The following is a 57671-nucleotide window of genomic DNA, read 5'->3' on the forward strand; positions in this document are numbered from 1 at the left end:
TGTGCCTTGCCCAGGTTCAGTGTCATCGTCCCCGTGTACAAGGTTCAGGCGTACGTGAGCGAATGCCTGGAATCGGTGCTGACGCAGTCGTGGCCGGATCTGGAGCTGATCGTGGTCGACGACTGCTCACCGGACGGATCGGGCGCGATCGTCGAGGAGTTCGCGTCCCGGGACCCGCGCGTGCGCCCCCTGCACCTGCCCGAGAACCGGGGCCTGGGCGGCGCCCGCAACGCCGGCATGGAGCAGGCGAAGGGCGACTACCTGGTGTTCCTGGACGGCGACGACACCCTCACCCCGCACGCCCTGCGCGCGATCGCCGACCGCCTGAAGGAGACCGGCGAGCCGGACGTCCTGGTCTACGACTACGCGCGCACCTACTGGTCGGGCGAGACCGTCCGCAACGTCGTCTCCGTCCAGCTCGCCGAGCAGGGCCCCGCGCCGTTCCGTCTGGAGGACCGCCCGGGCCTGCTGCACCTGCTGATGGTGGCCTGGAACAAGGCCTACCGGCGGGAGTTCGTCGAGCGCGAGGGCTTCGCCTTCCCGCCCGGCTACTACGAGGACACCCCGTGGACGTTCCCGGTCCTGATGGCCGCCGAGTCGATCAGCACCCTCGACCGGGTCTGCGTCCACTACCGCCAGCGCCGCCAGGGCAACATCCTCTCCACCACCAGCCGTAAGCACTTCGACGTCTTCGAGCAGTACGACCGGGTCTTCGCGTACGTCGAGGCACGGCCCGAACTGGCGCGCTGGCGGCCGGTGTTGTTCCGCCGCATGGTCGACCACCTGACGAAGATCTTCGCCCGCCGCGACCGCCTGCCGCGCGGTTCGCGCGCCGAGTTCCTGCGCAGAGCCCGCGCCCACTACCGCCGCTACCGCGTCCCCGGCTCCCCCGTGCCGTTCAGCTCCCGGCTGCGCCACGCCCTGATCCGCTGGGGCATGCACCGTACCTACCGCGCCCTGCAGTCGGCCGCGGCCGCCCGCCGCCGCACGCTCAAGCTGACCGTCAAGCTCGTCCGCGCCCTGCGGACCGGTGCCCTGCGGCTGCACTACCGCGTCCAGCTCCGCCTCCCCCTGCGCGCCGACCGCGCCGTCTTCGCCGCCTGCGAGGGCCGGGGAAGCGGCGGCAATCCGGGCGCCCTGGCGGAGGCGTTCCGCGCGGTCGCGCCGCACATCCGTACGGCCTGGCTGCCCCGGCCCGACACGGCCGCCTACTGGTCGGCCCTGGCCCGCTCCACGTACCTCGTCAGCGACACCGAGTTCGAACCCCGCCTGGTCAAGCGCTCCGGCCAGGTGCTGATCCAGACCCAACAGGGCACGCCGCTGGGGCACATGGGCCTCGATCTCCAGGAACGCCCGGCAGCGGCACGGGACATGGACTTCGAGCGGCTGCTCGAGGGCGTGGACCGGTGGGACTACGTCCTGTCGGGCAACCGCCACTCCACCCTCGTCTTCGAGCGCGTCCACCCGGGCACGTACACCACCCTCGAATACGGCCTGCCCCGCAACGACCGGTTTCAGAGGGCCACCTCGGCCGATGTCACGCGCGTGCGCGAGTCCCTCGGCATCCCCGACGACACCGTCGCGCTGCTGTACACGCCCGTCCATCGCGACTACCGCCGCACCCAGGACTCACCTCTCGACCTGGAGCGCGTCCTGCGCCGCCTGGGCCCCCGCTACGTCGTCCTGACCCGCCCGCAGGGCCCCGTGCCGCGGGACACCCGGATCATCGACGTCACCGGCCATCCGAGCGTCGAGGAACTCGCCCTCGCCTCGGACGCGTTGATCACCGACTACGCGCCCCTGATGTTCGACTACGCCAACCTCGACCGCCCGATCGTCCTGCACGCCCCCGACTGGGAGGCGTACGAGGCGGCCCGCGGCACCTACTTCGACGTGCGCGCCTTCCCGCCGGGCGCGGTCGCCCGCAGCGAGGACGAGCTGATCGACGTCTTCGCCACCGGCCACTGGTGCGGCTCCCGCTCCACCCAGCTGCGCACCGCGTTCCGCGAGCGCTTCTGCCCGTACGACGACGGGCGCGCCGGCGAACGGGTGGTGCGCCACGTCGTGCTGGGCGAGCGGGGCCTGCCGCCGGTCGTCCCGCTCGCCGACCGCCACCCCGTCCCGTCGGCCGCCGCGGCCCGCACGCACGCGCCGCAGGCCACCGTGCCGCAACCCACCGGCCACCTGACCGTCACCGACAGCCTCTGAACGCCGTTCTCACTCCGGGGAGTTCGCATGCCCTCCAGCCCGTCGCGGCCCACGCCGAGCCGGCCGTCCACCTGGCGTCCCGCGGGGCGGCCCGGCCGCCTCGGCTGAGGCCCGCCCGCGGCTCCCGCCGACTCTCAAGAGAAAGAGCAGAATGCCCCGCTTCAGCATCATCGTTCCGTCCCATGGGGTGGCGGGCCGGCTGTCCCAGGCGCTGGACTCCGCCCTCGCACAGTCCTACGGCGACTTCGAGCTGATCCCGGTCTGCGACGGGCCCGACGCGCCCGCGGCGGACGTCGCCGCCGGGTACGCCGAGCGGGACACCCGCGTGGTCCCCGTGCAATCGCCCCCGTCGGCAGGTCTCGCCGGGGCGCGCAACGCCGGTGCGCGGGCGGCGACGGGCACGTATCTGCTGTTCCTCGACGCCGACGACGTCCTGGTGCCGGGCGCGCTGGCCGCGCTGGACGCCCGCCTCGCGGAGACCGGCGACGTCGACGTGCTGTACACCGAGCACGAGCGCGTCCCCTGGTGGGAGGGCGAGCCGACCAACCCGGCCGCCCTGCTGCTGCCGAAGACCCCCGAGGGCGCCTTCGCCCCCGACCAGGTCCCCCAGCTGACCGGAGTACAGCTCCCGGCGTGGAGCGCGGCCTACCGTCGCGCCTTCCTCACCGGCCACCGGATCCACTTCCCCGACGGCCACTTCACGGACGTCGGCTTCGGCGGTCTGGTCGCCCTGCGGGCGGAGAAGGCGGCGGTGCTGCGCGAGGTCGTGGTCCGGCATCTGCTGCGGCGGCAGGGCAGCCGGCTGAGCCAGCCGGGCGAGCACCACCTCCAGCTGCTCGACCAGGTCGAGCTGGTCCTCACCCGCGCCGCCGAACTCGGCCTGCACGGGGAGCGGACGGTGCCCCTGTTCGACCACCTCTTCACCGCGGTGCTGAAGACGGCCGCCCACCCCCGGCGCCTGACGACCGGGCGCCGAGCCTTCTTCCGCCGGGCGAGCAGGCTCTACCGCCGGCACCGCCCGGCCGGTTTCCGCACCCCGGCCGGCAGCCTCGGCGTCCAGCACCGGCTGCTGGCGAGCGGCGCCCACACGGCGTTCCGTGCCCTGCGGAGCGCCAATCATGCGGCCGTGAGCATCCTGGAGGCCGTGCCGCGCCCGCAGGGTCTGCGCACCCGGCTGCGCTACCGTCGCGCCCTGCGCCGCCCGATCGATCCGAACCTGGCGGTGTACTGCGCCTATTGGGGGCGCGGGTACGCGTGCAACCCGGCCGCGATCCACGCCAAGGCCCGCGAACTCGCCCCGCACCTGCGCTCGGTGTTCCTGGTCGAGCCGGACCAGGCGCACACCGTGCCGGAGGACATCGAGTACGCGGTGATCGGCAGCGCGAAGTACTGGGACGTGCTGGCCCGCGCCAAGTACTTGGTCAACAACGCCAACTTCGCCGACGCCGTCGTCAAGCGCGAGGGCAGCGTGCACCTGTCCACCCAGCACGGCACCCCGCTGAAGATGATGGGCGTCGACCAGGCCGCGTACCCCGTGGTGGCCGCGGCGACCGGCAGCTTCGCCAAGCTGCTGGCCCGCGTCGACCGCTGGGACTACAACCTCACCTCCAACCGCCACTCGACCGAGATGTGGGAGCGGGCCTTCCCGGCCGCGCACGAGACACTCGAGTACGGCTATCCGCGCAACGACGTCTACTACACGGCGACCGCCGACGACGTCGCCCGGGTCCGGCGGGAGCTGGGCGTCCCGGAGGGCAAGACGGCCGTCCTGTACGCGCCCACCCACCGCGACTACCACACCGGTTTCGATACCGGGCTGGACCTGGAGGCCTTCTGCGAGGAGGCCGGCGAGGACGTCGTCGTCCTGCTGCGCGCCCACTACTTCTACGACCAGGGCAGGGCGAGGAACACCGGCCGGATCATCGACGTCACCGCGCACCGCTCCTCCGAGGACGTGTGCCTGGCCGCGGACGCCCTGATCACCGACTACTCCTCGATCATGTTCGACTACGCCAACCTGGACCGGCCGATGGTCGTGTACGTCGACGACTGGGACGTCTACCGCGAGACCCGGGGCGTCTACTTCGATCTGATGGAGCTGCCTCCGGGCCCGGTGGCCCGCACGCCCGAGGAGCTGGCGCGCGTCTTCCGCGACGGCTCCTGGGCGGGGCCGGAGTCCGCCGCGGCGCGGGCCGCGTTCCGGGAGCGGTTCTGCCAGTTCGACGACGGGCGCGCCAGCGAGCGGGTGGTGCGCCGGGTGCTGCTGGGCCAGCCACCGGAAGCGATCCCGCCGGTGATCCCCCTGGCCGAGCGCCTGCCCGCCCCCGCCGCGACGACCCTCGCAAGGAGCTGACGTGCCCCGCTTCAGCATCATCGTCCCCGTCTTCAAGGTGCAGGGCTACCTGCGCGAGTGCCTGGACTCCGTGCTCACGCAGTCGTACCCGGACTTCGAGGTCGTCGCCGTCGACGACCGCTCGCCCGACGGCTGCGGCGCGATCCTCGACGAATACGCGGAGCGCGACGAGCGGGTGCGCGTGCTGCACCTGTCCGAGAACGTCGGCCTCGGCCGCGCCCGCAACGCGGGGCTGGAGCAGGCGCGCGGCGACTACGTCCTCTTCCTCGACAGCGACGACTTCTACACGCCGGGGCTGCTGGCCGCCGTCGCCGACCGGCTGAGGTCGGCCAAGGACCCGGACATCCTGGTCTTCGACCACGTCCGTACCCACTGGTGGGGCCGTGGCGGACCGAGCGACGCCTCCGCGCTGCTGGCCGCGGCCGGCCAGGACGTCTTCAGCCTGCGTGAGAGCCCCCAGTACGTCCACCTGTTCCTGGTCGCCTGGAACAAGGCCTACCGCCGGGACTTCTTCCAGGAGCACGGCCTGCGGTACGCGCCGGGCCTTTACGAGGACGCCCCCGTCACCTACCGGTCGATGGTGCTCGCCGAGCGCATCGCCTGCCTGAACCGGATCGGCGTCGAGTACCGGCAGCGCCGGCAGGGCGCGATCACCAAGACGCCGGGGCGCAGGCACTTCGACATCTTCCCTCAGTACGAGGGGCTGTTCGCGTTCCTGGAGGAGCGCGAGGACCTCGCCTGGGCGCGTCCGCTGCTGTTCGAGCGGGCCATGGACCACATGCTGTACGTCATCTCCCGCGAGGACCGGGTGACCCCGTCCGACCGGGGCGCCTTCCACCGCGAGATCCGCGCCTTCCACCGCCGCCACTGCCCCGAGGGCTTCCTCCCGCCCGAGGGTCCGCGCGGCACCGAGATGCGGCTGCTGGCGAGCACGCCCTACGCCTCGTACGCGGCTCTGCGCGGCGCCCGCGGGGCGCGCAGGCTCGCCGGGGCGGCCAAGCGGCGGGTGGCGGCGAAGGTGTCGGCGTCGGCGCAGGGCGCCTGGTACGGGGCCCAGTCGCGGCTGCCGCTGGATCCGCACCTCGTCGTCTACTCCTCCACGCACCACGCGGGTGTCTCGGGCGACCCGGCCGCGGTCCACGCCAAGGCCCGCGAGATCGCGCCGCAGCTGCGCGGGGTGTGGGTGGTGCGGGAGGAGTCGGTGGCCGAGGTGCCGCCCGGCATCGACTTCGTCACGCCCGGCTCACGCCGCTACCACGCGGTCATGGCGCGGGCCACGTACTGGGTGAACAACGTCAACTGGCCCGGCAGTCTGGCCAAGCGCCCCGGCCAGGTGCACGTCCAGACCCATCAGGGCACCCCGCTCAAGTACATGGGCGCCGACCTGCTCGGCAAGCCGGGCGCCCGGCACGGCTTCAGCGTGCCGAAGATGCTGCACCGCGCCGACCGCTGGGATCTGAGCCTGGTCGCCAACCGGCACTCGGAGCTGGTGTGGGAGCGGGCCTACCCGTGCCACTTCACCTCGCTGCGCACGGGCAGCCCGCGCAACGACGTCCTCGTCGACGCCCCGGCGGACCGCGCCGCGGCCGTCCGCGCCCGGCTCGGCATCCCGGCCGGCGACACGGTCGTGCTGTACGCGCCGACCCGCCGGGAGTACCGCCGGGGCGGCCACGTCGACCGGATCGACCTGGCCCGGTTCGCCGCGGACCTGGGCACCGGCCACACCCTCGTCGTCCGCCTGCACCCCACTCTCGCCTCCGGTACGGCGCGCGGGATGGGGCTGGCCGATCTGCACGGGCGGGGCGTCCTGGTCGACGCGACGGACGAACCGCACGTCGAGGAGCTGATGCTGGCCTCCGACGTGCTGGTCACCGACTACTCGGCCCTGATGTTCGACTACGCCAACCTCGACCGGCCGATCGTCGTGCACGCCGACGACTGGGGCGCGTACACGGCGAGCCGGGGCGCCTACTTCGACATCACCGCCGAGGCACCGGGCCATGTGTCGCGCTCGTACCGGGAGTTGGCCTGGCTGTTCGCATCGGGCACCTGGCGGGACGAGGAGTCGGCGGCGCTGCGGGCCGCGTTCCGCGAGCGGTTCTGCGAGTTCGACGACGGGCGGGCCGCCGAGCGGGTGGTACGGCAGGTGCTGCTCGGCGAGTCGGCGGACGCCGGCGGGGAGGCGGCGGTGAGCATTCCGCGGGCGGCCGACGGCTCGGCCCGGCTGCCTCAGTACAGCTGACCCTCGGGCGCCGCGAGCCGGTGTTCCGTGCGAGGGGGCAGGACCGCGCCGTCCCGTCCCCTCCGGGCGCGACGCGCGGCGTGGCTCTCGATCAGCAGGGGGATGCCGCACACGGGCAGCAGGCTCGCCATGACCAGCAGCCGAGGCCCCATGGCCGTCTCGGGGTGCCCGGCCTGGTTGACGAAGCCCGCGACGGCGACGCCGACGACGAGGAGCCCGAACGGGCGGTGGTACCGCAGGGCTCCCCAGGCGCCGGCCGCGAGCAGGAGCAGGTTCAGGGGCTGCACCAGCGCGCCGCGCAGCCACTCCCGCCAGAAGGCGAGGCTCAGGCGGAGGAACGGGTGCAGCAGGTGCGGGGGCACGGGCCTGCTGTAGTGGACGGCCAGGAGTTCCTGGACGCTGGCCCGGGTGCCGGGCAGCGCGAGAGCGGCGATCACGAGCTGGAGCGCCACGGCGAACAGGCCGGTGACCGCGAGCAGCGTCCGTTCGGGCCGGGGGAACTCCCGCCGTCTGCCCCACCGCACGCACAGGTACAGCGCGAGGACGCCGGCGATCGCGCCGACGGCGAGCAGGGTCTGCGCGTACTTCACGCAGGCGGCCGCGGCGAACGCGGCGACGGAGAGCGCCGTACCCGACCGGACGCGGCCTTCGAGGACCAGGACGCAGCCGAGGACTCCGGCGAGGAGCAGGCACAGCAGCAGTCCCTCGCACATGGGCTGCATGGATTCCGTGCCGGTCGGCAGCGCGTAGTAGAGGGCCTGCCCGAGCAGGGCGAGCGGGGCCGAGACGCCCAGACGGCGCAGGATCAGCACGACGAAGCCGCTGCCCAGGACGGTCACCACGACCGCGGCCGCCCACAGGCCGCGGACCAGGCCCAGGGCGCGGGTGAAGGGGATGGTGAAGGCCGGGTATCCGGGTCGGGTCGCGAAGATCTCGGAGACGCGCGGGTCGCTGAACAGGGCGCGGTAGCCGGTGATGTCGGTGCGCCCGGCGGCCTGGGCGATGAGGCGTTCCCCGCGTGCGCGGCAGTCGCGGTAGGCGGAACCGCCGCCGTCGTGGTCGCGGTAGGTGGCGAGGTCCGCGCTCGCGTGCCGGGCGGCGGCCACGCGCGCGCTGTCGCAGAAGTACTCCAGCGCGCGCCGGGAGGCCTCTTCGCGTCCGACCCCCTGCAGCATGTAGGCGTGTGCCACGTACTGGCGGGTGTCCATGCGGGCGCGCCCCTGGATCTCCGCCGACTGCGCGACGGCGAAAACCAGGGCAATGAGAGTGAACCAGAAGGAAAGCCGCCACATAGGGACATGGCCTATCACGGGTGACGGCGTGATCCCGCCAGGTCCGGCCGAGTGTCGCGGACCGCGGAACGCGCCGACCCGCACCGGCGGTGCCGGTGCGGGTCGGTCGACGTGTGCGGGGGCTACTCGATGACGAGGTCGACCTCGACGTTGCCGCGGGTGGCGTTGGAGTACGGGCAGACCTGGTGGGCGGTCTCCACCAGCTTGCGGCCGGTGGCCTCGTCCACGCTGTCGGGCAGCTCGACGCGCAGGGTGACCTTGAGGCCGAAGCCCTCGCCCTGCTTGCCTATGCCGACCTCGGCGGTGACGGCGGCGTCGCTGACGTCGACCTTGGCCTGGCGGCCGACGAGACCGAGGGCGCTGCCGAAACAGGCGGCGTAACCGGCGGCGAACAGCTGCTCGGGGTTGGTGCCCTCGCCGTTGCCGCCCAGCTCCACCGGAGGCGCCAGCTTGACGTCGATCTTGCCGTCGTTGGTGAAGGCGCGACCGTCGCGGCCGTGGGTGGCGGTGGCGACAGCGGTGTAGAGCGCGTCCATGGATGACCATCCCTCTCGAAATCACGTTCCGGCGGCTCTCGCGTCGGCCGCCTCACGACCACAAGTAGAGCACACAATTCAATTGTGCACAACTAAATGGTGGGCAAGGGCTATCCTGGAGGCATGAGCACCTCGCCGACTCCGACACCCGCGGCCGACTGGCTCCGCCTCGACCAGCAGATCTGCTTCTCCCTGCACGCAGCCTCGCGCGCCTTCGGCAGCCTGTATCGCGTGGTCCTCAAGGACCTCGGGCTCACCTACCCGCAGTACCTGGTGATGCTGGTCCTCTGGGAGCACGGCGACCTGCCGGTCAAGAAGCTGGGCGAGCACCTGCGTCTGGACTCCGGCACCCTCTCCCCCCTGCTCAAGCGGCTGGAGGCGGCGGGTCTGGTACGCCGTGAGCGCAGCGCCCGCGACGAGCGCTCGGTGGAGGTACGGCTCACCGAGGAGGGTTCCGCACTGCGCGAGCGGGCGCTGGAGGTGCCGCGCCGCATCGTCACGGCCACCAGCTTCGACGTGGACGAGATCCGCGCCCTGCGCGCCCGCCTCGACGACCTCACCACCGCCCTGGACGAGGCCGCCGTCCAGGCGGCGCGGGAGGACTCATAGCCGCGGGCGGCGCACGTACAGCCCGAGGGTGATCCGGCCGCTGGCGAACCCCTCGACGTGGGTGAAGTGCTCCTCCACGGCGTCGAGTTTCAGCCGGTCGACCGGGTCGCTCGGCACCCAGCGCGGCGTCAGGGCGTATCCGGGGGCCACGACCCACACCCGGTCCACCGCGGCGAGCCTGCGCCGCAGCTCCCCGGGCGGCGCCTCCAGGCCGCTGAGCGTCCCGGACCGGGCGCCGGACTCCGCGAGCGCGACGTCGCGGGCCCGCCCGAAGCCCTTCGGATACGCCTGCGCGCCGACCCGCCAGAACGACGGCAGGAAGAGCACCGCGTCCCCGGGACGGGCCTGGCGGGCGACGGCCGCCGAGACGGCCGCGAAGTTCTCGGGGCGGTGGTCCGCGGAACGGTTCTCCCGCTGCAGGGGAAGCCACGCGACGAAGACCAGCGCGACGGCCACCGCACCGGCGAGGGGCACGAGAGGGCGCGGCGGCCGGCTCGGCACGCGCGGCAGCAGGCGCCCGGCGGCCGTCACCAGCCGGTCGGCGCCGGCCGCCACCAGCAGGGGCGCCCCCGCGAGCGCGTACAGCACGTACCGGTCGTCGTAGAGCGGCTGGATCTGCGACACGAGCAGCAGGACCGCGGGCGGCAGCACCAGCAGCGGCAGCGCGACCACCGCGAGCCGCCGGGCCGTGAGTCCCACGGCCGCGAGCAGCACGCACCCCCAGAACACGGGCCCCTCCGGGGCGGCGGCGAAGGACCGGCCCAGCACCTCCACCTGCGGCCAGCCGGGCGTCCGCAGCCACGACACCTGACCCGACTGGCCCTCGGACACCCAGGCCAGCGGCAGCAGCACGACGGCCACCGCGCCCGCCGCGCGCGCCCACCCGGCCCACACCCGGCGCTCCGCCCGCGCCAGCGCCAGCGTCGCCGCGTGCGCGAGGAGCACCAGGACCGCCAGTTCGTGCAGCAGGCAGGTCACCGCGAGCAGGCTCGCGTACGGCCACCAACGGCGCCCGCGTTCCTCCCGCAGGGCCCGCACCAGCAGCAGGGTCGCACCCGCCACGCCGGCCGAGACGAGCGCGTACGAGCGGCCCTCCTGGGCGTAGTGGCCGGTCATCGGGGTGATGGCGTAGAGCAGGCCGGCCCACAGGCCGACGCGCGGCCGGACCAGCCGGGTGCCGAGCGCCGCCACCAGGCCGGCGGCCGCGGCGGCCCCGCACACCGACGGCAGACGCAGGACGACCTCACCGGGGTGGACGGCGAGGACGAGGTGCATGAACAGGTAGTAGAGGCCGTGCACGGCGTCGACGGTGTGCAGCAGCTGCCAGATCTGCGGCACGGTGCGCCGCGCCACGAGGTAGCTGACGCTCTCGTCGCCCCACATCCCGCCCCGGTCGAGGCCCCACAGCCCGAGCACGAGCATCAGGGCGGCCGGCACGCCCACGGCCACGGCCTCCGCCCGCGTCCACCGGCGGCGGCGCGCCCGCTGCGAAACCTCGCTCTCCATACACCAGCTAACGTTCGTCACGCAGCCGAGTTTGTGGTGTTGGCAAGCTCTTACCGACGATTGACGGTGTATTAGCGCGCATACACCATTCGCCCGGCTTACCATCCGCGGTGATGAATGCCGCGCCGAACCCCCTCAGGAAGCATCCGCGCCTCGTCCTCGCCGCCGGCTGGCTCGCCACCCGGGCCGCGATGCTGTGGCTCCTCACCCACGGTCAACTGGCCGCGCTCGGCCGGGGCACCGTCGCCCGGGAGGTGTGGCGGCTCTACCACCACTGGTACGACGTCCTCTCGACGGGCACCTTCCCGACCCACGACCCGCTCTGGCAGTACCCGCCCGGCGCCGGCGCGGTCCTGCTGTCGCCCGCGCTGCTGCCGGGCCTGACGTACTTTCAGGCGTTCGTCGCCCTCACCCTCGCCACCGACGCCGCGACCGCCCTGGCGCTGACCCACGCGGGCCGCCGCCGCAACCGCAGCTTCCTCGGCGCCTGGGTGTGGGTGGGCGGCCTGCCGCTCCTGCTGCACATCCCGCTCGTCCGGTACGACGTCCAGGTCACGGCGCTCGCCGTCATCTCCCTGTTGACGATGGGGCGTTCCAGGCGCGTGTCCGGGGTGTTCGCGGCGCTGGGCGCCGTGGTGAAGGTGTGGCCCGCGCTGGTGCTGCTGGGCACGCCCAAGGGGCCGACGACGCGCTCGGCGTGGTCGTGGGCGACCGGGGCGGGAGCCGTCGCGCTGGGCGTCTTCGCCGCGCTGTTCGCCCACCCGTTCTCCTTCCTGCGTGAACAGGGCGGCCGGGGCGTGCAGATCGAGTCCATGGGCGGCACCGCGCTCTCCCTCGCCACGCACGCCGGGTGGCCGGGCAGGGTGCGCTACCAGTACGGCGCCATGGAGTTCACCGGCCCGTACGTCCGGGCCGTCGCCTACGCCTGCCTCGCGCTCACGGCCGTCGCCTTCGGGCTGCTGCTCCTGTGGCGGCTGCGGGCCCGGCGCTGGACGCCCGCGACGCCGTACGACGCCGCCTTCAGTGCCGTTCTGCTCTTCACCGTCACCAGCCGCGTCATCAGCCCCCAGTACATGATCTGGCTGCTCGGCCTGGCCGCCGTGTGCCTGACCTCGCGGCACACCGTGCAGCGCCCGGTGGCCGCGCTGGTCGTGGCGGCGACCGCGGTCAGCGCGGTCGCCTATCCGGCCCTCTACCACCAGGTGATGGCCTGCACCTGGACGGGCTGCGGTCTGATGCTCCTGCGCAACGGCCTGCTCGCGGCGGCCGCCGTGCTGTCCTTCACGCGCGTGTGGCGCTCGACGACGCCCCCGGCGCCCGTCAACGCACCCGTGGTGTCGCCCGACACCCAGGGCGTCGGCTCGCCCGTCCCCGTGTGACGGTCCCGCCTGGTTGACTGATACGCGGGACACCGACCGCGCACCGGGAGCGAGAGGACGACCGCACATGACCTGGCTGATCACCGGCGGCGCCGGGTACATCGGGGCGCACGTCGTCCGGGCGATGACCCGGGCGGGCGAGCGGGCCGTCGTGTACGACGACCTGTCCACCGGCATCGCCGCGCGCGTGCCGGAGGAGGTGCCGCTGGTGGTGGCCTCCACGCTGGACGGCGAACGGCTGGCGCAGGTCCTCGCCGAGCACGAGGTCACCGGTGTCGTGCATCTGGCGGCGAAGAAGCAGGTCGGCGAGTCGCTGGACCTGCCGCTGCACTACTACCGGCAGAACGTGGAGGGCCTGCGCGTCCTGCTGGAGGCGGTGACGACGGCGGGCGTCCCGTCCTTCGTGTTCTCCTCGTCCGCCGCGGTCTACGGCATGCCGGACGTGGACCTCGTCACCGAGGAGACGCCCTGCGTCCCCATGTCGCCCTACGGGGAGACGAAGCTGGCCGGCGAGTGGCTGGTCCGCGCCACGGGACGCGCGACCGGCCTCGCCACGGCCTCGCTCCGCTACTTCAACGTGGCGGGCGCGGCGGCCCCGGAACTGGCCGACGTCGGCGTCTTCAACCTCGTCCCCATGGTCTTCGAGAAGCTCACCGAGCACGCTCCCCCGCGCATCTTCGGCGACGACTACCCGACCCCCGACGGCACCTGTGTGCGCGACTACATCCACGTCGTCGACCTGGCCGAGGCCCACGTGGCCGCCGCCCGCGCGCTGCGCGCCGCCCCCGGCCGCGATCTGACGCTCAACATCGGGCGCGGCGAGGGCGTGTCGGTGCGCGAGATGGTCGACCGCATCAACGCCCTCACCGGCTACGACCGCCCCCCGGCGATCAGCCCGCGCCGCCCCGGCGACCCGCCCCGCGTCGTCGCCTCCGCCGACCGCGCCGCCGGCGAACTGGCCTGGAAGGCCAAGCACGACGTCCAGGACATGATCCTCTCGGCCTGGGAGGGCTGGGTGCGTCTCCACCCGGAGGCGGCGCGCAGCTAGCGCCTGCCGTCCGGCTCAGGCAGGCGCCGCGGACCTCACAGCGCCTTGACGGCCTGCGCGGCGGCCCGTGCCAGGGCGTCCAGGTAGCCCTTGGGCAGCTTGGGGCTGCGGATCACCACCGAGCGCCAGTACAGCGGGCCCGAGATCAGGTCCAGGGCCAGCTCCTCGTCGAAGCCGGCGCGGACCTCGCCGCGCCGCTCGGCCGCCACCAGGATCTTGAGGGCCACGCCCTCCTGGCCCTCGCGCAGCGTCTTCTGCATGGCCTCGGCGATCTCGGGGTTGCGGGCGGCCTCGGCCTGCAGGTCGGGGATGATCTGCGAGGCCACCGGGTGGCGCAGGGCGCGGGAGGTGACCTCGTACAGCAGGCGCAGGTCGCCCTCCAGGGAGCCGGTGTCGGGCGTGGGCAGGCCCATCACCGCGAGCGCCGAGACGACGTCGAGGACCAGGTGCAGTTTGGACTTCCAGCGGCGGTACACGGCCGTCTTGCCGACGCCCGCGCGGCGCGCGATGCCCTCGATCGACATGCGTGCGTAGCCGACGGCCGCGAGCTCCTCGAAGACGGCCGCCCGGATGGCCTCCGTCACGTCCTCCCGGAGCACCGCCGCTCCGGCGGGGGTCCGGCGGCGCGGACGCGTCTGGGGCTCGTCGGCGTTCGTCGTCATGCGGTCCAGCATAGGGCGTTGCGACGATACGGTCCCGTCCCCACGCAGACCGCCGGCAACACGTCACGACGAAACGGTTGCGTTCCGACGCCCACTCGTCCTACGCTCACGTTGCGACGATACGGTCCCGTCCCGACGTAAGAGAACGTGAAGAGAAGCGTAAGGAAACGCGGGGCAAAGGGACACGGCGTCACAGAGCTTTCCAGCGCCACCCCCTCCCCCGAGCGAAAGCACCGGATGTGAGCCAGGTCCTCCACACCCCGCCCTCGACGCCGGCCGCGGCCGACGACGACCTCGCGGCTCTCGCCGCCCGCCACGGCCTCACGGTCAGCGGTGCCCGCCCCTCCCTGCCCGCGTACGTCCGGCAGCTGTGGGCCCGGCGCCACTTCATCACCGCGTTCGCCACCGCCAAGCTCACCGCGCAGTACAGCCAGGCGAAGCTCGGCCAGGTCTGGCAGGTCATGACCCCGCTGCTGAACGCGGCGGTGTACTACTTCATCTTCGGCGTCCTGCTGGGCACCAAGCGGCACGTGCCCGACTACATCCCCTTCCTGGTCACAGGCGTGTTCATCTGGACGTTCACGCAGAGCTCGATCATGGCGGGCACCCGCGCGATCTCCGGCAACCTCGGCCTGGTGCGGGCCCTGCACTTCCCGCGGGCCGCGCTGCCGATCTCCTTCTGCCTCCAGCAGCTGCAGCAGCTGCTGTTCTCGATGGCCGCCCTGATCGTCATCCTGCTCTGCTTCGGCGTACCCGTCGCCGTCTCCTGGGTGCTGGCGATCCCGGCCCTGGTCCTGCAGTTCACGTTCAACACCGGCATGTCGATGATCATGGCGCGGATGGGCGCCAAGACCCCCGACATCGCCCAGCTGATGCCGTTCATCCTGCGCACCTGGATGTACGTGTCCGGCGTCATGTGGAGCATCGACAAGCTGACCAAGGGCGACCACCTTCCCCACGCGCTGACGATCGCCCTGGAGACCAACCCGGCCGCCGTCTACATCGACCTCATGCGCTACGCGCTCATCGACAGCTTCCACGCAAGTCAGCTGCCCCCGCACGTGTGGGCGGCGGCGACGGGCTGGGCCCTGCTCGCCGGGGTCGGCGGGTTCATCTACTTCTGGAAGGCTGAGGAGACGTACGGCCGTGGCTGAGCAGACCTTCGAGATCAACGACCGGATCCCCGCCGGCACCGCGCCCGGCGAGCTGATCCCCACGATCGTCGTCGACGGCGTCGACATCGTCTACCGCGTCAACGGCACCGGCGCCGGCAGGGGCTCCGCCACCGCCGCCCTCAACCGCATGCTGCGCCGCCGGCAGGCCGAGCAGGCGGCCGGCGTCCGCACGGTGCACGCCGTCAAGAAGGTGTCGTTCGTCGCCTACAAGGGCGAGGCGATCGGCCTCATCGGCACCAACGGCTCCGGCAAGTCCACGCTGCTGAAGGCGATCGCGGGCCTGCTGCCGGTGGAGAACGGCCACATCTACACCAACGGCCAGCCCTCGCTCCTCGGCGTCAACGCTGCCCTGATGGGCGATCTGACCGGCGAGAAGAACGTCTTCCTCGGCGGACTGGCGATGGGCATGTCCCGCGAGGAGATCAAGGACCGCTACCAGTCGATCGTCGACTTCTCCGGCATCAACGAGAAGGGCGACTTCATCACCCTGCCCATGCGGACCTACTCCTCCGGCATGGGCGCCCGGCTGCGCTTCTCCATCGCCGCCGCCAAGGACCACGACGTCCTGCTCATCGACGAGGCGCTCGCCACCGGCGACCGGTCCTTCCAGCGCCGGTCCGAGGAGCGCATCCGCGAACTGCGCCAGCAGGCCGGCACGGTGTTCCTGGTCAGCCACAACAACAAGTCGATCCGCGACACCTGCGAACGCGTGCTGTGGCTGGAGCGCGGCGAACTGCGCATGGACGGCCCGACCGAGGAGGTCATGGCCGCGTACGAGGAGTTCACCGGCGGCGCCGACAAGCCCAAGCCGACCAAGGCCGCCTGAGCCGCCGCGCCACGAAGGGGGCGCCCCGGGCCGATGTGGCCCGGGGCGCCCCCTTCGTCGTGGCGTACCGCCGGCTACGAGTGCGTGCGCAGCAGGGTGCGCATCGTCCGCATCGCCACCGACAGGTTGGCGAGGTCGAACGTCTCCGAACCCTGGATCTCCTCGAGCGTCGTACGGGCCCGGCCCAAAATCGCCGCGTTCTTCTCCTCCCAGGCCTTGAAGCGCTGCTCGGGGGTCGAGGTGCCGTTGCCCACCGCCAGGACGTCCGCCGTCAGCGCCGCGTGGGCCGCGAAGAGGTCCTCACGGATGGAGGCGCGGGCCATGGACTGCCAGCGGTCGGAACGGGGCAGCTCGATGATGCGGTCCATGAGCTGGGCGATGTGCAGCCGGTCGGCGAGGTCGTAGTAGACCTCGGCGACGTCCATCGGGTCCCTGCCCATGCGGTCGCCGATCGAGACGATGTCCAGCGCCGGGAAGGCGGAGGAGAACCCGGCCACGCGCGTGGCGAGTTCGTCCGGGACGCCGGCGTCCGTCAGCTCGTCGTAGATCTTCTGCCACCACTCCAGGTCCGCGCCGCGCAGCAGCTTCGGCAGCTGCTGCCAGACCTGCTCGACGCGCTCGGCGAAGAACTCGACCGTCTCGGCGATCTGCAGCGGCTGCGGCCGGTTGTTGAGCAGCCAGCGCGTACCGCGCTCCACCAGACGGCGGGAGTGCAGGCGGATACGGGTCTGCACGACGGCCTCGACCCGGTTGTCCAGCTCCTCCACCGCGTCCCACACCGGGGCCGAGCAGAAGATCGCCCGCGCCGCGGTCTGCGCCCGCACGATCTCCTCCAGCGAGGCGCCGGTCTCCTCGCGCAGACGGTGCAGATACGTCGTACCGCCCGTGTTCACCGTGTCGTTGACCAGGACGGTCGTGACGATCTCGCGGCGCAGCGGGTGGCTGTCGATGAACTCCGGGAACTGCTCGCGCAGCGCCGTCGGGAAGTAGGTGTGCAGCAGCCCGCGCAGGTACTCGTCGTCCGGCAGGGACGTGTGCAGCAGCTCCTCGGCGACCGTGATCTTCGTGTACGCCAGCAGGACGGCCGTCTCCGGGCCCGTCAGGCCCTGTGCGGCACCGAGGCGCTCGCGGATCTGCCGGTCGGTGGGCAGGAACTCCAGCGCCCGGTCGAGGTGGCCCTCGCGCACCAGGTGGCGGATGAACCGCTGCTGGGCGTGGAGCATGTCCTTGGACTGGGCGAGGGCGTTGGCGAGCGCCGTGTTCTGCGCGTAGTTGTTGCGCAGCACCAGGTGGCCGACCTCGTCGGTCATCTCGGCGAGCAGCTTGTTGCGCTGCTTGACGGTCATGTCGCCCTCGGTGACCAGGCCGTTGAGCAGGATCTTGATGTTCACCTCGTGGTCGGAGGTGTCCACGCCCGCGCTGTTGTCGATCGCGTCCGTGTTGATCTTGCCGCCGTGCCGGGCGAACTCGATCCGGCCGAGCTGGGTCAGGCCCAGGTTGCCGCCCTCGCCGACGACCTTGACCTGCAGGTCGGCGCCGTCGACCCGGATGGGGTCGTTGGCCTTGTCGCCGACGTCCGCGTTCGACTCGGTGGACGCCTTCACGTACGTCCCGATGCCGCCGTTCCACAGCAGGTCCACCGGCGCCCGCAGGATGGCGCGCATCAGGTCGGCCGGGGTCATCTTGGAGATCTTGCCCTCGATGCCGAGGACCTCGCGGATGTGCGAGTTGAGCGGGATGGCCTTGGCGGTGCGCGGGAACACGCCGCCGCCGGCCGAGATCAGCTCGGTGTCGTAGTCGGCCCAGCTGGAGCGGGGCAGCTCGAAGATGCGGCGGCGCTCGGCGTAGGAGGTGGCCGCGTCCGGGCTCGGGTCGATGAAGATGTGCCGGTGGTCGAAGGCGGCGATCAGGCGGATGTGCTCGCTGAGCAGCATGCCGTTGCCGAACACGTCGCCGGACATGTCGCCGATGCCGACGACCGTGAAGTCCTCGCTCTGCGTGTCCACGCCGAGCTCACGGAAGTGCCGCTTGACGGACTCCCAGGCACCGCGGGCGGTGATGCCCATGCCCTTGTGGTCGTAGCCGGCCGAGCCGCCGGAGGCGAAGGCGTCGCCGAGCCAGAAGTTGTACTTCTCCGCGACCCCGTTGGCGATGTCGGAGAAGGTGGCGGTGCCCTTGTCGGCGGCGACGACGAGGTAGGTGTCGTCCTCGTCGTGCCGGACGACGTCCTGCGGGGGCACGACCTCGCCCGCGACCATGTTGTCGGTGATGTCGAGCAGGCCGGAGATGAACATCTTGTAGCTGGCGATGCCCTCGGCCAGCCACGCGTCCCGGTCCACCGCCGGGTCGGGCAGCTGCTTGGCGACGAAGCCGCCCTTGGCGCCGACCGGCACGATGACGGTGTTCTTCACCATCTGCGCCTTGACCAGGCCGAGGATCTCGGTGCGGAAGTCCTCGCGCCGGTCGGACCAGCGCAGACCGCCGCGGGCGACCTTGCCGAAGCGCAGATGCACGCCCTCGACGCGCGGCGAGTAGACCCAGATCTCGAACGCCGGGCGCGGCGCGGGCAGGTCCGGGATCGCCTGCGGGTCGAACTTCATGGAGACGTAGTCGTGCGGCCTGCCGCCCGTGGCCTCCTGGAAGAAGTTCGTCCGCAGGGTCGCCTTGATGACCGTCAGGAAGGACCTGAGGATCCGGTCCTCGTCGAGGCTCGCGACCTGGTCGAGCGCCGCGTCGACCTCTTCGAGGAGGGCGTCGACGATCTCGTGGCCCGCGCGCTGCCGGTCCGGCGACATCCGCGCCTCGAACAGGGAGACCAGCAGCCGGGTGGTGTGGACGTTGTTGCGGAGGGTGTCCTCCATGTAGTCCTGCGAGAAGGTGGAGCCCGCCTGCCGCAGGTACTTGGCGTACGCCCGCAGCACCATCGCCTGCCGCCAGGTCAGCCCGGCGCTCAGCACGAGGGCGTTGAAGCCGTCGTTCTCCGCCTTGCCGGTCCAGGTGGCCGCGAAGGCGTCCTGGACGCGCTCGCGGGCGTCGTCACCGAGGTAGTCCCCGCTGCCGTTCTGCGCCCGGGGCATGCGCAGGCCGAAGTCGTAGATCCAGGCCGTGGTGCGGTCGGCGCAGCGCAGTTCGTACGGCCGCTCGTCCGTGACCTCGACGCCGAGCCGGCTGAGGACCGGCAGCACCGCGGACAGGGAGACGGCCTCGCCCCGGCGGTAGATCTTGAACCGGCGCTCCTCCGGCGCCGCGCCCACCGGCTCGTACAGGCTGAGCGAGAAGTTCTGGCCGCTCTGCTCCTGGGTCTCGCTGAGCTGCTCCAGGTGGACCAGGTCGGCGACCGCGGCCCGCGGGGTGTGGTCGGCCTTGTAGCCCTCGGGGAAGGCGTTGTTGTAGCGGCGCAGCAGCTCGGCGGCCTTCTCCTCGCCGCACTCGGCGTTCAGCGCCTCCGCGAAACCGTCGGCCCAGGAGCGCGCGGCCTCCACCAGACGCGCCTCGATGCGCTCCTTGTCGAGGTCCGACAGCTCGGACAGCTCGGTGCCCTGCGGGACGCGGACCACGAAGTGCAGCCGGGACAGGATCGACTCGGTGTTCCAGGCGGTGAAGTCGACGCTGATGCCGCCCAGTTCCTCCTTGAGGATGTCGATGATCCGCAGGCGCACGCCGGTGGTGTAGCGGTCGCGGGGGAGGTAGACGAGGGCCGAGTAGTAGCGGCCGTACTCGTCCTGGCGCAGGTAGAGGCGCAGCCGCCGGCGCTCCTGCAGGTACAGCACGGAGGTGACGATGGACTGCAGTTCGTCGGCGGGCGTCTGGAAGAGCTCGTCGCGCGGGTAGGTCTCGAGGATCTGCAGCAGGTCGCGGCCGTCGTGGCTGTTGGGCGAGAACCCGGCGCGCTGCAGGACCTCGTCGACCTTGCGGCGGATGACGGGCACCCGGCGCACCGACTCGGTGTACGCGGCGGAGGAGAACAGGCCGAGGAAGCGGCGCTCGCCGACGACGTTGCCCTGCTCGTCGAACTTCTTGACGCCGATGTAGTCCAGGTACGACGGCCGGTGCACGGTGGCACGGCTGTTGGCCTTGGTCAGGATGAGGAGCTTGTGCTCGCGGGCCTTGGCGCGGGCGTCGGCGGGCAGCCGCTCGAAGGACGGGCTGACCGGGTGGCCCTCCTCGCCCGCGTGGTGCGGGTCCGAGCGCAGGATGCCGAGGCCCGTGCCGGGGACGGCGGCCAGCGAGTCGTCCACGCGCAGCTGGTACTCACGGTAGCCGAGGAAGGTGAAGTGGTCGGCGGACAGCCAGCGCAGCAGCTCGCGGGCCTCCTCGATGTCCTGCTCCCGCAGGTCGGACGCGACGGGTTCGGCGGGCAGTTCCTCGGCCATGCGCAGCGCCGCGTCCCGCATCTTGTCCCAGTCCTCGACGGCCTCACGGACGTCGGACAGGACGCGCAGCAGGTCGGCGGTGATCTGCTTGAGGTCCCCGCGGTCGGTCTCGCGGTCGATCTCGACGTGGATCCAGGACTCGATGTGCGCGTCGTGCGGCAGACCGGCGCCGGGCTTCACCGGAAGCACCTCGATGAGCTTGCCGGCCACATCGCGGCGCACCACGATCTGCGGGTGGATGACGACGTGGATGCCACGCCCCTGCCGCGTCAGCTCGTTGGTGACGGAGTCCACGAGGAAGGGCATGTCGTCGGTGACCACCTCGACGACCGAGTGGCTGCACGTCCAGCCGTTCTCCTCGACCGTGGGCGTGTGGACCCGCACGCTGGCCGTGCCCTGGGGGCGGTTCTCGGCCAGCCGGTAGTGCGAGAGCGCGGCTCCGAAGACGTCGACCGGGTCGCGGCCGCCCAGGTCTTCCGGAGCGGTGTGCAGGTAGTAGCGCTGGAGGAACGCGAGCACGGTCTCCCGGTCGGGCGTGCTCCCGTCCGCCGTCCCGGTCGGTAGGTGCCCCCCGACCGGGCTGTTCTCAGCTACCCGAGCGGCCCTCTCCAGCAGCTCGGCCTTGGCTTCGTCCAGCTTGGTCTGCATTGTCCTCTGGCTCCTGTCGCGCGCCGTTGCGTGACGTAGAAGGAAGTACGGTCTCTTCCCCTGCGGCTCGTCGCCACGGCCCGGGTTCTCCGGTCTGCACCGACGCTATGTCGCAAGGTGAGATACGCGGGGGGTTGTCAGCCATTCTCGACGCGCCCGTGGGATGTGACGCTGCTCTCGGCATCGTCCGTTCCCTGGGTGTGTACGGCGTCCTGGGGACCCTTGCGATCCCGTCCCGCCCGCGAGGACCAGCGACCGCCGCCCGGTCACGGAGGTGTTCCGTGCTCCCCGGGCGCAGGGCAGGGGCGACGTTGCCCCCGCGAGCTATCGCGCTGATCACGCCACCAAGGCTATCGCTCCTGACAGGGGGCCCGTCATGAGCCGTATGTGTACAAAACCCGGTGCCGAACTTTGACGTTCTGCACAGGGGCGAAACGCCTCACAAGACACTAGAGACCACCTTTCCCCTTCATCCCGCACTGTCCCTCCTCTCCCGGTGCGGGCCCCCTTGGCAAGCGCGTCCGGTGGAGGCACGTTGCCGACATGACAGCCAGAATCCTCATCGTCACCGGCGACGCGGCCGAGTCGCTGGAGGTCCTTTACCCCTACCAGCGCCTGCGCGAGGAGGGCTACGAGGTCCACATCGCGGCCCCGGCCCGCAAGCGGCTGCGGTTCGTCGTCCACGACTTCGAACCCGGCTTCGACACCTACACCGAGAAGCCCGGCTACACCTGGCCCGCCGACCTGGCCTTCGCCGAGGTCGAACCCAGTCAGTACGCGGCCCTGGTCATCCCCGGCGGCCGGGCCCCGGAGTACCTGCGCAACGACCCCGAGCTGCGCAAGATCCTCAAGTCCTTCTTCGACGCCGCCAAGCCCGTCGCCCAGATCTGCCACGGCCCCCTGCTCACCGCCGCGGTCGACGGCCTGCGCGGCCGGCGTGTCACGGCGTATCCGGCGCTGGAACCGGACATGCAGTCCGCCGGCGCCGAGTTCCAGGACGCGGAGGCGGTGGTGGACGGCACCCTGGTGTCCGCACGGGCCTGGCCGGACCATTCGGCGTGGATGCGGGAGTTCCTCACGGTGCTGAGGGCCAAGGCACCGGTGACATGAGGTCGGTCGTGGTGGCCGTCGGCGATCAGGCCGCCAGCCGCTCGGCCTCCACGACCGCCTCCGCCAGGGTGTCCACCACCGGCACGCCGACCTCCTCGAGGCTGGCCCGTCCGTGCGAGCCCCCGGTGTAGAGCACGGCCCGCGCACCCACGTGCATCGCGGCCACCGCGTCGTCCGCGGCGTCCCCGATCACCACCGTCCGCCCGGGATCGACACCGCGCAGCGACGCCAGGTGCCGCACCATGTGCTCGGCCTTGCTGCCGCCGGACGGCCCGGTCCGCCCGTCGACGCGTATGAAGTGCGCCTCGATCCCGAACCCGCGCACCAGCGGAACCAGTTCGTCGTGCCCGTACATGCTCAGGATCGACTGGCTGCGCCCCGCAGACGTCCACCCGGCGAGCAGCTCCACCGCCCCCTCGGCCAGCCCGCACCGCACCCGGTGCTCGGCGTAGTACCGGTGGAAGACCTCGTCCATGAGCTCCCACTCGGCGTCCGTGGGCAGCCGCCCCAGCAGCCGCTCGTAGAACTTGGGCACCGGCACGCAGTACAGCGCCCGGTACTGCTCCATGGTGATCGGCTCCAGGCCCAGCTCGGCGAACGCCGCGTTGGTCGCCCCGATGATCGCGTCGTTGTCGTGGAACAGCGTCCCGTTCCAGTCCCACACGATGTGTGCCCCTGCTTGCATCCCCATGCGGAAAACCTACCCGCCGCCACTGACAATGAAGAGGCCGGTGGATCGAGAAGAGCGGAGGCGCTCAGTCCGCGAGCCCGACGAGATGCGGGATCTCCTGCGTCGCGTACCACAGCAGCTCGTGGTCCTCGGCCCCGTCCACCACGAACTGCGCGTCGTCGTCCCCGCCGTCCGCCGCCTCCAGCGCCTCGGCCGCGGCGGCCACGTCCGCCTCGGCGTCCTCCAGGTCGACGTGCACGGCGGCCGCCTTGGCCAGCGCCACGGCTGCGGCGACCCGCACCTCGCCCAGCGCGGCCGGGTCGAGCCCACGGTCGGGGTCGGCGGACGCGGCGCCGTCCGGCACGTCGACGGCGACCACGACCCGGCGGCGCGCGGCGCCGGGATCGGCGGCCAGCAGCCGCAGCGAGGCCAGCGCGGCACGGTTGAGCGCCGCGTACTCCAGTTCCTCGATGTCGTCGGACAGGTACCACTCGCGCAACGCGGGCGTGACGGCGTAGGCGACGAACGGTCCGCCGGCCAACTCACCCGTCTTGTACGCCTCGGCGAGCCCGGGGAGGGTCAGGGGGACGTAGACGCGCATGCTGGCCGCTTTCCTGTTCGTCGGGGTCGAGGGACCGTGCGGAGGGCCTTCAGGATACGCGCGGGGGTCCCCTTTCGAGTTCCCACCCGTGACGCCCGGGCCGTCCACCCGCGTCCCGCGATTCACCCCCCGTCCTCGCGCGAGCACAGGCTTCCGGGCCCCTCGATCACTCTGATAGGTGAACTCTTCTGCCGCCCCGACGCGGACGCGCCCTTCCTTGCCGCCACCGGCCACGGCCCCGTACAAGATCCCCAACGCCAAGTTACCGACCGGTACCGCCGGTCTCGCGAACCGAGGAAACGGGGACTTCCATGCACAAGGTCATGACCAGGACCGCCCAGCGCCGCCCGGGCTCCCGCCCGCCGGCCCGCCAGGACTCCCGCCGCCCCGCGGGGGCCCCACCCCGCATCCCGGGCGGCAGCCCGGCACGCACGACACCGGGAGACGGCCGCCCGCCTCGTCCCCGCGCCACCGGCACCGGGCCGAGCGACTCCCGCCCACCCACGGCCCCGGCCGGCACCGCCGCCATCACCCGCACCACGGCCGGCACCGCACCGGTCCCCGAGGCCCCGACGATCCCCTCCCGGCCGGACCCCGTGCCCCAGGACCGGCCCGACACCGGCACCCCCGCCCCCACCGTCCCCGCCCAGGCGCGCCGTCTGCCCCCTGCCCAGCCCCGCCCCACCGATGTCTTCGCCGACCTGCTCCTCGCCGTGCTGAGCGGTCAGCGGCCGGTTCACTCGATGCTCCGGCACACCGCGGGCCGCGCCTACGACGAACTGGCCTGGCTCGCCGAACGCGGCCCCCTGCGCGCCCGCGGCACCCGCCCGGTCGTCCGCGACATCGGCTACTACGAGGCCCGCCCCGGCGCCGTCGAGGTCTTCGCCCGCATCGGCGCCGGCGACCAGCTGCGCGCCATGGCCTTCCGCCTGGAACGGGGCCACGACCTGCGCTGGCGCTGCACGGCGGTGGAACTGGGCGGCGCCCGCCCGCCACTGCCGGCCGACGACGCCTGACTCCGCGGGCACCGCGTACGCCGAAGGGCCGGGCCACCCTGGGGTGACCCGGCCCTTCGAGCCGCTACGGTGCCGCCGGCCCCGTCACTGCCGCCGTCGGCCGATCCTTCGCTTACTACTTCTTGCGGCGCCGTCCGCCACGCGCCTGCTTGCGGCGCTCCGCGCGCGTGAGGCCGTCGGCCTCGGAGCGCACCGGCTCCTCGTCGCCGACGAAGTCGCCCTCGATGGTGCCGCCCTCGCCGTCCACGGTCGGCGCGGAGAAGTGGAGGTTACGGCGCTGCGGCGCGTCAAGGCCCTTGGCGCGGATCTCCGGGCGGGCACCCGCCTGCGCCGGCACCACGTCCTGCTTCTGCATGTCGACCGGCGCCGCGTCCTCGACCGGGACCTCCTCGACCTGCTGCTCGACCTGGACCTCCAGGTTGAACAGGTAGCCGACGGACTCCTCCTTGATGCCCTCCATCATCGCGGTGAACATGTCGAAGCCCTCGCGCTGGTACTCGACCAGCGGGTCCTTCTGCGCCATCGCGCGCAGGCCGATGCCCTCCTGGAGGTAGTCCATCTCGTAGAGGTGCTCGCGCCACTTGCGGTCCAGGACCGACAGCACGACCCGGCGCTCCAGCTCGCGCATGATCTCGGAGCCGAGCTGCGCCTCGCGCGCCTCGTACTGCTCGTGGATGTCGTCCTTGATGGACTCGGAGATGAACTCGGCGGTCAGACCGGCCCGGTCACCGGCCGCGTCCTCCAGCTCCTCGATGGTGACCTTCACCGGGTAGAGCTGCTTGAAGGCGCCCCACAGCCGCTCCAGGTCCCAGTCCTCGGCGAAGCCCTCGGCGGTCTCCGCGGCGATGTAGGCGTCGATCGTGTCGTCCATGAAGTGCACGACCTGCTCCTGCAGGTCCTCGCCCTCCAGGACACGGCGCCGCTCGCCGTAGATGACCTCGCGCTGGCGGTTGAGGACCTCGTCGTACTTCAGGACGTTCTTACGGGTCTCGAAGTTCTGCTGCTCGACCTGCGACTGCGCGGAGGCGATCGCGCGCGTGACCATCTTGTTCTCGATCGGCACGTCGTCGGGGACGTTCGCCATCGACATCACGCGCTCGACCATCTGGGCCTTGAAGAGCCGCATCAGGTCGTCGCCGAGGGAGAGGTAGAAACGGGACTCGCCGGGGTCGCCCTGACGGCCGGAACGGCCGCGCAGCTGGTTGTCGATACGGCGCGACTCGTGCCGCTCGGTGCCCAGCACGTACAGACCGCCGAGGTCCTCGACCTCTTCCTTCTCGGCCTTGACCGCCTGCTCGGCCCGCTCCAGGGCGGCGGGCAGGGCCTGCGCCCACTCCTCGATGTGCTCCTCGGGGTCGAGGCCGCGCTGGCGCAGCTCCGCCTCGGCGAGGTCCTCGGGGTTGCCGCCGAGCTTGATGTCCGTACCACGGCCGGCCATGTTGGTGGCCACGGTGACGGCGCCCTTGCGACCGGCCTGGGCGACGATCGTCGCCTCCCGGTCGTGCTGCTTGGCGTTGAGGACCTCGTGCTGGATGCCGCGCTTGGACAGCTGCTGCGAGAGGTACTCGGACTTCTCGACCGACGTCGTACCGACGAGGATCGGCTGGCCCTTCTCGTGCTTCTCCGCGATGTCGTCGACGACCGCCTCGAACTTGGCGACCTCGGTGCGGTAGATCAGGTCCGACTGGTCCTTGCGGACCATCGGCTTGTTCGTGGGGATCGGGACCACGCCGAGCTTGTAGATCTGGTGGAACTCGGCGGCCTCGGTCATCGCCGTACCGGTCATGCCCGAGAGCTTGCTGTAGAGGCGGAAGAAGTTCTGCAGGGTGATCGTGGCGAGCGTCTGGTTCTCGTCCTTGATGTCCACCCCTTCCTTCGCCTCGATCGCCTGGTGCATGCCCTCGTTGTAGCGGCGGCCGGCGAGGATACGGCCGGTGTGCTCGTCGACGATCATGACCTCGCCGTCGATGACGACGTAGTCCTTGTCCTTCTTGAAGAGCTCCTTGGCCTTGATGGCGTTGTTCAGGTAGCCCACCAGAGGCGTGTTCACCGACTCGTAGAGGTTGTCGATCCCCAGCCAGTCCTCGACCTTGCTGACGCCGGACTCGTGGATGGCGACCGTGCGCTTCTTCTCGTCTACGTCGTAGTCGCCGGTCTCCTCCATGCCCTTGAGGGGGTTGCCCGCCTCGCCCTTCTTCAGGCGCAGGACCAGCTTGGCGAAGTCGCCGTACCACTTGGTGGCCTGGTCGGCCGGACCGGAGATGATCAGCGGCGTACGGGCCTCGTCGACGAGGATGGAGTCGACCTCGTCGACGATGGCGTAGTTGTGGCCGCGCTGGACGAGCTCGTCCTTGGACCACGCCATGTTGTCGCGGAGGTAGTCGAAGCCGAACTCGTTGTTCGTGCCGTACGTGATGTCGCAGTTGTACTGCTCGCGGCGCTCGGCCGGCGTCATGTTGGCGAGGATGCAACCGACGGACAGGCCGAGGAACTTGTGGACGCGGCCCATCATCTCGGAGTCGCGCTCGGCCAGATAGTCGTTGACCGTGATGAGGTGGACGCCGCGGCCCGAGAGCGCGTTGAGATAGGCGGGCAGGGTACCGACGAGCGTCTTGCCCTCACCGGTCTTCATCTCGGCGACGTAGCCGAGGTGCAGGGCGGCGCCACCCATCATCTGCACGTCGTAGTGACGCTGGCCCAGTACGCGCTTGGCGGCCTCGCGCACCGTGGCGAACGCCTCGGGCAGCAGGTCGTCGAGGGCCTTGTCGATGATGTCGTCGTGCTTGGACTCGTCGGGCTCGTCCGCGAGAGCCTCGGCGATCCGCGCCTTGTAGTCATCGGTGAGGGCCCGCAGCTCGGCGTCGGAGAGGTCGACGAAGTCCTCTTCGATGGAGTTGACCTGGTCCGCGATGCGGTGCAGCTTGCGCAGGATCTTGCCTTCGCCTGCACGCATGATCTTCGAGAGGACGGACACGGGGGTTGGTCTCCTTGCCGGTCGGGCCTGGGACGGTCGGTTTCCATTTGACTCACTGAGCAACGGCCATCGTATGCGAGGACCCGGCCAAGCCGGGAGCCTGCTGTGACGACGACCGCCCAGCACTCCGCGCACCGCTTCAAATCTTGTTCAAAGCGGCCGACGGACGGGTTCACAGGGGACAACGGACGGGCCCCGCGGATGGTGCCGGACCGGACCGTGAATTGCGCGAATTGTGATCACCCGCTCACGCACGGCAAAAAGATGGCGTCTTCGCGCGGCCTCCGCGCAGAATCGGCCGATGGAACCCGTGACGCTCACGACCGCCCGTCTCCTTCTGCGCGAGGTCGGCCCGCAGGACACCGACGCGGTGTTCGCCGCCGTCCAGGACCCGGAGATCCAGCGCTGGACGATGGTCCCCTCGCCCTATCTCCTGGAACACGCGCGCAGTTTCACCGGGGAGATCGCCCCGAAGGGCTGGGAGAGCGGTTCGTTGCTCACCTTCGGTCTGTTCCTCCCCGAAGGTGAGGAACTGGTGGGCATGCTGGACCTCGCCATGCGGTCGTTGAGCACCGCCGAGATCGGGTACTGGGGGACGCGGGAACACCGCGGCAACGGCTATGTCACCGAGGCCGTCGTCGAGGTCTGCCGCTGGGCCTTCACCCGGCTGTCCGTCGACCGCGTGGAATGGCGCGCCGAAGTCGGCAACCACCCCTCGCGGGCGGTGGCGGAGCGCGCGGGCTTCGTCATGGAGGGCCTCCTGCGCGCCGCGATCGTCCACGGCGGCGTACGCCGCGACGCGTGGGTGGGCGGCCTGCTGCCGTCGGACCTGGGGCTGCCGTCGACGGCGCCGTACCTGCCGGCACAGGTGTCGTCGAGCTGACCCGCGGGCCGTCGGGCCGTGCCCCGCGGCGAAACCACCAGCTCACCGCCCCTTGTCAGTGCCGCCCTCTAAGGTGCCGACCATGACGACCCCGCGTCCCACCACCGACCTCTCGGCGGACGAGGCCCGCCGCATCGCCCTTCGCGCCCAGGGCTTCCTCGGCGCCCCCGACCGCCGGGGCGGTGTCCGCGGTGTCCTGCGCCATCTCGGCGCGGTCCAGCTGGACACGATCTCGGTCCTGGCCCGCTCCCACGAGCTCGTCCCGTACGCCCGCCTGGGCGCGGTCGGCCGCAAGACGGTGGAGGACGCCTACTGGAACACCGCCGCGTCGGGTGAGCCCCACGCCTTCGAGTACTGGTCCCACGCCGCGTGCATCCTCCCGGTCGAGGAGTGGCCCCACTTCGCGTTCCGCCGCCGCGCCTACCGGGCCCGCCCGCACTGGAACCACGACCTGCCCGACGGCGCCTATGAGCAGGTCATCAAGCAGCTGCGCGCCGAAGGCCCGCTGACGGCCACGGAGTTGGGCGGGGCCAAGCGCACGAGCGAGTGGTGGGACTGGTCCGGCGCGAAGGTCGCCGTCGAGCGCGCGCTGATGTACGGCGAGGTGGTGTGCGTACAGCGCCGCGGCTGGAAGCGGGTGTACGACCTTGCCGAGCGCGCGGTCCCGGACGCCCTGCTGCACGACGAGCTGGACGACGCGGAGTGCCTGCGCCGGCTCGTCCGCCTGGCGGGCCAGTCCCTGGGCGTAGGCACGCGCGCGGACATCGCCGACTACCACCGTCTCAAGGGCGAGCAGGTGGACGCGGTGATCGCCGACTCGGGTCTGGTGCCGGTCGCGGTCGAGGGCTGGTCCAAGCCGGCCTGGGCCGATCCCGCCGCCCTGGAGACGCCCGCGCGCGGCCGCCACCGCACCACGCTGCTGTCGCCGTTCGACTCCCTCGTCTGGGAACGGGCGCGTACGGAACGGATCTTCGGCTTCACCCACCGCCTGGAGGCCTACGTCCCCAAACCCAAGCGGGTGTACGGCTACTTCGCGATGCCGGTCCTGGCCGGCGGCCGTCTCGTCGGCCGGGTGGACCCGGCCCGCGAGGGCGCGACGCTGGTCGCCAGGCAGGTCACCCTGGACGGCCCGAAGGCGGTGCCGGCCGTCGCGGAGGCACTGGTCGAGGCGGCGAGCTGGGTGAACTGCACGAGCGTGCGCGTGGAGCGCGTCGACGCCCCCGAGCTGCACACGCCCCTCGCCAAGGAGGTGACGCGGGCCCTGGCCACGGCCATGCGCTGACCGCGGCCACCGCCCGTCAGCGGATCTCGAGGATCTTCTCCCGCATCGCGTAGACCACCGCCTCCATCCTGGAGTGCAACTGCAGCTTCTCCAGGATGTTGCGCACATGGTTCTTCACGGTGTTCTCGGAGATGAACAACTCCTTGGCGATGTCACGGTTGTTCATTCCCGTGGCGACCAGCTTGAGGACTTCCAGCTCACGGTCGGTCAGACGCGGTGCCGGCACCAGCCGGCGCTCGTCGGTCCGCTGGATCATCGACTTGAACTCCGTGAGGAGCTTCGACGCCATCGACGGACTGATCTGCGACTGCCCGTCGGCGACGGCTCGGATGGCCGTGGCCACCTCGTCGGTGGAGATCTCCTTCAGCAGGTAACCGGTCGCGCCCGCCTTGATCGCATCGTAGAGGTCGGCCTCCTCGTCGCTGATCGTCAGCATGATGATCTTGGCGCTGGGTGCGACCTCCTTGATGGAGGTGCACGCCTCGATCCCGCCCCGCTTGGGCATCCGCACGTCCATCAGGATGATGTCGGGCAGCAGGTCCGCGGCCTTGTCGACGGCCTCGGCGCCGTCCCCGGCCTCCCCGACGACCTGGATGTCCTCCTCGGCCGCGAGCACGATCTCCAGGCCACGGCGGAAGAGGGCGTGGTCGTCCACGACAAGGACTCTGATCGGCTCCTTGCGTGGAGAGCCCGCGTCCGGGCCCATGCCGACGACGCCGCCGTCGGCATCCTCGTCACGCATCGGTCCGAAGCTGTCCGCCATCGTTCCTCCCCCTGAAGGCTGTGGCCTGTGGTGCTGTGCCAACGCCAACCCAAGGCAACGGCCCACCGGTTGGGCCATTGCGGCCATGATTCCATGCCCGGCCGACAACGCGGTGACAGAGCGGGGCGCGAAGTGGTCGCACACCGGTGCCCCTGGGGGCGCACAGGCGCTCCAGGGGCACCGGCTCGACTGTCGGACGCGTGGGTCAGCCGCCCAGCGTGCCGCCGGGCGCGGGAGAGTGCGCCTGGGCGACCATCGGGTCCGTGCTGAGGTGGATGACGCCGTAGTCGTAGGCGTGCCGTCGGTAGACGACACTCGGTTCCTTCGTCTCGGAGTCGACGAACAGGTAGAAGTCGTGTCCGACCAGTTCCATCTCGTAGAGGGCCTGGTCGAGAGTCATGGGGGAGGCGACGTGGGTCTTCTCGCGAACGACGAGGGGGCCTTCGCCCTTCACTTCCAGCGAGCCGATCTTCTTCGTGGGTACGCCGTCCGGCTCTTCCTCGTGAACGGCGAGGCCGTTGCCGTTCAGCGTCGCCGCGCCCGGGACGTGGTCGGGGACCTCGGCCGCCGAGATCCTGCGCGCACCACGCCGTGAGAACCGCTTGTCGTGCTGCTTGCGCAGCCGGGCGTCCAGCTTCTCCGCCGCCAGGTCGAGCGCCGCGTACGGATCGCTTGCCGCTGCCTCCGCCCTGATCACCGGACCGCGGGAGCGGAGCGTGATCTCCACTCGGTCGCAGCGGTCGGCCTGTCGGGGGTTGGGCTCCTTGGACACCTCGACGTCGAGGCTGATCACCTTGCCATCGAGCTTCTGGATCTTCTCCAGCTTCAGCTTCTCGGCCACGTGCTTCCGGAACCGCTCGGGCACCTCGGTCTTGCGGCCCTTGACGACGATGTCCACGCAGAACTCCGTTCCCGGATCGCTCCGCCTCGCTGCGGAGCGTCTCCCTTTTGCACCAGGTTCCGGTCCTCCGGAACCACGGACTCGGTGACTTCCACCTCCTCCCCCGCGGGCAAGATCTCCACTCCACCGCCACGGGTGATAGTTGAAAACCCGCGGCACGGCATTCGTCCGTGAGAGGTGTGGCCTGCGCCTTTCTCTCACAACCGAACATATCTCGCCCGGACGGATGTCGTCACCCTCTACTGCGGCGTACCTCCGTTCAGGTGAATTGACCGTCTCATTACCTGCAACGATGCAAGTCAGAGGTCAGTTCCGGTTTATTTCGAAAGAATCCGAAGGCGCGGCGACCACGGCCGCGTGGATGACGTCGTCCGCGCCGGCCGTGCCCGCCATTCCCGGCTGGCCGGGCCTCCGTCCGGCTTCCCGCTCCACCGGTCCGGCCGCCCGTTCTCCTCTGCCTTCCCGAGTCCCGGCCGTATACACGGCGTTCGTCGACTCGTCGTACGAAATCAGCCCTGCCTTCACGGCGCGCGCCGCCTCCGCCAAGGAGGCACCGGTCGTCATCAGGTCGTCGACGAGCACCACCCGGCCCTCCCGCAGCAGCCGCGCGGCCCCCGGCGCCACGGCCAGCGCGCCCGCCAGATTCTGCTGCCGCCGACGGGAGTTGAGCCCCGACTGGTCGGCCACGGCACGGCGCTGCCGCAGCACCGCGACCACCCGTGCGGACAGCCCGTCCCGCCGCAACTCCCCCGCCGCGGCGAGGGCGATCCTCCTGGCCGGATCATGTCCCCGCGCCCGCACCGCCGCCCTCGCGGACGGCACCGGGACGAGCAGCACCGGAGCGTCGGCGGCCCCGCCCCGCACCAGCCCCGCCCGCACAGCACCCGCGAGCGCCGCGCCCAGGGGTGCCGCCAGGGCCAGAGCGCCCCGTTCCTTGTGGGCCAGCAGTAGGGCCCGTACCTCGTCCGCGTACCGTGCGGCCGCGTGCACCACGGGCAGCCCGTCCGGCTCGGGCACCGGGCGCACCCGGCCCGGCCCGCCCGCGCTCAGAGCGGCACGGCACTTCGGGCAGAGCACCGTGCGAGACCGCCCGCAGCCGCCGCACTCGGCCGGCAGCACCAGGTCGGTGAGGTCCTGCCACCACCCCCGCATGCCGTCCACTGTGCCCGTGTCGGGGGCGCGCCGCAGGCCCTGTGGAAAACCCCCTGTGGACAAACCCACCACCGCCCGGCCCGCCGGGCGCGGCAGCGGCCGGCTCAGCCGGGATAGACGGGCGCCGACCCGTCCGTGACGAGCTTCTGCCACTGCCCACCGGACGGCAGCCGCACGATCCCGTCCTCCGAGTACGCCACCAGCGGCAGCCCGTCGTCGGACTCGGCGGCGGTGATCTCCTTGACACCGGTGAGGGCCGCGGGCGCGGGTCCCTCAGGGGTGGAGCCGTCGACCTGGACGTACCGCATGGTCTGCACTCCGCCGTGCTCGCGCCCGACCACCACGAGCCGGCTGTCGCCGGCCCAGGACATGGCCGTCACGTCCTCCAACTCCGGTGCCGCGGGCCGCGGTTCGAGCACCGAGACCGTGGGCTTGCCGCCGTCCGTGCCGCGCTCGATCCGCCCGATCACCAGGGACTTCTCGGAGCCCTTCGCCACCACCAGCGCGACCCGCACCCCGTCGGCGGCCACCCGGACGTCCTCGATCCGGCCGTCCAGCCCGGGCGTCTTCACCTCCAGCGGCTCGCCCGCACCGCCGCCCTCGCGGACGGCACCGGGACGAGCAGCACCGGAGCGTCGGCGGCCCCGCCCCGCACCAGCCCCGCCCGCACAGCACCCGCGAGCGCCGCGCCCAGGGGTGCCGCCAGGGCCAGAGCGCCCCGTTCCTTGTGGGCCAGCAGTAGGGCCCGTACCTCGTCCGCGTACCGTGCGGCCGCGTGCACCACGGGCAGCCCGTCCGGCTCGGGCACCGGGCGCACCCGGCCCGGCCCGCCCGCGCTCAGAGCGGCACGGCACTTCGGGCAGAGCACCGTGCGAGACCGCCCGCAGCCGCCGCACTCGGCCGGCAGCACCAGGTCGGTGAGGTCCTGCCACCACCCCCGCATGCCGTCCACTGTGCCCGTGTCGGGGGCGCGCCGCAGGCCCTGTGGAAAACCCCCTGTGGACAAACCCACCACCGCCCGGCCCGCCGGGCGCGGCAGCGGCCGGCTCAGCCGGGATAGACGGGCGCCGACCCGTCCGTGACGAGCTTCTGCCACTGCCCACCGGACGGCAGCCGCACGATCCCGTCCTCCGAGTACGCCACCAGCGGCAGCCCGTCGTCGGACTCGGCGGCGGTGATCTCCTTGACACCGGTGAGGGCCGCGGGCGCGGGTCCCTCAGGGGTGGAGCCGTCGACCTGGACGTACCGCATGGTCTGCACTCCGCCGTGCTCGCGCCCGACCACCACGAGCCGGCTGTCGCCGGCCCAGGACATGGCCGTCACGTCCTCCAACTCCGGTGCCGCGGGCCGCGGTTCGAGCACCGAGACCGTGGGCTTGCCGCCGTCCGTGCCGCGCTCGATCCGCCCGATCACCAGGGACTTCTCGGAGCCCTTCGCCACCACCAGCGCGACCCGCACCCCGTCGGCGGCCACCCGGACGTCCTCGATCCGGCCGTCCAGCCCGGGCGTCTTCACCTCCAGCGGCTCGCCCGCACCGTGCTGGAGCACCAGCAGCCGGGCGTTGTCGGGATCACGGTCGGCGACCCAGAGGTCTCCTTGCGCGTCCCAGCTCGGCGCGGTCAGCCGGTCCTCGCTCGTCGGGCCGTGGCTCGTCAGCGCGGGGTTGCCGAGCGCTTCGTCCGACACCAGCGAGGCGACGTACAGCCGGCTGCCGTCGGCGCCGACGGCAGCCGCGGTGCGCTCGTCACGCGACACGGCGACCGACCGCAGCTCCTTGGCGTTGTCGCCCAGCGGCCCGGGCACGGGCACCGGATCGGCCTTGGTGCTCCGGTTGCCCGCGGCGATCCGCACCAGCCGGCTCTTGTTCTCGACGAAGTACAGGAAGCCGGGCGTCTGCGCCGAACCCCGTGCGGCGACGTCGCCGCTCCGGTCCTCGCCGAGCGAGCACAGCCGCCTGCTGCCGGACCGCAGAGAGACCTGTTCCACCGCGGGCGCGAAGTTCTGCACCGTGAACAGGAGCTGGGCCGCCATCTCGTTGCAGCGGTCCGGCCCGACTCGGGCCGCGTTCTTGTTCAGCGGCACGGTCAGCGTGTTCTGGTCGTCCGGCGCCAGCGAGGTGACGCCCTTCTGCAGCGCCGATCCGGTGGGGAAACTCGTGCGCACCACCTGGTCGAGCCAGCGCGTGGGGCCGCTGAGCAGCGAACGCACCATCTCCGTCACGGGGTCCACCCGCCTGCGTACGAACACCGGGTCCGCCACCGCGGTCGGGTGCGTCGCCCCGGCGGCGGTGTCGACGGCGAAGAAGTACTTGTTGACGGACATGTAGTTGCGCTGGAAGTCCGACTTCCCCATGACTACGCCCTGCGGCAGCCGGTCGATGCGCCACTGCTGGGTCTTCTTGTCCTTCACGAGGTGCACCAGCGACGCGTAGGGCCCGCTGTCCGGCGCGTACGACTGCTGCGTGTCCACCCTGGCGACCCTGGTGCCGTTCAGCGTGTACGACAGCTCGTCGGAGTCGTCCCTGGCGTCCGAGCGGCGGTTGGTGGCGGTGCCCGGCCCGTCCGCGAGGACCGTGGTGGACAGCTCCGGCTGCCAGGTCCGCGACGCCGTACCGGTCAGGTACTGCCGCGCCGTCGAGTAGTCCGGATCGTCACTGGTCAGGGCCTCCAGGAAGCCCGACACGATCTCCTGGGGCTGCGCGTTCTCCTGCGGCGGCATGGCGAACACCCGCACCTGGGTGTCCTGCTGCGGCGTGGAGTCGACCCCGCGCAGATCCCCGTTGTCGGGCATCGACGCGCACCCGGCCAGCACGACGACGCCCAGGGCGCCGTACGCCAGCGCGCGCAGCGGTCTGCGCCGGGCGCCCCCCTCGCGGTCAGCGCCCACGGAATGCCTCCCCCTGCTTCCTCGACTCCTCCGGCCCGGCCTCCGGGCGGCTCGGGGTCTCATTCCGTGCCCCCTCGGCGGGGGGCGTGTCGTCCTGGTGCAGCCGTGCGCCGGACGCGGGCCGGGACACCACGCGTGCGCCGTTGCCGGGCAACGCCGTGGGGTCGGCCGTGGCGGTCACGCCGTTCCGCCTCGGGGTGATCGTCGGTATCTGGTCTCCGGCGGGCTGTACGGGCACGGTGGCGGCCTTCTCGGCGCCTCCGCGCGGCAAGCCGGCGTCGTCGAGTCCGCGGTTGCGGCGCGAGTCCTTCGGCTCCAGCGGAATCGGCGATCCCCGCAGCGGCTCGTCCGCGGTCCGCGGCAGCGTCAGCCGGAACTGCGACCCGCCGCCCGGCTCGCCCCACGCCTGCAGCCAGCCGCCGTGCAGCCGGGCGTCCTCCAGGGCGATCGACAGCCCCAGACCCGTACCGCCGGTGGTACGCGCGCGTGCCGGGTCGGCCCGCCAGAAGCGGCTGAACACGCGCGTGGCCTCGCCGGGCTTGAGTCCGACGCCGTAGTCGCGCACCGCGACGGCGACCGCCCCGCCCGCCGAGGCGAGCTTGACGACGACGTCCTTGCCCTCGCCGTGCTCCACGGCGTTGACGACGAGGTTGCGCAGCACCCGCTCCACCCGGCGGGCGTCCGCCTCGGCGACGACGGGCTGCTGGTCGCCGACGACCCGTACCGTCGTGCCCTTGCGCTCGGCGAGCGGCTCGGCCCCGCTCACGACCCTGCGCACGACCTCCCGCAGGTCTATCGGCTCCGCCTCCAGGGCCGCCGCGCCGGCGTCGAAGCGGCTGATCTCCAGCAGGTCGGCGAGCAGCGACTCGAACCGGTCCAGCTGGTCGGCCAGCAGCTCCGCCGACCGCGCGGTCACCGGATCGAAGTCCTCGCGTGCCTCGTGGATGACGTCCGCGGCCATCCGCACGGTCGTCAGCGGCGTCCGCAGTTCGTGCGACACGTCGGAGACGAACCTCCGCTGCATCCGCGACAGGTCCTCCAGCTGCTGGATCTTCAGCTGCAGGTTCTGCGCCATCTTGTTGAACGCCTCGCCCAGCCGGGCGATGTCGTCCTCACCGGTGACCTTCATACGCTCCTGCAGCCGCCCCGCGGACAGCCGCTCGGCGATCCCGGCGGCCATCCGCACGGGCGTGACCACCTGCCGCACCACGAGCCAGGCGATGGCCCCGAGCAGCACCACGACGAACAGCCCGGCGGTCGCGAGGGTGCCCTTGACCAGGCTGAGCGACTTCTCCTCCTGCGTGAGCGGGAAGAGGTAGTAGAGCTGGTACGGGTCGCCGTTCGGGTCGTTGACCTGCTTGCCGATGACCAGGGCGGGCTGGGAGTCCTTGTTGTTGCTGTAGACGATGCGGGTGTAGCTCTGTGCGGCCGTCGGGTTGTCGTTGATCCGCGCGCGCAGGTCCTCGGGGACGCTGGCGGAGGGGTCGACGTAGCCGGAGGCCCGCGGTCCGCGGCCGCCGCCGCTGTCGTCGCCGGCGGGCAGCGTCACCACGTCGAAGGCGCCCTGTCCACCGCTGGACAGCGACGACACGAGGCCGCTCATCCACGGGATGACGCTCTGGGAGGGACGGCCGTCGGACGTGGTGCCGTCGGCCGAGGTGCCGTTGTCGCCGGTGCCCGCCGCGGCCTCGTCGGCACTCTGCTTGGCCACCGCGAATCCGCCGGCGGCCTGGCTCTGCGAGGCCTTCACCTTGGCGTCCAGCAGACCGTTGCGGACCTGCCCGATCACGACGAAGCCGAGCAGCAGCACCACGCCCAGCGACATCAGCAGGGTGGTGGCGACGACCTTGAGCTGGATGTTGCGCCGCCACAGCCGCATGACGGGCAGCAGCGGCCGCCGCACCCAGCGCATGAACAGCCGCAGCACGGGGCTGCCCTGGACGCCGCCCTGCAGCAGCCCGCCCTCCATCAGGCGTCCCCAGCGGGAACCCGCCGTCTTCCGGCCGACAGGCCGCCCCGCGCGGGCCCCTGCCGGCCCGGGCGCCGAAGCGGCACTGTCACCGGTCATGTCAGCTCGGTCCTGCCTTGTACCCCACGCCACGGACGGTCACCACGATCTCCGGCCGCTCCGGGTCCTTCTCGACCTTGGAACGCAGCCGCTGCACGTGAACATTCACAAGCCGGGTGTCGGCGGCGTGGCGGTATCCCCACACCTGCTCGAGCAGCACCTCGCGCGTGAACACCTGCCAGGGCTTGCGCGCCAGCGCGACGAGCAGGTCGAACTCCAGCGGCGTCAGCGCGATCGACTGCCCGTCCCGCTTCACGGAGTGCCCGGCCACGTCGATCACCAGGTCGCCGATGGCCAGCTGCTCCGGCGCGGGCTCCTCGGACCTCCTGAGCCGCGCCCTGATGCGGGCCACGAGCTCCTTCGGCTTGAACGGCTTGACGATGTAGTCGTCAGCCCCCGACTCCAGGCCCACCACCACGTCGACGGTGTCACTCTTGGCCGTGAGCATCACGATCGGCACACCCGACTCGGCCCTGATCAGACGGCACACCTCGATGCCGTCCCGCCCGGGCAGCATCAGGTCGAGCAGCACCAGATCGGGCTTGCTCTCCCGGAACGCGGCCAGCGCCTTGTCGCCGTCGGCTACGAAAGACGGCTCAAAACCTTCACCACGCAGCACGATGCCGAGCATCTCGGCAAGTGCGGTGTCGTCGTCGACGACAAGGACTCGTCCCTTCATAAACGACATCATCCCATTCTCATAACGGTGGTGAAGGTGCAGGTGAGCAGCGTCACTGGCCCGTGACGATAGTCGTATCCGGGCGTCACTGTCTGCCCCTGTCCCGCGACGTCGACTTCGGCAGCATGTGTCGCCACCCAGAGTAGGCGCAGGTGGCGACATCACCTCGCCGGCGCCGTCGGGACAGAGGCCTCCCTTCGGCCGAGGCGCCGTCACCGCATGAGCTACGCCGACGCCGGGCGGGACCTGGCGCACAGCCCCGCGAGGGCCTCGGCGGTCACGGGCGAGACCACGCCCTCCTCCGTGACGATCGCGGTGACCAGCTCCGGCGGCGTCACATCGAACGCCGGGTTGTACGCCTGCGTGCCCAAAGGAGCCACCGGAATGCCGCCCCCCGCCTCCGCTCCCATCAGCGGCACCTGAGGCGCTGTGACCTCGGTCACCTCATGCCCGGGACGCTGCTCCACCTCGATGGACGCCCCGTCGGGGGTGTCCGGGTCGACCGTCGTCAGCGGTGCCACCACGATGAACGGCACATGGTGGTAGCGCGCCAGCACCGCCAGCGGATAGCTGCCCACCTTGTTCGCCACCGAGCCGTCCGCCGCGATGCGGTCCGCCCCGATCAGCACCGCGTCCACCTCACCGGCCGCGAACAGCGAGCCCGCCGCGTTGTCCGTGAGCAGGGTGTACGCCATCCCGTTGCGCGCCGCCTCGTATGCCGTCAGGCGGGCACCCTGCAGCAACGGACGGGTCTCGTCGACCCAGAGCCGCCGCAGCTGGCCCGTCCGGTGCGCCGCGAGTGCCACGGCGAACGCCGTCCCCTCCCCGCCCGACACCAGCGCTCCGGTGTTGCAGTGCGTGAGGATCCGGTACCCGCCTCCGGGCAGCAGCTCGTCGAGCAGGGCCAGCCCGCGCTCGGCCATCCGAGCGCTGGCCTCGGCGTCCTCCTCGTGCAGTGCCCGCGCCGCCGTCAGCGCCGCCGCCGCGGCCTGTTCGGGGTCGCCGCTCCTGGCGTACTCCGCACGGTGGGCGGCCTGCGCCCGGCGCACCCCGACGGCGAGGTTCACCGCGGTCGGCCGGGCTCCCGCCAGCGCCGTCGCGGCCTCGTCCACGTCGAAGCCGCGCACGGCGGCGAGCGCGACGCCGTACGCCCCCGCGATGCCGAGCAGCGGTGCCCCGCGCACGGCGAGCGACCGGATCGCCTCCACCAGCGCGGACGCGTCCGTACAGACCAGCTCGACCTCCTCGGCCGGCAGCCTTGTCTGGTCGAGAAGCACCACCACGGGGCCCTCGGGTGGCTCCTCCCAGCGGATCGCCGGGGTCTCGGTCGGTTTGCTGTCCTCGCCGTAATGCGCGTACTGATCAGCCATGCCGTCAGTCTGCCCCTTTTTCCGCAGACAATTGAAGGTGTGCAGCCCCTACCGCGGCCGGTACCAGGGCGAGCACCCCATGGCACGATGGCAGCCAACCTGCCGCCGCGACCGCGGACGGGCACCGTGAAGGAGCGACGATGAACGACACTCCGGGCTGGGCATCGCCCGGATCTGCCCCGTCCGACGGCCAGGAACCCGGCCCCTCCGGCCCTGCCGAGCCCCATGACCGCCCCGGCACGACGGATGCCGCCGGCCAGGCGGGCACCGATGCGCAGGACCAGGGCGTGAAGTGGTCCAAGGAGCAGCCTCCCGTCGGCCAGTGGTCCGCGCCCACCGGCCCCGCGAGCCCGGGCCAGACCCCGCCGCCCCCGCCGCCCGGCCCGGGCTGGGGCGGCCGGCCCGGCGGCAGCGGCGGTCCCGGCGGCCAGGGAGGTTACGGCGGCTACGGTCCCCCCGGCGGCTGGAACGGCGGTTGGGGCGGCGCCTGGGGCGGCCCTCCCCCCGCGGCCAAGCCCGGCGTGATCCCGCTCCGCCCGCTCGGCGTCGGCGAGATCCTCGACGGCGCGGTCTCCACGATGCGCACCTACTGGCGCACGGTCCTCGGCATCTCGCTCACCGTCGCGGTCGTCACCCAGGTCGCCGTCGTCCTGCTGCGGGGGTTCGCCCTCGACGACAACGCCACCGCGGACACCCTGAGCGACCCGAGCGCCAGCCTCAGCGAGGTCACCCGCGCCATGGGCGACACCATGGTGAACAGCGCCGTCATCTTCCTGATCTCGCTGATCGGCACGATCACGGCGACCGCGCTGCTGACGACGGTCACCAGCCGGGCCGTGCTCGGCAAGCCCGTCGCCATCGGCGAGGCCTGGCGTGACGCCCGCCCGCAGGTGCTCAAGCTGTTCGGCCTGATCTTCCTGCTGATGCTCATCACGTTCGGCATCATCTTCGGCGGCACGCTTCCCGGCATCCTCGTGGCCGTCTCCGGCGCGGGCACCGCGGGCGCCGCGCTTGCCGTCCTCGGCGGTCTCGGCGCGGGCGTCGTCGCCCTGTGGCTGATGATCCGCTTCTCGCTGGCCTCCCCCGCGCTGATGCTGGAGAAGCAGAGCATCGTCAAGTCGATGAGCCGCTCCGTGAAGCTGGTCCGCGGCTCCTGGTGGCGGATCTTCGGCATCCAGCTGCTCGCCACGGTCATCGCGAACATCGTCGCCTCGATCGTGGTCATCCCCTTCACCTTCATCGGCGCGGCGCTCGGCGGCGACGGCATCGTCGGCTTCCTCCAGAGCGGAGGCCACGTCGGCTGGACGTTCCTGATCATCAGCGGGATCGGCTCGGTGATCGGCTCCATGATCACGTTCCCGATCACGGCCGGCGTCACCGTGCTGCTCTACATCGACCAGCGCATCCGCCGCGAGGCCCTCGACCTCGACCTGGCCCGCGCCGCCGGCGTCCAGGGGTACGGCGCCGGCACCGGCTCGGGGAGCTGATGCGGTGAGTCCGACGGGGGGAGTTCTCACCATGGCGCCGGCACTGCCCCGCGCCGCAGGATCGGCCGTACGAGCCCTGCTGCGCGCCGGCGACACATCCCGGCTGGCGTCGGTGCGCTCCGGCGACGAGCCACCGGTGACGATCCCGCGCGACCCCGCGCGGGAAGCGGCCCGGCGCGAGCTGTCCAAGGGCATGTACCACGAGAACGACCCCAGCCTGTTCCAGCGCGCCCTCAACGCCTTCTGGGAGTGGATCGACAAGCTCTTCGGCTCGGCCGCCGCCGCGACGCCCGGGGGCGTGCTGGGCCTGGTGGTCATCGTCGTAGCCGTCCTGCTGGTCCTGGGCGCGCTCTGGTGGCGCCTGGGCACCCCGGGCCGCCAACCCACCTCCTCCGCCGCCCTGTTCGACGATCGGCCCCGCAGCGCCGCCGAGCACCGCGCGGCCGCCGAGGCACACGCCGCCCAGGGCCACTGGAACCAGGCCGTCCAGGAACGCATGCGGGCCATCGTCCGCTCCCTCGAGGAACGCGCCCTCCTCGACGTCCGCCCCGGTCGCACCGCCGACGAGGCCGCCGCCGAAGCGGGCCGCGCCCTGCCGTCCCACACGGACCGACTGCGCGCCGCGGCCCGGGACTTCGACGACGTCACGTACGGCGGCCGCAGGGCGAGCGAGATGTCGTACCACCGCATCGCCGAGCTCGACCGCGACCTCGAACGCGCCAAGCCCCAGCTCGCGAGCAGCACCCCCGGCACGGCGCCCCACACCCGCCAGGGAGAGGACGGATGACCGCCGAGGCCACCACGCTCCCCTCCACCTCGGTCTCGCCCACCGCCCGCCAGGTCTGGACCCGCGCGCGAGGCATCGCCCTCGCGGTGATCCTCGTCCTGGCCGCGGCCGTCGTCATCGCCGTGGTCCGCTCCGACGTCCGGCACGGCGAGCTCGACCCGCGCTCGGTCGATCCCTACGGCAGCCGCGCGGTCGCCGAGATCCTCGCCGACCACGGCGTCACCACTCGGGTGGTCACCACGCTGGCCGGGGCGCGCGCCGCGGCCTCGCCGAACACCACGCTCCTGGTCGCCGTCCCGGACCGGTTGACCCAGCGTCAGCAGAGCGCGCTGCACGCGGCGATCGCCGACTCCGGCGGCCGCACCGTCCTGGTCGCACCCGGCAGCTCCTCCATCGAGAAACTCGTCCCCGGTGTGACGGCGGACCCCGCCACGAGCTTCGACTCCACCCTCGCCCCCGACTGTGGACTGCCCGCCGCCCAGCGCGCCGGCAACGCCGACACCGGCGGCATCCGCTACACCACCACCCACCTCGACGCCGCCAAGTGCTACCGCAGCGAGCGCCTGGCCACCCTCCTGCGCATCCCGCAGACCTCCGGGGACGGCGACACCATCGTCCTCGGCGCGCCCGACATCCTCCTGAACGACCGTCTCGACAAGCAGGGCAACGCCTCGCTCGCCCTCCAACTCCTCGGCTCCCGCCCCCATCTGGTCTGGTACCTCCCCTCGCTCTCCGACTCCTCGGCCACCGACGGCGGCGAGAAGAGCTTCCTGGACCTGCTCCCCTCCGGCTGGCTCTGGGGCACCCTGCAGCTCTTCATCGCGGCCGCCCTCGCCGCCCTGTGGCGGGCACGCCGGCTCGGCCCCCTCGTGCCCGAAAATCTGCCGGTGGCGATCCGCGCCTCCGAAACCGTCGAAGGCCGCGCCCGTCTCTACCTCAAGGCCAACGCCCGCGACCGCGCCGCCACCGCTCTTCGCTCCACCACGCGCACCCGCCTCGCCCCGCTCGTAGGCGTCCCCGTCTCCCAGGCGCACGCGCCCGAGACCCTGCTTCCCGCCCTGTCCACCCACCTTCGTGGCGACGGACAGTCCCTGCACTCCCTGCTCTTCGGCCCGCCGCCCAGCGACGACGCGGCCCTCATCGCCCTCGCCGACCAACTTGACGCCCTCGAAAGAGAGGTACGCCGTCCATGATGGACCCGACCACTGACAACGCCGGGATCACCGGGGACCCGGGCAAGGCCCGAGCCTCCCTGGAGGCCCTGCGCGCCGAGATCGCCAAAGCCGTGGTCGGCCAGGACCCCGCCGTGACCGGCCTCGTCGTCGCCCTCCTCTGCCGCGGACACGTACTCCTTGAAGGAGTCCCCGGGGTCGCCAAAACGTTGCTCGTGCGCGCCCTCGCATCCGCACTCGAACTCGACACCAAGCGCGTCCAGTTCACCCCCGACCTCATGCCGAGCGACGTGACGGGCTCCCTCGTCTACGACACCCGCACCGCCCAGTTCTCCTTCCAGCCCGGCCCGGTCTTCACCAACCTCCTCCTCGCCGACGAGATCAACCGCACCCCGCCGAAGACCCAGTCCTCCCTCCTGGAGGCCATGGAGGAACGCCAGGTCACGGTCGACGGCACCCCCCGCCCGCTCCCGGACCCGTTCCTGGTCGCCGCGACCCAGAACCCGGTCGAGTACGAGGGCACCTACCCGCTCCCCGAAGCCCAGCTGGACCGTTTCCTCCTCAAGCTGACGATCCCCCTCCCCTCCCGCCAGGACGAGATCGACGTCCTCACCCGCCACGCCGAGGGCTTCAACCCGCGCGACCTGCGTGCCGCCGGCGTACGCCCCGTCGCCGGCCCCGCCGACCTGGAAGCGGCCCGGGCGGCCGTCGCCAAGACCACCATCTCGCCCGAGATCACCGGCTACGTCGTCGACATCTGCCGCGCCACACGCGAATCCCCGTCCCTCACCCTGGGCGTGTCCCCGCGCGGCGCCACCGCCCTGCTGGCCACCTCACGCGCGTGGGCGTGGCTGACAGGCCGCGACTACGTCATCCCCGACGACGTCAAGGCACTCGCCCTCCCGACACTGCGCCACCGCGTGCAACTCCGCCCCGAGGCCGAGATGGAGGGCGTGACGGCCGACTCCGTCATCAACGCGATCCTCGCCCACGTCCCCGTCCCCCGCTGATGGCCCTCACCGGACGCGCCGCACTCCTCGCGGCACTCGGCTCCCTGCCCGTCGGCATCTGGGATCCCGGCTGGACCGGCATCCTCGCCGTGAACGCCCCGCTGGCAGTGGCCTGCGCCTGCGACTTCGCCCTGGCGGCGCCGGTACGGCGACTCGGCCTGACCCGCTCCGGCGACACCAACGTGCGCCTGGGCGAGACCGCCGACGTCACCCTCACGGTCACCAACCCGTCCCGTCGCCCGCTCCGGGCGCGCCTGCGCGACGCCTGGCCGCCGAGCAGCTGGCAGCCCGGCACGGAAGTCGAGGCATCGCGTCACCGCGTGACGGTCCCCGCGGGCGAACGCCGCCGCGTCACCACCCGCCTGCACCCGACCCGCCGAGGCGACCGGCAGGCCGACCGCGTGACGATCCGTTCCTACGGCCCCCTGGGCCTGTTCGCCCGCCAGGGCTCCCACAAGGTGCCCTGGACGGTCCGCGTCCTGCCGCCCTTCACGAGCCGCAAGCACCTTCCGTCCAAACTGGCCCGCCTACGGGAACTGGACGGCCGCACCAGCGTGCTCATCCGCGGCGAAGGAACGGAGTTCGACAGCCTCCGCGAGTACGTCCCCGGCGACGACACCCGCTCCATCGACTGGCGAGCGACAGCCCGCCAGTCCGCTGTCGCCGTCCGCACATGGCGCCCGGAACGCGACCGCCACATCCTTCTCGTCCTCGACACCGGCCGCACCGCGGCAGGCCGCGTCGGCGACGCCCCTCGCCTCGATGCCTCCATGGACGCGGCCCTGCTCCTGGCAGCCCTGGCCTCCCGCGCCGGCGACCGCGTGGACCTGCTGGCCTACGACCGCCGAGCCCGAGCCATCGTTCAGGGCCGCACAGTCCGGGACCTCCTCCCCTCCCTGGTGAACGCCATGGCGACACTCGAACCCGAGCTGGTCGAGCTGGACGCCCGTGGCCTGACAGCCACAGCCCTCCGTACGGCTCCGCGCCGCTCCCTGATCGTCCTGCTCACCAGCCTCGACGCGGCACCCGTGGAGGAGGGCTTGCTCCCCGTCCTCTCCCAACTCACCCAGCGACACACGGTTCTGGTGGCGTCCGTGGCGGACCCGTACATCGCCCGCATGGCAACAGCACGTGGAAACACCGACGCGGTCTACGAGGCCGCGGCGGCCGCCCAGGCCCAGAACGAACGCCACCGCACGGCGGAACAACTCCGCCGCCATGGCGTCACGGTCATCGACGAGACACCGGACGAACTGGCGCCGGCGCTGGCGGACGCATACCTCGCCTTGAAGACGGCGGGCCGCTTGTAGTCCGAGGGTTTCTCCAGCATGGAGAAACCCTCGAACAATGCGGCCTGGTATTGCCCCGGAACGCAGAAAACCCCCGGACCGGTATCCCCGGCCGGGGGTTTTCTCAAAAATTGTTCGGCGGCGTCCTACTCTCCCACAGGGTCCCCCCTGCAGTACCATCGGCGCTGTAAGGCTTAGCTTCCGGGTTCGAAATGTAACCGGGCGTTTCCCTCACGCTATAACCACCGAAACACTATGAAGTTAGACCGGAAAAAAACACGGTCGTTGCCTCAGAACTAACACAGTGGACGCGAGCAACTGAGGACAAGCCCTCGGCCTATTAGTACCGGTCACCTCCACACGTTACCGTGCTTCCAGATCCGGCCTATCAACCCAGTCGTCTACTGGGAGCCTTACCCCATCAAGTGGGTGGGAATACTCATCTCGAAGCAGGCTTCCCGCTTAGATGCTTTCAGCGGTTATCCCTCCCGAACGTAGCCAACCAGCCATGCCCTTGGCAGAACAACTGGCACACCAGAGGTTCGTCCGTCCCGGTCCTCTCGTACTAGGGACAGCCCTTCTCAATATTCCTGCGCGCGCAGCGGATAGGGACCGAACTGTCTCACGACGTTCTAAACCCAGCTCGCGTACCGCTTTAATGGGCGAACAGCCCAACCCTTGGGACCGACTCCAGCCCCAGGATGCGACGAGCCGACATCGAGGTGCCAAACCATCCCGTCGATATGGACTCTTGGGGAAGATCAGCCTGTTATCCCCGGGGTACCTTTTATCCGTTGAGCGACGGCGCTTCCACAAGCCACCGCCGGATCACTAGTCCCGACTTTCGTCCCTGCTCGACCCGTCGGTCTCACAGTCAAGCTCCCTTGTGCACTTACACTCAACACCTGATTGCCAACCAGGCTGAGGGAACCTTTGGGCGCCTCCGTTACTCTTTAGGAGGCAACCGCCCCAGTTAAACTACCCATCAGACACTGTCCCTGATCCGGATCACGGACCCAGGTTAGACATCCAGCACGACCAGACTGGTATTTCAACGACGACTCCACCCATACTGGCGTATGGACTTCAAAGTCTCCCAGCTATCCTACACAAGCCGAACCGAACACCAATATCAAACTGTAGTAAAGGTCCCGGGGTCTTTCCGTCCTGCTGCGCGAAACGAGCATCTTTACTCGTAGTGCAATTTCACCGGGGCCTATGGTTGAGACAGTCGAGAAGTCGTTACGCCATTCGTGCAGGTCGGAACTTACCCGACAAGGAATTTCGCTACCTTAGGATGGTTATAGTTACCACCGCCGTTTACTGGCGCTTAAGTTCTCAGCTTCGCCACACCGAAATGTGACTAACCGGTCCCCTTAACGTTCCAGCACCGGGCAGGCGTCAGTCCGTATACATCGCCTTACGGCTTCGCACGGACCTGTGTTTTTAGTAAACAGTCGCTTCTCGCTGGTCTCTGCGGCCACCCCCAGCTCACCGTGTAAAACGGATCACCGAGTGTGGCCCCCCTTCTCCCGAAGTTACGGGGGCATTTTGCCGAGTTCCTTAACCATAGTTCACCCGAACGCCTCGGTATTCTCTACCTGACCACCTGAGTCGGTTTAGGGTACGGGCCGCCATGAAACTCGCTAGAGGCTTTTCTCGACAGCATAGGATCATCCACTTCACCACAATCGGCTCGGCATCAGGTCTCAGCCTTAAGTGATCCGGATTTGCCTAGATCACGGCCTACACCCTTACCCCGGGACAACCACCGCCCGGGATGGACTACCTTCCTGCGTCACCCCATCACTCACCTACTACCAGCTCGGGTCACCGGCTCCACCACTCCGACCTCGTCCGAAGACTCAGCCGGCGGCTTCACGGGCTTAGCATCACTGGATTCAATGTTTGACGCTTCACAGCGGGTACCGGAATATCAACCGGTTATCCATCGACTACGCCTGTCGGCCTCGCCTTAGGTCCCGACTTACCCTGGGCAGATCAGCTTGACCCAGGAACCCTTAGTCAATCGGCGCACACGTTTCCCACGTGTGAATCGCTACTCATGCCTGCATTCTCACTCGTCAACCGTCCACAACTACCTTCCGGTGCTGCTTCACCCGGCAGACGACGCTCCCCTACCCATCACAGCCTCCGTTGGGAGTATTTGCTGCAATGACACGACTTCGGCGGTACGCTTGAGCCCCGCTACATTGTCGGCGCGGAATCACTAGACCAGTGAGCTATTACGCACTCTTTCAAGGGTGGCTGCTTCTAAGCCAACCTCCTGGTTGTCTGTGCGACTCCACATCCTTTCCCACTTAGCGTACGCTTAGGGGCCTTAGTCGATGCTCTGGGCTGTTTCCCTCTCGACCATGGAGCTTATCCCCCACAGTCTCACTGCCGCGCTCTCACTTACCGGCATTCGGAGTTTGGCTAAGGTCAGTAACCCGGTAGGGCCCATCGCCTATCCAGTGCTCTACCTCCGGCAAGAAACACACGACGCTGCACCTAAATGCATTTCGGGGAGAACCAGCTATCACGGAGTTTGATTGGCCTTTCACCCCTAACCACAGGTCATCCCCCAGGTTTTCAACCCTGGTGGGTTCGGTCCTCCACGAAGTCTTACCTCCGCTTCAACCTGCCCATGGCTAGATCACTCCGCTTCGGGTCTTGAGCGTGCTACTGAATCGCCCTATTCGGACTCGCTTTCGCTACGGCTTCCCCACCCGGGTTAACCTCGCAACACACCGCAAACTCGCAGGCTCATTCTTCAAAAGGCACGCAGTCACGAGAACAAGGCAAGCCTTGTTCCGACGCTCCCACGGCTTGTAGGCACACGGTTTCAGGTACTATTTCACTCCGCTCCCGCGGTACTTTTCACCATTCCCTCACGGTACTATCCGCTATCGGTCACCAGGGAATATTTAGGCTTAGCGGGTGGTCCCGCCAGATTCACACGGGATTTCTCGGGCCCCGTGCTACTTGGGTGTCTCTCAAACGAGCCGCTGACGTTTCGACTACGGGGGTCTTACCCTCTACGCCGGACCTTTCGCATGTCCTTCGCCTACATCAACGGTTTCTGACTCGTCCTGTCGCCGGCAGACGACAGAAGAGAGATCCCACAACCCCGCATGCGCAACCCCTGCCGGGTCTCACACGCATACGGTTTGGCCTCATCCGGTTTCGCTCGCCACTACTCCCGGAATCACGGTTGTTTTCTCTTCCTGCGGGTACTGAGATGTTTCACTTCCCCGCGTTCCCTCCACTTGCCCTATGTGTTCAGGCAAGGGTGACAGCCCATGACGACTGCCGGGTTTCCCCATTCGGACACCCCCGGATCAAAGCCTGGTTGACGACTCCCCGGGGCCTATCGTGGCCTCCCACGTCCTTCATCGGTTCCTGGTGCCAAGGCATCCACCGTGCGCCCTTAAAAACTTGGCCACAGATGCTCGCGTCCACTGTGCAGTTCTCAAACAACGACCAGCCACCCATCACCCCGAGCTTCCACTCGAGTTCACTGGGGCCGGCGACTGAGGAAAACCATTCCCTCAGACACCCAACAGCGTGCCCGACACACTCCCCGCTCCCCTCAACGTTCCACGCTCTTGCGAGCAGTACTAGAAGGAGAAGACGATCAAGTGTGCCGAGTAGTCAACGTTCCACCCATGAGCAACCAGCATCAGACATTCGCTGACGTTCTGGCCTCTGACCGAGCGAGCTCGGTAAGAAGTGCTCCTTAGAAAGGAGGTGATCCAGCCGCACCTTCCGGTACGGCTACCTTGTTACGACTTCGTCCCAATCGCCAGTCCCACCTTCGACAGCTCCCTCCCACAAGGGGTTGGGCCACCGGCTTCGGGTGTTACCGACTTTCGTGACGTGACGGGCGGTGTGTACAAGGCCCGGGAACGTATTCACCGCAGCAATGCTGATCTGCGATTACTAGCGACTCCGACTTCATGGGGTCGAGTTGCAGACCCCAATCCGAACTGAGACCGGCTTTTTGAGATTCGCTCCACCTCACGGTATCGCAGCTCATTGTACCGGCCATTGTAGCACGTGTGCAGCCCAAGACATAAGGGGCATGATGACTTGACGTCGTCCCCACCTTCCTCCGAGTTGACCCCGGCGGTCTCCTGTGAGTCCCCATCACCCCGAAGGGCATGCTGGCAACACAGAACAAGGGTTGCGCTCGTTGCGGGACTTAACCCAACATCTCACGACACGAGCTGACGACAGCCATGCACCACCTGTACACCGACCACAAGGGGGCGCCTGTCTCCAGACGTTTCCGGTGTATGTCAAGCCTTGGTAAGGTTCTTCGCGTTGCGTCGAATTAAGCCACATGCTCCGCCGCTTGTGCGGGCCCCCGTCAATTCCTTTGAGTTTTAGCCTTGCGGCCGTACTCCCCAGGCGGGGAACTTAATGCGTTAGCTGCGGCACCGACGACGTGGAATGTCGCCAACACCTAGTTCCCACCGTTTACGGCGTGGACTACCAGGGTATCTAATCCTGTTCGCTCCCCACGCTTTCGCTCCTCAGCGTCAGTAATGGCCCAGAGATCCGCCTTCGCCACCGGTGTTCCTCCTGATATCTGCGCATTTCACCGCTACACCAGGAATTCCGATCTCCCCTACCACACTCTAGCTAGCCCGTATCGACTGCAGACCCGAGGTTAAGCCTCGGGCTTTCACAATCGACGTGACAAGCCGCCTACGAGCTCTTTACGCCCAATAATTCCGGACAACGCTTGCGCCCTACGTATTACCGCGGCTGCTGGCACGTAGTTAGCCGGCGCTTCTTCTGCAGGTACCGTCACTTTCGCTTCTTCCCTGCTGAAAGAGGTTTACAACCCGAAGGCCGTCATCCCTCACGCGGCGTCGCTGCATCAGGCTTTCGCCCATTGTGCAATATTCCCCACTGCTGCCTCCCGTAGGAGTCTGGGCCGTGTCTCAGTCCCAGTGTGGCCGGTCGCCCTCTCAGGCCGGCTACCCGTCGTCGCCTTGGTGAGCCATTACCTCACCAACAAGCTGATAGGCCGCGGGCTCATCCTTCACCGCCGGAGCTTTTAACCCTCACAGATGCCTGCGAGAGTGTTATCCGGTATTAGACCCCGTTTCCAGGGCTTGTCCCAGAGTGAAGGGCAGATTGCCCACGTGTTACTCACCCGTTCGCCACTAATCCCCACCGAAGTGGTTCATCGTTCGACTTGCATGTGTTAAGCACGCCGCCAGCGTTCGTCCTGAGCCAGGATCAAACTCTCCGTGAATGTTTACCGGTAATCCGGTCGACACACACGAGAGCGGAACAGTCAGGCGGAATGAGCCCGACCGTTCACAGCGTCCTCGCTGTGTTTTCTTCAAAGGAACCTCGCCACCAGGAAATCCCGGTGTCGGGGTATCAACATATCTGGCGTTGACTTTTGGCACGCTGTTGAGTTCTCAAGGAACGGTCGCTTCCTTTGTACTCACCCTCTCGGGCTTTCCTCCGGGCTTCCCTTCGATCTTGCGTTTCCGACTCTATCAGACCGTTTTCCGATCCGATTTCCTCGGTGCTTTCCAGGTTCCCGCTTTTGTTTTGCGGTTTCCTTTCCGGCGGATCCGACTTTATCAGAAGTTCCGAGCCGGTCTGACCGGCTTCATTTTCCGATTCATCGGGAGTGGCTTCGTCGAAATCGATGTTCCGAGAAGCAGACAGACACTCACTGCTGCCGACCGGGTGAGACCCAGTTCCAGGCAACTGTTCGAATCTACCTCCCCTGGAGGTCCGTGTCAACGGCTCCGTTGGGGCGAGGAAGAGACTAACAGCTCAGCGGGCCCGTATGCACATCAGGCCGCCGTCGGCACCGCGGCGCTTCGCTCGGCCGCCTCGACGTCCCCTGTCTCCCCTGCTCGGGCGGCTCGTCCGCCCAGCAGGAAGACGTAGGCCAGGAAGGTGAGCTCGGCGACGACTCCGATGCCGATGCGGGCCCAGGTGGGCAGACCGGACGGGGTGACGAAGCCTTCGATGGCGCCCGAGACGAAGAGGACCAGGGCGAGGCCGATCGCCATGCCGATGGCGGCACGGCCTTCCTCGGCCAGGGCCGTGCGACGGGTGCGCGGGCCCGGATCGACGAGGGTCCAGCCGAGGCGCAGCCCGGTTCCGGCGGCCACGAAGACAGCGGTCAGTTCGAGCAGGCCGTGGGGCAGGACGAGGCCGAGGAAGGTGTCGAGGCGGCCGGCGGACGACATCAGGCCGAAGCCGACGCCGAGGTTGAGCATGTTCTGGAAGAGGAGCCAGAGGACCGGCAGGCCCAGGAAAACGCCGAGGATCAGGCACAGGGCGGCGGCCCAGGCGTTGTTCGTCCAGACCTGGGCGGCGAAGGACGCGGCGGGGTGGCTCGAGTAGTACGTCTCGTACTGGCCCCCGGGGCGCGTGAGCTCCCGCAGCTCGTTGGGGGCCGCGATGGTGGCCTGGACGTCGGGGTGGGTGCCGATCCACCAGCCCAGGAGGACGGAGACGAGGGTGGAGAGAAGGGCGGTGGGCACCCACCAGCGGCGCGACCTGTAGACGGCCGACGGGAAGCCGTGGGTGAGGAAGCGGGTGACGTCTCTCCAGGAGGCGCGCCGTGTCCCCGTCACCGCGCTCCGCGCGCGTGCCACGAGTTGACTCAGGCGTCCGGTCAGCTGGGGGTCGGGCGCGCTGGACTGGATCAGGGACAGATGGGTCGCCGTGCGCTGATAGAGCGAGACGAGTTCGTCGGCTTCCGCGCCGGTGAGACGCCGTTGGCGTCCCAGGAGCGCGTCGAGGCGGTCCCATTCGGCTCGGTGGGTCGTGACGAAGACGTCGAGGTCCATCGGTTCGGCTGCTCCTCGGCTGTCGTCGCTGGCCCGTCGTTGATGTCAGCTTGTCGTACTGCGGCGCGATGCGCCCTCAGCTTGGCAGACTGGCCGCTGCGAGGGCAGACCAGGGAAGGGCGGCGGGCGTGAGTGAGCTGGTGACGGGTGAGGCGGTGGCGCTGGAGTTGCGCCCCGCGAGGCTGCCCAGCAGGGCGCTCGCGGTGTTGCTCGATCTGGTGGTGGCCATGGCCGTCTACGTCGTCGTGACCATCGCGCTGGTCGCCGCCACGGCCTCGCTGGATGACGCGGCGCAGTTCGCGGTGTCGATCGCGACCTTCGTGCTGTTGCTCGTGGGGGCACCGATCGCGGTCGAGACCCTCAGCCACGGGCGGTCCCTCGGGAAACTGGCGTGCGGGCTGCGGGTGGTGCGCGACGACGGCGGGCCGATCCGGTTCCGGCATGCACTGGTTCGGGGCGCGATCGGCGTGGTGGAGATCCTGATGACGTTCGGTGTCATCGCCTGTATCGCGTCGCTCGTGTCGTCGCGCGGACGGCGGCTCGGGGACGTCTTCGCCGGGACTCTCGTCGTACGGGAACGAGTGCCTGCCGCGCGCACGGGGTTTCTGCCTCCGCCTCCGCCGTGGCTGGCGGGACGGTTCGCGGAGCTGGATCTGTCCGCGGTTCCCGACGGGCTGTGGCTGGCGGTGCGTCAGTACCTGACGCGGATGCATCAGCTCGACCCGCAGGTGGGGTGGGCCATGGCGGAACGGCTGTCTTCCGACCTCACCGCTCGTACGGGCACTCCCGTTCCGCACGGTGTGCCGCCGACGGTCTATCTCGCCGCCGTGATGCAGGAGCGGCAGGCCCGCGAGGCGCGTCGGGCCGTCGGGAACGGTGCGGTGACCGGCCCTCCTCCGAGGGCGCCGTACGAGCCCCGGCCCGCCGAGCCGTCGTACCGGTCTCGTCCCACCGAGCCGCCGTACCAGCCCCGGCCTGCCGTGCCGGCGGACGCGCCGCCTGCCGAGCGTCCTGCGACGGAGGCCTCCGGGAAGAGCGGGTCGACCGGGTTCGTACCGCCGGCCTAGTCGAAGGCTCGGTCAGACGAAGGTCGACGGTGGTGACTCGAGGTGTTCCAGCTCGATGCCGGGCGCCGCGAGCACCACGTCCCCGGCGATGTGCACGGCGTGCTGCTCGCCCGTGTCCAGGGCTGTGACCTGGTATTCGTCCACGGTCAGAGGGCCGTTGTCAGTGGCGTGTGCTTCTCTGTTGCGCAAGGTCCAGGACTGGTCCACGGTGCGCGGGGCCAGGACGGGGTCCGTGAACGCGACGAGGCGTACGCGGGTCGCTGAGGCGGAAGGGGTGAGGCGCAGAAGACGGGTGAGGGCGATGAGGAACGCGGGGGACGTGCCGGTGAAGGCGTGGGCGCGCACATTGCCTTCCGTGGCGTGAGCTCCGGTGGAGTCCGTACGGACCCAGGTGACGCCGTCCAGCGCGGCGCCGCGCACCTGCCAGCCGGCGGCGTGGAGTTCCAGGCGGATGGGGCGGCCGAGTTCGTCGAGGGTGAGGTCGACGGAGCCGTGGTGGTCGCCCGCGGGGGTGGTCAGCTGGGAGACGTAGCGCCAGCCGGAAGGGCCGGGGGCGCAGTGGAAGTGCTCTTCTGCGAGGGGGGTGTGGTCGTGCGGATCGTGGAGCGAATAGCGGCCGCGGGGCATGAGGGTCCTGGATCTTGACGAGCCGGTCCGGCCTGCGGGTCACGGGACCGAAGGGGCAGGCCCCCGACACGGGGGTGCGGGGGCCTGCCTCGGAGGCGGTGCTCAGTAGCGGTAGTGGTCGGACTTGTAGGGGCCTTCGACCTCCACGCCGATGTACGCGGCCTGCTCGGGGCGGAGCGTGGTCAGCTTCACGCCGAGCGCGTCCAGGTGGAGGCGCGCGACCTTCTCGTCGAGGTGCTTGGGCAGCGTGTACACGCCGGTCGGGTACTCGTCGGGCTTGGTGAACAGCTCGATCTGGGCCAGGGTCTGGTCCGCGAAGGAGTTGGACATCACGAACGACGGGTGGCCGGTGGCGTTGCCGAGGTTCAGCAGGCGGCCCTCGGACAGCACGATGATGACCTTGCCGTCGGGGAAGGTCCAGGTGTGGACCTGCGGCTTGACCTCGTCCTTGACGATGCCGGGGACCTTGGCGAGGCCGGCCATGTCGATCTCGTTGTCGAAGTGGCCGATGTTGCCGACGATGGCCTGGTGCTTCATCTTGGCCATGTCCGAGGCCATGATGATGTCCTTGTTGCCGGTCGTGGTGATGAAGATGTCGGCCTTGTCGACGACCTCGTCCAGCGTCGTGACCTGGTAGCCGTCCATCGCCGCCTGCAGCGCGCAGATCGGGTCGATCTCGGTGACGATCACGCGGGCGCCCTGACCGCGCAGGGACTCCGCGCAGCCCTTGCCGACGTCGCCGTAACCGCAGACGACCGCCGTCTTGCCGCCGATGAGGACGTCGGTGGCGCGGTTGATGCCGTCGATCAGGGAGTGGCGGCAGCCGTACTTGTTGTCGAACTTCGACTTGGTGACGGCGTCGTTGACGTTGATCGCCGGGAACAGGAGGACGCCGTCGCGCTGCATCTCGTACAGGCGGTGGACGCCGGTGGTGGTCTCCTCGGTCACGCCGCGGATCTCGGACGCCAGCTGGGTCCACTTCTGGGGGTTCTCGCCCAGGGTGCGGTGGAGCAGCTGGAGGATGACGCGGTGCTCGTCGGACTCGGCGGTCTCCAGGCCGGGGACGGCGCCGTCCTTCTCGTACTCGACGCCCTTGTGGACGAGGAGGGTGGCGTCACCGCCGTCGTCGAGGATCATGTTCGGGCCGCCGGTGGGGCTGTCCGGCCAGGTCAGCGCCTGCTCGGTGCACCACCAGTACTCCTCCAGCGTCTCGCCCTTCCAGGCGAAGACGGGGATGCCCTGGGGGTTGTCGGGCGTGCCGTCCGGGCCGACGGCGATGGCGGCGGCCGCGTGGTCCTGGGTGGAGAAGATGTTGCAGGACGCCCAGCGGACCTGCGCGCCGAGGGCGGCGAGGGTCTCGATGAGCACGGCGGTCTGCACGGTCATGTGCAGGGAGCCGGTGACGCGGGCGCCGGCCAGCGGCTGGGCCTCGGCGTATTCCTTGCGGATCGCCATCAGGCCGGGCATCTCGTGCTCGGCGAGGGTGATCTCCTTGCGGCCGAACTCGGCCAGGGAGAGGTCGGCGACCTTGAAGTCCTGTCGGTTGTCGACAGTCGTCATTGCGAGCTGCTCCTCGGGGTTGGGGCGAGGTGGGTACGGCTGGTCTGCGCGGCGGCGGACACAGGGGTGCCCGAGAAGAGGACACAGGCATGCCCGCGTGCGCGCAGCGCAGTCCGTCGGAGGCCCTCTCTCCCTCGGTCGGTCCGCGGTGGGACCGCCCGACCGCCATCAGCAGCGACGTCTGGCTCCACTCCAAGCTACACCGGCCGGGCCGACCGCCCCAGTCCGCCTCCGAACAGATCGAGCCGATCGCGGTCCGGAAAGCGGGGGCCGAGCCTGTCAGTGGCCGGCCGGATGGGGCGCGGGGCCTCCGGGCGTGGCCTCCCGGTCCGGGCCCTTGGCGGCCTCGGACTCGCTGTAGATGTCGGGTTCGAGGTAGATCACGCGCGCGATGGGGACCGCGGCGCGGATGCGGGCCTCGGCGGCGTTGATGGCGGAGGCGACCTCCGCGGCCGTGTCGTCGTGCCGGACGGCGATCTTGGCCGCGATCAGCAGTTCCTCGGGGCCGAGGTGGAGCGTCCGCATGTGGATGATGCCGGTGACCGTGTCGCCGTCCACGACGGCTTCCTCGATCTTCCTGACCTCCTCGACGCCCGCGGCCTCGCCGAGCAGGAGCGACTTGGTCTCGGCGGCGAGGACGAGAGCGATGGAGACCAGCAGGACGCCGATGCAGACGGTGCCGATGCCGTCCCAGACGCCGTCGCCGGTGAGCAGGGCCAGGCCGACGCCGCCGAGGGCGAGGACCAGACCGATCAGCGCGCCGAAGTCCTCGAGCAGGACGACGGGCAGCTCGGGCGCCTTGGCGCGGCGGATGAACTGCGACCAGGACAGCTTGCCCCGCAGTTCGTTCGACTCCTTGATGGCCGTCTTGAAGGAGAAGCCCTCGGCGATGATCGCGAAGAGGAGGACGCCCACCGGCCAGTACCAGTGCTCCAGTTCGTGCGGGTGGCGGATCTTCTCGTAGCCCTCGTAGATGGCGAACATGCCGCCGATGGAGAACAGGACGATGGACACCAGGAAGGCGTAGATGTACCGCTCGCGGCCGTAGCCGAAGGGGTGCTGCGGGGTCGCCTCGCGCTGGGCCTTCTTGCCGCCGACCAGCAGCAGGAACTGGTTGCCGGAGTCGGCGAGGGAGTGGACCCCCTCGGCGAGCATCGAGGACGAGCCACTGAACGCGAACGCAACGAATTTCGATGCCGCGATCGCGAGGTTGGCGCCGAGTGCCGCCACGATCGCCCTGGTGCCGCCTGACGCGCTCATGTGTCCGCGTTGTCCCTTCGCCTTCGTACGTGTACGCCGTCCAGGGCCTTTGCCCGTCCTTTGCCGGTGGGCCATTGTTGCAGCCCGGACCGGCGACGGCTCGTCAGGTACCCACAACCCCGGTCATACGATCACAGTGGCGCGGAAGACCGTGCCCGCACCGGACACCTCGGCCTTCTCGCCCGCGGGGACGAACACGGAGGTCCCCGCGGTCAGTTCCTCCTCCCCCGCCCGTACCGAACCGGCCGTGCACAGCAGGATCTGCGGGGTCTCGCGGGTGAGGTCGTGGGGAGTGCCGCCCTCGGGCAGGACGTACCGCGACAGCCGGAACTCGTCGATCGGGGTCTCGTACACCTCCTCGCCGTCCGGGGACGCCTCGGGGCGCAGGACGCCCGGGTCGCTCGCCTCGAAACGGACGACGCGCAGGAGTTCGGGGACGTCGACGTGCTTGGGGGTCAGGCCGCAGCGCAGGACGTTGTCGGAGTTGGCCATGATCTCGACGCCGAGGCCGCTGAGGTAGGCGTGCGGGATGCCGGCGCCGAGGAAGAGCGCCTCGCCCGGCTGCAGGCGCACGTGGTTGAGGAGCATCGCGGCGATCACGCCCGGGTCGCCCGGGTAGTGGTGGGCGATCTCGGCGTAGGGGGCGTACGGGCCGCCCAGGCGGGCGCAGGCGGACGCGGCCTCGTGGACCGTGTGGCGCATCTCCTCCGGGTCGGCCGTGAGGATCGCGGTGAGGACCTCGCGCAGGGCCGCGTCCTCGGGGTGGGCGTGGAGCAGGTCGACGTAGGGCTTGAGGGAGTCGACGCCGAGGCCGTCGAGGAGTTCGGCCGCCCGCAGCGGATCGCGGAAGCCGCACAGTCCGTCGAACTCGGTGAGCGCGCAGATGAGTTCGGGCTTGTGGTTGGCGTCCTTGTAGTTGCGGTGGGGGGCGTCGACGGGGATGTTCCGGCGCTCCTCGTCCTCGTACCCCTCCTTCGCCTGCGCCAGGTCGGGGTGCACTTGGAGGGAGAGCGGGGCGCCCGCGGCGAGGATCTTCAGGAGGAACGGCAGGCGGGGACCGAACCGGGCGACGGCCTCGGGGCCCAGTTCCGTCTCCGGGGCCGCGTCGATCACCTCCACCAGGGTGCCGCGTGCGGTGCGCGAGGGGGCACCGGGGTGGGCGCCCATCCACATCTCCGCCTGGGGTTCACCGCTCGGTTCGACGCCGAGGAGGGCGGGGATGGCGGTGGTGGAGCCCCAGGCGTAGGGGCGGATGGTGTTGTCGAGGCGGTCCATGCGGTTCTCTCTGCCGGTCGATCGGTACGCGCGTGCGTGTACGGCGGTTTTCAGTGCGCAGGCGTCAAGATCAGGCCCCCGAGGCGAGC

Annotated in this window: 39 protein-coding genes, 3 rRNA genes and 2 pseudogenes (1 of these 44 only partly in view); 18 read left to right on the forward strand and 26 right to left on the reverse strand. The window is 70.3% G+C overall.

Annotation, left to right across the window (positions count from 1 at the left end):
* Positions 1 to 6: 6 nt before the first annotated feature.
* The 3 genes from LN251_RS09940 to LN251_RS09950 all read left to right on the forward strand — a co-directional run bounded on the left by LN251_RS09940 (position 7) and on the right by LN251_RS09950 (position 6803).
* On the forward strand, positions 7 to 2208 hold the full coding sequence (locus LN251_RS09940) for a bifunctional glycosyltransferase/CDP-glycerol:glycerophosphate glycerophosphotransferase (protein ID WP_458244080.1): 2202 nt from the start codon (positions 7 to 9) through the stop codon (positions 2206 to 2208).
* A gap of 151 nt (positions 2209 to 2359) precedes the next feature.
* Entirely contained in the window at positions 2360 to 4561 is a 2202-nt protein-coding gene (locus tag LN251_RS09945; protein ID WP_458244081.1) for a CDP-glycerol glycerophosphotransferase family protein, read from the forward strand.
* A gap of 1 nt (position 4562) precedes the next feature.
* Positions 4563 to 6803 (forward strand): bifunctional glycosyltransferase/CDP-glycerol:glycerophosphate glycerophosphotransferase, encoded by a 2241-nt coding sequence (locus LN251_RS09950; RefSeq protein WP_458244082.1) that lies wholly within the window; start codon positions 4563 to 4565, stop codon positions 6801 to 6803.
* Here the strand turns inward: LN251_RS09950 and LN251_RS09955 are convergent.
* The gene (locus LN251_RS09955) at positions 6791 to 8011 is read right to left on the reverse strand and encodes a hypothetical protein (RefSeq protein WP_458244083.1); all 1221 of its coding nucleotides are present in this window, start codon (positions 8009 to 8011) and stop codon (positions 6791 to 6793) included. The genes LN251_RS09950 and LN251_RS09955 overlap by 13 nt on opposite strands.
* A 206-nt stretch (positions 8012 to 8217) precedes the next feature.
* Positions 8218 to 8631 (reverse strand): organic hydroperoxide resistance protein, encoded by a 414-nt coding sequence (locus LN251_RS09960; RefSeq protein ID WP_403951326.1) that lies wholly within the window; start codon positions 8629 to 8631, stop codon positions 8218 to 8220.
* A 123-nt stretch (positions 8632 to 8754) separates the two neighbouring features.
* On the opposite strand from LN251_RS09960, the gene LN251_RS09965 reads away from it, so the two are divergent.
* Positions 8755 to 9240, forward strand: coding sequence for a MarR family winged helix-turn-helix transcriptional regulator (locus LN251_RS09965; protein ID WP_458244084.1), 486 nt, complete (start codon positions 8755 to 8757; stop codon positions 9238 to 9240).
* Here LN251_RS09965 and LN251_RS09970 read toward each other — a convergent pair.
* Positions 9235 to 10746 carry a glycosyltransferase family 39 protein gene (locus LN251_RS09970; RefSeq protein WP_458244085.1) on the reverse strand — a complete coding sequence of 504 codons (1512 nt, stop codon included), beginning with the start codon at positions 10744 to 10746 and terminating at the stop codon, positions 9235 to 9237. The genes LN251_RS09965 and LN251_RS09970 overlap by 6 nt on opposite strands.
* Positions 10747 to 10859: 113 nt before the next feature.
* Here LN251_RS09970 and LN251_RS09975 point away from each other — a divergent pair, with 113 nt between their 5' ends.
* Together LN251_RS09975 and galE are read left to right on the forward strand one after the other, a co-directional pair.
* Entirely contained in the window at positions 10860 to 12125 is a 1266-nt protein-coding gene (locus tag LN251_RS09975) for a glycosyltransferase 87 family protein (protein ID WP_458244086.1), read from the forward strand.
* Between the two features lie 67 nt (positions 12126 to 12192).
* Positions 12193 to 13173, forward strand: a complete 981-nt coding sequence (gene galE, locus LN251_RS09980) for a UDP-glucose 4-epimerase GalE (RefSeq protein WP_458244087.1) — start codon at positions 12193 to 12195, stop codon at positions 13171 to 13173.
* A 35-nt stretch (positions 13174 to 13208) separates the two neighbouring features.
* Here galE and LN251_RS09985 read toward each other — a convergent pair whose 3' ends face one another.
* A complete protein-coding gene (locus tag LN251_RS09985) occupies positions 13209 to 13835 on the reverse strand; it encodes a TetR/AcrR family transcriptional regulator (RefSeq protein WP_458244088.1) in 627 nt (208 codons plus the stop codon).
* Positions 13836 to 14074: 239 nt separating this feature from the next.
* Between LN251_RS09985 and LN251_RS09990 the strand changes: the two genes are divergently transcribed.
* Positions 14075 to 14989 (forward strand): ABC transporter permease, encoded by a 915-nt coding sequence (locus LN251_RS09990; protein WP_362988873.1) that lies wholly within the window; start codon positions 14075 to 14077, stop codon positions 14987 to 14989.
* The gene (locus LN251_RS09995) at positions 14982 to 15836 is read left to right on the forward strand and encodes an ABC transporter ATP-binding protein (protein WP_458244089.1); all 855 of its coding nucleotides are present in this window, start codon (positions 14982 to 14984) and stop codon (positions 15834 to 15836) included. Before LN251_RS09990 ends, LN251_RS09995 begins: the two co-directional genes overlap by 8 nt.
* A 74-nt stretch (positions 15837 to 15910) precedes the next feature.
* Here the strand turns inward: LN251_RS09995 and LN251_RS10000 are convergent, their stop codons facing one another.
* Positions 15911 to 20857, reverse strand: a complete 4947-nt coding sequence (locus tag LN251_RS10000) for an NAD-glutamate dehydrogenase (protein ID WP_458244090.1) — start codon at positions 20855 to 20857, stop codon at positions 15911 to 15913.
* 543 nt (positions 20858 to 21400) lie between these two features.
* Here LN251_RS10000 and LN251_RS10005 point away from each other — a divergent pair.
* On the forward strand, positions 21401 to 21967 hold the full coding sequence (locus LN251_RS10005; protein ID WP_458244091.1) for a DJ-1/PfpI family protein: 567 nt from the start codon (positions 21401 to 21403) through the stop codon (positions 21965 to 21967).
* Positions 21968 to 21992: 25 nt separating this feature from the next.
* Here LN251_RS10005 and LN251_RS10010 read toward each other — a convergent pair whose 3' ends face one another.
* Both LN251_RS10010 and LN251_RS10015 read right to left on the reverse strand, forming a co-directional pair.
* On the reverse strand, positions 21993 to 22658 hold the full coding sequence (locus LN251_RS10010) for an HAD family hydrolase (RefSeq protein WP_458244092.1): 666 nt from the start codon (positions 22656 to 22658) through the stop codon (positions 21993 to 21995).
* Positions 22659 to 22722: 64 nt separating this feature from the next.
* A complete protein-coding gene (locus LN251_RS10015) occupies positions 22723 to 23238 on the reverse strand; it encodes a DUF6912 family protein (protein WP_458244093.1) in 516 nt (171 codons plus the stop codon).
* A gap of 311 nt (positions 23239 to 23549) precedes the next feature.
* On the opposite strand from LN251_RS10015, the gene LN251_RS10020 reads away from it, so the two are divergent.
* Positions 23550 to 24254: an Rv3235 family protein gene (locus tag LN251_RS10020; RefSeq protein ID WP_458244094.1), complete on the forward strand. Its 705-nt coding sequence runs from the start codon at positions 23550 to 23552 to the stop codon at positions 24252 to 24254.
* Between the two features lie 115 nt (positions 24255 to 24369).
* Here LN251_RS10020 and secA read toward each other — a convergent pair whose 3' ends face one another.
* The gene (gene secA / locus LN251_RS10025) at positions 24370 to 27228 is read right to left on the reverse strand and encodes a preprotein translocase subunit SecA (protein WP_058924975.1); all 2859 of its coding nucleotides are present in this window, start codon (positions 27226 to 27228) and stop codon (positions 24370 to 24372) included.
* A 301-nt stretch (positions 27229 to 27529) separates the two neighbouring features.
* Here secA and LN251_RS10030 point away from each other — a divergent pair, with 301 nt between their 5' ends.
* Together LN251_RS10030 and LN251_RS10035 are read left to right on the forward strand one after the other, a co-directional pair.
* Positions 27530 to 28111, forward strand: a complete 582-nt coding sequence (locus LN251_RS10030; RefSeq protein ID WP_458244095.1) for a GNAT family N-acetyltransferase — start codon at positions 27530 to 27532, stop codon at positions 28109 to 28111.
* Between the two features lie 82 nt (positions 28112 to 28193).
* Positions 28194 to 29393: a winged helix-turn-helix domain-containing protein gene (locus LN251_RS10035; protein ID WP_458244096.1), complete on the forward strand. Its 1200-nt coding sequence runs from the start codon at positions 28194 to 28196 to the stop codon at positions 29391 to 29393.
* A 16-nt stretch (positions 29394 to 29409) separates the two neighbouring features.
* On the opposite strand, the gene LN251_RS10040 is transcribed toward LN251_RS10035, so the two are convergent.
* From LN251_RS10040 to mtnA, 9 genes and pseudogenes are all read right to left on the reverse strand, one after another.
* Positions 29410 to 30156, reverse strand: a complete 747-nt coding sequence (locus LN251_RS10040) for a response regulator (RefSeq protein ID WP_458244097.1) — start codon at positions 30154 to 30156, stop codon at positions 29410 to 29412.
* Between the two features lie 205 nt (positions 30157 to 30361).
* Entirely contained in the window at positions 30362 to 31054 is a 693-nt protein-coding gene (hpf, locus tag LN251_RS10045; protein ID WP_058924972.1) for a ribosome hibernation-promoting factor, HPF/YfiA family, read from the reverse strand.
* 309 nt (positions 31055 to 31363) lie between these two features.
* Entirely contained in the window at positions 31364 to 32209 is an 846-nt protein-coding gene (locus LN251_RS10050) for a ComF family protein (RefSeq protein WP_458244098.1), read from the reverse strand.
* A gap of 104 nt (positions 32210 to 32313) precedes the next feature.
* Positions 32314 to 32802 (reverse strand): annotated as a pseudogene (locus tag LN251_RS10055) (LpqB family beta-propeller domain-containing protein); the annotation flags it as partial.
* Positions 32793 to 33152, reverse strand: a pseudogene (locus tag LN251_RS10060) (ComF family protein); the annotation flags it as partial. The pseudogenes LN251_RS10060 and LN251_RS10055, both read right to left, overlap by 10 nt.
* 104 nt (positions 33153 to 33256) lie before the next feature.
* Positions 33257 to 35095: an LpqB family beta-propeller domain-containing protein gene (locus tag LN251_RS10065; protein WP_458244099.1), complete on the reverse strand. Its 1839-nt coding sequence runs from the start codon at positions 35093 to 35095 to the stop codon at positions 33257 to 33259.
* Positions 35085 to 37163: an MtrAB system histidine kinase MtrB gene (gene mtrB / locus LN251_RS10070; protein WP_458244100.1), complete on the reverse strand. Its 2079-nt coding sequence runs from the start codon at positions 37161 to 37163 to the stop codon at positions 35085 to 35087. The genes LN251_RS10065 and mtrB overlap by 11 nt, the downstream gene beginning before the upstream one ends.
* A gap of 1 nt (position 37164) precedes the next feature.
* Positions 37165 to 37854 (reverse strand): two-component system response regulator MtrA, encoded by a 690-nt coding sequence (gene mtrA, locus LN251_RS10075; RefSeq protein WP_187284748.1) that lies wholly within the window; start codon positions 37852 to 37854, stop codon positions 37165 to 37167.
* A gap of 212 nt (positions 37855 to 38066) precedes the next feature.
* Positions 38067 to 39212 carry an S-methyl-5-thioribose-1-phosphate isomerase gene (gene mtnA / locus LN251_RS10080; protein ID WP_458244101.1) on the reverse strand — a complete coding sequence of 382 codons (1146 nt, stop codon included), beginning with the start codon at positions 39210 to 39212 and terminating at the stop codon, positions 38067 to 38069.
* A gap of 140 nt (positions 39213 to 39352) precedes the next feature.
* Here mtnA and LN251_RS10085 point away from each other — a divergent pair, with 140 nt between their 5' ends.
* From LN251_RS10085 to LN251_RS10105, 5 genes are read left to right on the forward strand one after another with little or no spacing between them, the layout of a single operon-like run.
* Positions 39353 to 40699 carry a glycerophosphoryl diester phosphodiesterase membrane domain-containing protein gene (locus LN251_RS10085; RefSeq protein ID WP_458244102.1) on the forward strand — a complete coding sequence of 449 codons (1347 nt, stop codon included), beginning with the start codon at positions 39353 to 39355 and terminating at the stop codon, positions 40697 to 40699.
* Positions 40700 to 40730: 31 nt separating this feature from the next.
* Positions 40731 to 41486, forward strand: coding sequence for a DUF4129 domain-containing protein (locus LN251_RS10090; RefSeq protein WP_458244103.1), 756 nt, complete (start codon positions 40731 to 40733; stop codon positions 41484 to 41486).
* Complete coding sequence (locus LN251_RS10095; RefSeq protein ID WP_458244104.1) at positions 41483 to 42679, forward strand: DUF4350 domain-containing protein; 1197 nt, start codon at positions 41483 to 41485, stop codon at positions 42677 to 42679. The genes LN251_RS10090 and LN251_RS10095 overlap by 4 nt, the downstream gene beginning before the upstream one ends.
* Positions 42679 to 43668: an AAA family ATPase gene (locus tag LN251_RS10100; protein ID WP_107416143.1), complete on the forward strand. Its 990-nt coding sequence runs from the start codon at positions 42679 to 42681 to the stop codon at positions 43666 to 43668. The genes LN251_RS10095 and LN251_RS10100 overlap by 1 nt, the downstream gene beginning before the upstream one ends.
* A complete protein-coding gene (locus LN251_RS10105) occupies positions 43668 to 44978 on the forward strand; it encodes a DUF58 domain-containing protein (protein WP_458244105.1) in 1311 nt (436 codons plus the stop codon). The genes LN251_RS10100 and LN251_RS10105 overlap by 1 nt, the downstream gene beginning before the upstream one ends.
* A gap of 112 nt (positions 44979 to 45090) precedes the next feature.
* On the opposite strand, the gene rrf is transcribed toward LN251_RS10105, so the two are convergent.
* The 4 genes from rrf to LN251_RS10125 form a co-directional block, all read right to left on the reverse strand.
* Positions 45091 to 45207, reverse strand: a 5S ribosomal RNA gene (gene rrf, locus LN251_RS10110).
* Between the two features lie 70 nt (positions 45208 to 45277).
* Positions 45278 to 48401 (reverse strand): 23S ribosomal RNA (locus LN251_RS10115).
* A gap of 299 nt (positions 48402 to 48700) precedes the next feature.
* Positions 48701 to 50226 (reverse strand): 16S ribosomal RNA (locus tag LN251_RS10120).
* The 16S, 23S and 5S rRNA genes sit together here, the layout of an rRNA operon.
* Before the next feature lie 559 nt (positions 50227 to 50785).
* Positions 50786 to 51793, reverse strand: a complete 1008-nt coding sequence (locus LN251_RS10125) for a stage II sporulation protein M (RefSeq protein ID WP_458244106.1) — start codon at positions 51791 to 51793, stop codon at positions 50786 to 50788.
* A gap of 128 nt (positions 51794 to 51921) precedes the next feature.
* On the opposite strand from LN251_RS10125, the gene LN251_RS10130 reads away from it, so the two are divergent.
* A complete protein-coding gene (locus LN251_RS10130; protein WP_458244107.1) occupies positions 51922 to 52860 on the forward strand; it encodes an RDD family protein in 939 nt (312 codons plus the stop codon).
* A 12-nt stretch (positions 52861 to 52872) separates the two neighbouring features.
* Here the strand turns inward: LN251_RS10130 and LN251_RS10135 are convergent, their stop codons facing one another.
* From LN251_RS10135 to LN251_RS10155, 5 genes are all read right to left on the reverse strand, one after another.
* Positions 52873 to 53487, reverse strand: coding sequence for a hypothetical protein (locus tag LN251_RS10135; RefSeq protein WP_458244108.1), 615 nt, complete (start codon positions 53485 to 53487; stop codon positions 52873 to 52875).
* 102 nt (positions 53488 to 53589) lie between these two features.
* The gene (gene ahcY / locus LN251_RS10140) at positions 53590 to 55047 is read right to left on the reverse strand and encodes an adenosylhomocysteinase (RefSeq protein WP_458244109.1); all 1458 of its coding nucleotides are present in this window, start codon (positions 55045 to 55047) and stop codon (positions 53590 to 53592) included.
* Between the two features lie 279 nt (positions 55048 to 55326).
* Entirely contained in the window at positions 55327 to 56307 is a 981-nt protein-coding gene (locus LN251_RS10145) for a cation diffusion facilitator family transporter (protein ID WP_458244110.1), read from the reverse strand.
* Between the two features lie 123 nt (positions 56308 to 56430).
* Entirely contained in the window at positions 56431 to 57582 is a 1152-nt protein-coding gene (manA, locus tag LN251_RS10150; protein WP_458244111.1) for a mannose-6-phosphate isomerase, class I, read from the reverse strand.
* A gap of 70 nt (positions 57583 to 57652) precedes the next feature.
* Positions 57653 to 57671: the 3' portion of an SIS domain-containing protein gene (locus tag LN251_RS10155; protein ID WP_458244112.1), read on the reverse strand. The gene runs 1109 nt beyond the window's last position; 19 of the gene's 1128 nt are visible here — the last part of the coding sequence; the start codon falls outside the window, past its right edge — the gene reads right to left on this strand; the stop codon is at positions 57653 to 57655.

Source organism: Streptomyces sp. MAI_2237, from assembly GCF_054189285.1.

Excerpts from the sequence above, each read along its gene's own strand:
- LN251_RS10095 (WP_458244104.1), top strand. The coding sequence starts at position 41,483 with ATGACCGCCGAGGCCACCACGCTCCCCTCCACCTCGGTCTCGCCCACC.
- LN251_RS10005 (WP_458244091.1), top strand. The coding sequence starts at position 21,401 with ATGACAGCCAGAATCCTCATCGTCACCGGCGACGCGGCCGAGTCGCTG.
- LN251_RS09975 (WP_458244086.1), top strand. The coding sequence starts at position 10,860 with ATGAATGCCGCGCCGAACCCCCTCAGGAAGCATCCGCGCCTCGTCCTC.
- LN251_RS09945 (WP_458244081.1), top strand. The coding sequence starts at position 2,360 with ATGCCCCGCTTCAGCATCATCGTTCCGTCCCATGGGGTGGCGGGCCGG.
- mtrB (WP_458244100.1), bottom strand. The coding sequence starts at position 37,163 with ATGACCGGTGACAGTGCCGCTTCGGCGCCCGGGCCGGCAGGGGCCCGC.
- LN251_RS10105 (WP_458244105.1), top strand. The coding sequence starts at position 43,668 with ATGGCCCTCACCGGACGCGCCGCACTCCTCGCGGCACTCGGCTCCCTG.
- LN251_RS10135 (WP_458244108.1), bottom strand. The coding sequence starts at position 53,487 with ATGCCCCGCGGCCGCTATTCGCTCCACGATCCGCACGACCACACCCCC.
- manA (WP_458244111.1), bottom strand. The coding sequence starts at position 57,582 with ATGGACCGCCTCGACAACACCATCCGCCCCTACGCCTGGGGCTCCACC.
- LN251_RS09970 (WP_458244085.1), bottom strand. The coding sequence starts at position 10,746 with ATGGAGAGCGAGGTTTCGCAGCGGGCGCGCCGCCGCCGGTGGACGCGG.
- LN251_RS10020 (WP_458244094.1), top strand. The coding sequence starts at position 23,550 with ATGCACAAGGTCATGACCAGGACCGCCCAGCGCCGCCCGGGCTCCCGC.
- LN251_RS10125 (WP_458244106.1), bottom strand. The coding sequence starts at position 51,793 with ATGGACCTCGACGTCTTCGTCACGACCCACCGAGCCGAATGGGACCGC.
- LN251_RS10000 (WP_458244090.1), bottom strand. The coding sequence starts at position 20,857 with ATGCAGACCAAGCTGGACGAAGCCAAGGCCGAGCTGCTGGAGAGGGCC.
- LN251_RS10100 (WP_107416143.1), top strand. The coding sequence starts at position 42,679 with ATGGACCCGACCACTGACAACGCCGGGATCACCGGGGACCCGGGCAAG.
- LN251_RS10090 (WP_458244103.1), top strand. The coding sequence starts at position 40,731 with ATGGCGCCGGCACTGCCCCGCGCCGCAGGATCGGCCGTACGAGCCCTG.
- LN251_RS10030 (WP_458244095.1), top strand. The coding sequence starts at position 27,530 with ATGGAACCCGTGACGCTCACGACCGCCCGTCTCCTTCTGCGCGAGGTC.
- LN251_RS10050 (WP_458244098.1), bottom strand. The coding sequence starts at position 32,209 with ATGCGGGGGTGGTGGCAGGACCTCACCGACCTGGTGCTGCCGGCCGAG.
- LN251_RS09985 (WP_458244088.1), bottom strand. The coding sequence starts at position 13,835 with ATGACGACGAACGCCGACGAGCCCCAGACGCGTCCGCGCCGCCGGACC.
- LN251_RS10040 (WP_458244097.1), bottom strand. The coding sequence starts at position 30,156 with ATGGCGGACAGCTTCGGACCGATGCGTGACGAGGATGCCGACGGCGGC.
- LN251_RS10010 (WP_458244092.1), bottom strand. The coding sequence starts at position 22,658 with ATGGGGATGCAAGCAGGGGCACACATCGTGTGGGACTGGAACGGGACG.
- LN251_RS10145 (WP_458244110.1), bottom strand. The coding sequence starts at position 56,307 with ATGAGCGCGTCAGGCGGCACCAGGGCGATCGTGGCGGCACTCGGCGCC.
- ahcY (WP_458244109.1), bottom strand. The coding sequence starts at position 55,047 with ATGACGACTGTCGACAACCGACAGGACTTCAAGGTCGCCGACCTCTCC.
- LN251_RS09960 (WP_403951326.1), bottom strand. The coding sequence starts at position 8,631 with ATGGACGCGCTCTACACCGCTGTCGCCACCGCCACCCACGGCCGCGAC.
- LN251_RS10085 (WP_458244102.1), top strand. The coding sequence starts at position 39,353 with ATGAACGACACTCCGGGCTGGGCATCGCCCGGATCTGCCCCGTCCGAC.
- LN251_RS09965 (WP_458244084.1), top strand. The coding sequence starts at position 8,755 with ATGAGCACCTCGCCGACTCCGACACCCGCGGCCGACTGGCTCCGCCTC.
- mtnA (WP_458244101.1), bottom strand. The coding sequence starts at position 39,212 with ATGGCTGATCAGTACGCGCATTACGGCGAGGACAGCAAACCGACCGAG.
- LN251_RS09955 (WP_458244083.1), bottom strand. The coding sequence starts at position 8,011 with ATGGACACCCGCCAGTACGTGGCACACGCCTACATGCTGCAGGGGGTC.
- LN251_RS10015 (WP_458244093.1), bottom strand. The coding sequence starts at position 23,238 with ATGCGCGTCTACGTCCCCCTGACCCTCCCCGGGCTCGCCGAGGCGTAC.
- LN251_RS10035 (WP_458244096.1), top strand. The coding sequence starts at position 28,194 with ATGACGACCCCGCGTCCCACCACCGACCTCTCGGCGGACGAGGCCCGC.
- galE (WP_458244087.1), top strand. The coding sequence starts at position 12,193 with ATGACCTGGCTGATCACCGGCGGCGCCGGGTACATCGGGGCGCACGTC.
- mtrA (WP_187284748.1), bottom strand. The coding sequence starts at position 37,854 with ATGATGTCGTTTATGAAGGGACGAGTCCTTGTCGTCGACGACGACACC.